Below are 55785 nucleotides of genomic sequence, written 5' to 3'. Positions count from 1 at the left end.
GATCATGGTGACCTTCAAGCTGCCGATGCCGGGCACCTCGAGCTCGTCGACCAGGTGGCCGGTCGGGAACATCGAGCCGCCGGCGCCCTCCTCTTCCGCCGCCGGGTCCATGAACTCCAGCTTGACTTCGGCGGCCGGGAAGGTCACGCCGTCGAGTTCGAAGTCGCCGGTCTCCTGCACCGCGCCGTCGGTGATCGGCACGTGGGCGATGATGGTCTTGCCGATGTTGGCCTGCCAGACCCGCACCACGGCCACGCCGTTGTGCGGAATCCGCTCGGGATCGACCAGGCCGGCGCTGATGGCGAAGGAGCCGACGGCGGCCGACAGGTTGCCGCAGTTGCCGCTCCAGTCGACGAAGGCCTTGTCGATGGCAACCTGGCCGAACAGGTAGTCGACGTCGTGGCCGGGCTGCGCGCTCTTCGCCAGGATCACCGTCTTGCTGGTGCTCGAGGTGGCGCCGCCCATGCCGTCGGTTTGCTTGCCGTAGGGGTCGGGGCTGCCGATCACCCGCAGCAGCAGCGCGTCGCGCGCGGCGCCGGGCACGCGCGCCACTTCCGGCAGATCCTGCAGCCGGAAGAACACGCCCTTGCTGGTGCCGCCGCGCATATAGGTGGCGGCGACTTTGATTTGCGGTGTGTGGCTCATCTTAGGCCGCCTTGGTCGATTCGAGGAAGTCCTGGGCGAAGCGTTGCAGCACGCCGCCCGCTTCGTAGATGGAGACTTCCTCGGCCGTGTCGAGACGGCAGGTGACCGGCACTTCGACGCGCTCGCCGTTTTTGCGGTGGATGACCAGGGTCAGCGTGGAACGCGGGGTGCGCTCGCCGACCACGTCGAAGGTCTCGGTGCCGTCGATGGCCAGCGTGTTGCGGTCCACGCCGGGCTTGAACTCCAGCGGCAGCACGCCCATGCCGACCAGGTTGGTGCGGTGGATGCGCTCGAAGCCTTCGGCGACGATGGCTTCGACACCGGCCAGACGCACGCCCTTGGCCGCCCAGTCACGCGACGAGCCCTGGCCGTAGTCGGCGCCGGCGATGACGATTAGCGACTGCTTGCGCTCCATGTAGGTTTCGATGGCTTCCCACATGCGCGTCACTTGGCCTTCCGGCTCGATGCGCGCCAGCGAACCGGCCTTGACCTTGCCGTCGACCTTGACCATCTCGTTTTTCAAGGTCGGGTTGGCGAAGGTGGCGCGTTGCGCGGTCAGGTGGTCGCCACGGTGGGTGGCGTAGGAGTTGAAGTCCTCCTCCGGCAGGCCCATCTTGGCCAGGTATTCGCCGGCGGCGCTGTCGAGCATGATGGCGTTCGACGGCGACAGGTGGTCGGTGGTGATGTTGTCGCCCAGGACCGCCAGCGGACGCATGCCCTTGAGCGGACGGGCGCCGGCCAGCGCGCCTTCCCAGTAAGGCGGACGGCGGATGTAGGTGGTCTGCGGACGCCAGTCGTACAGCGGGCTGACGGAGATGCCGTCGTCGGCCTGCTTGGCGAACATCGGAATGTAGACCTTGCGGAATTGCTCGGGCTTGACGCTGGAGGCGACGATGGCGTCGATCTCCTCGTCGCTCGGCCAGATGTCGTGCAGGCGCACCGGCGTGCCGTCGGGGGCGTGGCCGAGGATGTCCTTCTCGATGTCGAAGCGGATGGTGCCGGCGATGGCGTAGGCCACCACCAGCGGGGGCGAGGCCAGGAAGGCCTGCTTGGCGTAGGGGTGGATGCGGCCGTCGAAGTTGCGGTTGCCGGACAGGACGGCGGTGGCGTACAGGTCGCGCTCCACCACTTCCTGCTGGATCACCGGATCGAGCGCGCCGGACATGCCGTTGCACGAGGTGCAGGCGAAGGCGACCACGCCAAAGCCCAGCTGTTCCAACTCGGGCAGCAGCTTGGCTTCCTGCAGATACAGCTCGACGGTTTTCGAGCCTGGCGCCAGCGAGCTTTTCACCCACGGCTTGCGCGTCAGGCCGAGGCGGTTGGCGTTGCGCGCGATCAGGCCGGCGGCGATCATGTTGCGCGGGTTGTTGGTGTTGGTGCAGCTGGTGATGGCGGCGATGATGACGGCGCCGTCCGGCATGCGGCCAGGCTCGTTCTCGACCACGCCGCTGATGCCGCGCGCGGCCAGCTCGGAGGTCGGCACGCGGTTGTGCGGATTCGACGGGCCGGCGATGTTGCGCACCACGGACGACAGGTCGAAGGTGATGACGCGCTCGTATTCGGCGTGCTTGAGCGTGTCGGCCCACAGGCCGGTCTCTTTAGCGTACAGCTCGACCAGTTTGACCAGCTCGTCGTCGCGGCCGGTCAGCTTGAGGTACTTGATGGTCTGCTGGTCGATGTAGAACATGGCGGCGGTGGAGCCGAACTCCGGCGCCATGTTGGAGATCGTCGCGCGGTCGCCCAGGGTCAGATGGGCGGCGCCCTCGCCGAAGAACTCCAGGTAGGACGAGACGACTTTTTGCTTGCGCAGGAACTCGGTCAGCGCCAGCACGGTGTCGGTGGCGGTGATGCCGGGCTGCGGCTTGCCGGTCAGCTCGACGCCGATGATGTCGGGCAGGCGCATCCACGAGGCGCGGCCCAGCATCACGCTTTCCGCTTCCAGGCCGCCGACGCCAATGGCGATCACGCCGAGCGCGTCGACCATCGGGGTGTGCGAGTCGGTGCCGACCAGGGTGTCGGGGAAGGCGACGCCGTCCTGCACCTGCACCACCGGCGACATGCGCTCCAGGTTGATCTGGTGCAGGATGCCGTTGCCGGGCGGGATCACGTCGACGTTCTTGAACGCCTTCTTGGTCCAGTTGATGAAGTCGAAGCGGTCTTCGTTGCGGCGGTCCTCGATGGCGCGGTTCTTGTCGAAGGCGTCGGGGTCGAAGCCGCCGCATTCGACCGCCAGCGAGTGGTCGACCACCAGCTGGGTCGGCACCACCGGGTTGACCAGCGCCGGGTCGCCGCCCTGCAGGGCGATGGCGTCGCGCAGGCCGGCCAGGTCGACCAGCGCGGTCTGGCCGAGGATGTCGTGGCAGACCACGCGGGCCGGGAACCACGGGAAGTCGAGGTCGCGGCGGCGCTCGATGAACTGCGACAGCGAGGCGTTCAAGGTGGCCGGATCGCAGCGGCGCACTAGGTTCTCGGCCAGCACGCGCGAGGTGTAGGGCAGCTTGTCGTAGGCGCCGGGCTGGATGGCGTCGACGGCGGCGCGCGTGTCGAAGTAGTCGAGCTTGGTGCCCGGCAGGTTTTTACGGTGTAGGGTGTTCATTATTGGCGGTCCTTGATCGGCACGAATTTCAGGTCGTCCGGGCCGACGTAGTTGGCGCTCGGGCGGATGATCTTGTTGTCGATGCGTTGTTCGATGATGTGGGCGGCCCAGCCGGAGGTGCGGGCGATGACGAACAGCGGCGTGAACATGGCGGTCGGCACACCCATCATGTGGTAGGACACGGCGGAGAACCAGTCCAGGTTGGGGAACATCTTCTTGATGTCCCACATGACCGTTTCCAGGCGCTCGGCAATGTCGAACATCTTGGTCGAACCGGCTTCCTTCGACAGCTGGTGCGCCACTTCCTTGATGACCACGTTGCGCGGGTCGGAGATGGTGTAGACCGGGTGGCCGAAGCCGATCACGACCTCCTTGTTGGCGACGCGGTTGCGGATGTCGGCCTCGGCTTCGTCGGCGTTCTCGTAGCGCTTCTGGATCTCGAAGGCGAACTCGTTGGCGCCGCCGTGCTTGGGACCGCGCAGCGCGCCGATGGCGCCGGTGATGGCCGAGTGGATGTCCGAACCGGTGCCGGCGATGACGCGGCTGGTGAAGGTGGAGGCGTTGAACTCGTGCTCGGCGTAGAGGATCAGCGAGATGTGCATCGCCTTGACCCAGGATTCGGACGGCTTGTGGCCGTGCAGCAGGTGCAGGAAGTGGCCGCCGATGGAGTCGTCGTCGGTCTCGACTTCGATGCGCTTGCCGTTGTGGCTGAAGTGATACCAGTACAGCAGCATCGAACCGAAGGAGGCCATCAGGCGGTCGGCGATGTCGCGCGCGCCCGGCGAGTTGTGGTCGTCCTTTTCCGGCAGGGTGCAGCCGAGCACGGAGACGCCGGTGCGCATCACGTCCATCGGGTGGGCCGAGGCCGGCAGGGATTCGAGCGAGGCCTTGACGGCGGCGGGCAGGCCGCGCAGCGATTTCAGCTTGCCCTTGTAGCCTTTGAGTTCGGCGGCGTTGGGCAGCTTGCCGTGCACCAGCAGGTAGGCGATCTCTTCGAACTCGCAGACCGGCGCCAGGTCGAGGATGTCGTAACCGCGGTAGTGCAGGTCGTTGCCGGTCTTGCCGACCGAGCACAGGGCCGTGTTACCGGCGGTGACGCCGGACAGGGCGACGGATTTTTTCGGCTTGAAGCCGGCGACTTGTTCAACACTCATGTTAGCTCTCCAGAATTCGATATCTATTTTTTAGGTGGCGTAAGGCGCCCGTTCTTTTTAACCCCTAGTGCAAAAGCCGGGGTCTGACCCCGTACGGGGTCAGACCCCTTGCGCATTGGGGTTTATTTTTTCTGCGCGGCGAACAGCGCGTCCAGCTTCTGCTCGAAGCTGTGGTAGTTGATGCGCTCGTACAGCTCCATGCGGGTCTGCATGGTGTCGACCACGTTCTGCTGGGTGCCGTCGCGGCGGATCGCGCCGTAGACGTTTTCGGCCGCCTTGTTCATGGCGCGGAAGGCCGACAGCGGATACAGCACCAGGCCGACATCGGCGCCGCGCAGTTCGTCGACGGTGAACAGCGGGGTCGAGCCGAATTCGGTGATGTTGGCCAGCACCGGAACCTTGACCGCCTTGGCGAACTGCGAGTACATCGCCAGGTCGGTGATCGCTTCCGGGAAGATCATGTCGGCGCCGGCTTCGACGCAGGCGATGGCGCGTTCCAGCGCCGACTCCAAACCTTCGACGGCCAGCGCGTCGGTGCGCGCCATGATGACGAAGTTCTCGTCGGTGCGGGCATCGACGGCGGCCTTGATGCGGTCGACCATCTCCTGCTTGCTGACGATCTCTTTGCCCGGACGGTGGCCGCAGCGCTTGGCGCCGACCTGGTCTTCGATGTGGATGGCGGCGGCGCCGAACTTGATCATCGACTTGACGGTGCGCGCCACGTTGAAGGCGGACGAGCCGAAACCGGTGTCGACGTCGACAAGCAGCGGCAGGTCGCACACGTCGGTGATGCGGCGCACGTCGGTGAGCACGTCGTCGAGGTTGGAGATGCCCAGGTCGGGCAGGCCGAGCGAACCGGCGGCGACGCCGCCGCCGGACAGGTAGATCGCCTTGAAGCCGGCGCGTTTGGCCAGCAGCGCGTGGTTGGCGTTGATCGCGCCGACCACCTGCAGAGGGGATTCTTCTTGAACGGCTTTGCGGAAGGCGGCGCCTGCGGAGTATTGGCTCATGTTGGACCTTTCAGGTGTGCGAATAATGGCTGTGAAATTCGATGGGTGCTGCGTCGTGCCGGCTTGTGGCCGGGCGTTGCGATCTACATTGCAAGGGACGTGCCACCTTCGACGGTTTTGCTGAGAAAAATCAAAACCTCCGCGAAATCAGTCACTTGGCACCGGCCGACGTTTCAAATTGCTTGAGTGATCAAGTAATTTTCCACTGTAGCGTGTTTCATTCTTGTTTCATCGTGAAACACTGCAACACGAATGGATTACAATTGAAACATGCGCCACGCCACCCCACTCCCCGTCGACAGCGTCGACAAGCCGGTCATCTGGACCGTTTCCGTCTCGCGCCTGTTCGACCTGTTCCGCGACATCACCCTCGAATACGACGACCTGGCCACCATCGAGCCGATCAACCTCGGCTTCGACGACGCCGCCCGCCACATCCGCGAGCGCATGGCCAGCGAGCGCTGCGACGCCGTCATCGCCGCCGGCTCGAACGGCGCGTATTTGAAGGGCCGCCTGTCGGTGCCGGTGATCATCGCCAAGGCCAGCGGCTTCGACGTGATGCAGGCGCTGGCGCGGGCGCGCCGCGTCTCCGAGCGCATCGGCGTGATCACCTACCAGGACCCGATGCCGGAGCTGGCCGAATTCGCCGCCACCTTCGGCTTCCCCATCGCCCAGCGCACCTACGCCACCGAGGAGGACGCGCGGGCGCAGATCAACGACCTGAAGGCGGCCGGCGTCCAGGCCATCGTCGGCGCCGGCTTGATCACCGACCTGGCCGAGGAGGCCGGGCTGACCGGGGTGTTCGTCTACTCGGCCGCCTCGATCCGCCAGGCCTTCGACGACGCGCTGGAGATGGCCCGCCTGACCCAGCTGGAGGCCGGCCGCAGCCGCCGCGTGGTGGTGGCCGACACGCTGCGCGCCAAGCACGGCCTGAACGACCTGCGCGGCGAATCGGCGGCGATGGAGGCGCTGCGCCAGTCGGTGGTGCTGTACGCGAAGTCGCCGGCGACGGTGCTGATCCAGGGCGAGACGGGCTGCGGCAAGGAATTGGTGGCGCAGGCGATCCACCGCGAGAGTCCGCGCATCCTCGGGCAGAACCGGCCCTTCGTGGCGGTCAACTGCGGCGCCATCGCCGAGTCGCTGCTGGAGTCCGAATTGTTCGGCCACGAGGAAGGCGCCTTCACCGGCGCCCGGCGCGGCGGCCACGCCGGCCTGTTCGAGGCGGCCAACCGGGGCACGCTGTTCCTCGACGAGATCGGCGAGATGCCGCTGACCCTGCAAACGCGGCTGCTGCGCGTGTTGGAGGAGCGCGAGGTGGTGCGGGTCGGCGGCACGCGGCCGATCGCCGTCAACGTGCGCATCATCAGCGCCACCCACTGCGACCTGGAGCAGCGCGTGCGCGAGGGCCGCTTCCGCGCCGACCTGTTCTACCGGCTGGCCGTGCTGCGCCTGGCGCTGCCGCCGCTGCGCGCGCGCCAGGACGACGTGGTGGTGCTGGCCGAATGGTCGCTGAAGAACGCGCTGGCGGCGCTGGGCGCGCGGCCGCATCCGAACCTGCACGCCGAGGTGCTGGCCTGCGCGCCGCTGCTGCGGCGCTACGACTGGCCGGGCAACGTGCGCGAGCTGCGCAACCTGACCGAGCGGCTGGCGCTATACCTGGCGGCCGAACCGCTGCAGGCGCTGACGCCGGCCTTCGTCGCCGGCGTGGCGCCGGAGCTGCTGGCCGGCGGCGGCGCCTTCACACCGTCCAACGCGCCGTTCGCGCCGGGGTTGGCTGGCGCCGCCACGCCCGCCCTGCCTTTCGCCACGCCAACGGCAGCAGGCACAACTGCGGTGGCGATGCCGTCGGCCGCCGCGCCGGAGAGCGCGACACAGGTGCTGGCCCGCTTCGGCGGCCGGCGCGACGCCGCCGCCGAGCACCTCGGCATCAGCCGCACCACGCTGTGGCGCAAGCTGCGCGCCGAGCAGCAGCCGGACTAGCCGCGAACGCAACGGCAACCGAAGCGGGCGCGCCGGACCGCCCGCAGCCAGCCCAAGCGCGCCGCTCATCCTCGTTTTCTACCGCTGGTCCGGCGCCGCTGGCGGGCGCCGCCGCGCGTCGATAGCATGCGTCATCCCAAGCAAGGAGACACCGCATGCACTGCTCACCGATCCGCAAACTGCTCGCCACCATCGCCGGCCTGCTGCTGGCCCATTCCCCAGCGCAGGCCGCGACCCAGCCGACCGCCCACCCCGCGTTCCAGGTCGAGGTCAGCGGCAAGGGCCAGGCCGTCATCCTGATTCCCGGCCTGGCGTCCGCCGGCCAGGTGTGGGACGGCACCGTGCAGCACTACTGCGCGCGGCAGCAACGCCAGTGCCATGTGCTGACCTTGGCCGGCTTCGCCGGCGTGCCGGCGATCGACACGCCGCTGCTGGCCAGCGTCGAGCGGCAGCTGAGCGACTACATCCGCGAGCAGGGCCTGGCCCAGCCGCTGGTCATCGGCCACAGCCTGGGCGGCTTCGTCGGCCTCAAGCTGGCCAGCGACCATCCCGAGCAGGTCGGCCGCCTGGTGGTGGTCGATTCGCTGCCGGCGCTGGGCGCGATCCAGGTGCCCAGCATGAGCGGCGAGCAGCTGCGCCAGATGGCCGCCGGCATGCGCGAGAACATGCTGCGGCAGGAGCCGGCCGCCTTCCGCGCCAGCCAGATGCAGTCGCTGCGCACCATGGCCAGCCAGCCGGCCGACGTCGAGCGCATCGCCGGCTGGGGCCAGCGCTCCGACCGCGCCAGCGTCATCGAGGCGATGGCGCAGATGCTGGCCGACGACCTGCGCCAGGACATCGCCCGCATCAAGGCGCCGACGCTGGTGCTGGGCACCTGGATCGCCTACAAGGACTATGCGCCGAAGGCCGCGTTGGAGGCCACTTTCCGCCAGCAGTATCAACAGCTGGCCGGCGTGAAGATCGAGCTGAGCGACAGCGCCCGCCACTTCATCATGTACGACGATCCGGCCTGGATGTATGATCGCATCGACCAATTCATTAAGTAACGACATGACGCCACATCAGCGCCCCCTGCTCGCCCGCCTCAACTGGTACTGGATCTTCCAACTGGCCGGCTGGGGTGCCGTGGCCGTGTTCAACTTGATGCTGTACAGCCAGGTGGTCAACCGCCAAGGCGTGGCGGCGGTGTGCTGGTGGTGCTCGTTCAGCGGACTGCTGCTGAGCCATCTGTGGCATGGCCAGATCAAGCGGCGCGGTTGGGCCTCGCCCAAGCCGCTTTGGCGCCGCCTGCTGGCCGGCCTGCTGGTGCTCGGGTTGGTGCAGGCGCTTAGCGTGGCGGCGTCGATCGCCCTGCTGCAGAAGCAAGCCATTACCGGCCTGGCCTGGTTGCCGATCTCGATGATGTTCTGGGGCGGCATACTCGGCGCCTGGACGGTGTGCTACTTGTCGGCGCTGGCGCTGCGCCGCGCCAACCGCTTCGAGGCCGAGGCGCTGCGGCTGGAGGTGCAGGCCAAGGACACCGAGCTACGCGCGCTGCAGGCGCAGGTCAATCCGCACTTCTTCTTCAACAGCATGAACAGCGTGCGCGCGCTGATCTACCAGGACCAACACGCCGCCGCGCAGATGATCGACCAGCTGGCCAGCATGATGCGTTACGCGCTGCAGTCCGGCCAGGCCGACACGGTGCCGCTGGCCGACGAGCTGGAGGCGGTGCAGGCCTATCTGGCGATCGAGAAGATCCGCTTCGAGGAACGCATGCGCGTCTCGCTCGAGCTTGAGGCGGGCCTGGAGCGGGTACGCATTCCGCCGATGGCCTTGCAGACGCTGGTGGAGAACGCCGTCAAGTACGGCGTCGAGAGCAATCCGGACGGCAGCGAGATCCGCATCCGCGTCGGCCGCCGCGACGGCATGGTCGACATCGAGATCGGCAACGCCGGCGCCATCCTGCCCTTGGCCAATTCGACCAAGGTGGGCCTGGTCAACACGCGCAAGCGGCTGGCGCTGGCCCTGGGCGGCGCCGCCCGGCTCGACCTGAGCGAGCACGCCGGCTGGGTGCGCGCCACGCTGACCCTGCCGGAGGCGGCGTGATCCGCGCGCTGCTGGTCGACGACGAGCGGCTGGCGCGGGCCGAGCTGCGCCGCCTGCTGACGGCCCATCCCGAGGTGGAGATCGTCGGCGAGGCGGTCAACGCGGTCGACGCGCTGGCGCAGATCGCCGCGCTGCGGCCCGAGCTGGTCTTCCTCGACGTGCAGATGCCCGGCGGCAGCGGCTTCGACCTGCTGGCCGCGCTCGACACGGCGCCACAGGTGATCTTCACCACCGCCTTCGACCAGTACGCCATCCGCGCCTTCGAGGTCAGCGCGCTCGACTACCTGCCCAAGCCGATCCAGGCGGCCCGCCTGGCCGCCGCCCTGCGGCGCGCCGGCGGCGGTTCGGACCGGCCGGCCAGCACCGCCGCCGCGCCCGGCTGGGGCAAGCTGTTCATCAAGGACGGCGAGCGCTGCTGGTTCGTCGGGCTCGAACAGATCCGCCTGTTCGAATCGGAGGGCAACTACACGCGGGTCTACTTCGACGGCGAGCGGCCGCTGATGCTGCGCTCGCTCAGCCAGTTGGAGGAGAAGCTCGACCCGGCGCGCTTCTTCCGCGCCAACCGGCGCCACATCGTCAACCTCGACTTCGTGCGCCAGGTGCGGCCGGTCGAGGCCGGCGGCCTAGCCCTGCTGCTGCGCGACGAGCAGATGGTGGAGGTGTCGCGCCGCCGCGCCGCCCAGTTCAGGAGCCTGGCCGGCATCTAGTGTAGTGTCGCGTTGATTCCTCAACGCGCAGGCAACTCGGGACACGCGCGGCCGGTGCCGCTCAGGCCGGCGCCGCCTCGAGGATGGCCTGCAGGCGGGCGCGCAGCTCGGCGCGCTTCTCCTCCGAGGCGACGTTGGCGAAGCAGGCCTCGGCGGCCAGCCGGGCCTCTTCCACGCGGCCCAGCGCGGCCAGCGCCTCGGCCTGCACCATGCGCACCAACCAGTGGTCCGGCGCGTGCTGCAGGGCCGTTTCCAGCGCCTGCAGGGCCAGTTGCGGCTCGCCGCAGCGCACCATGTGGTCGGCCAGGAAGTAGCGGGCGATCAGCACGCCCTGGCTGTTCTGCGCCGCGCCCTGGGCCAGCTCGGCGGCCAGCGCCAGCTCCAGCTGCGTGCGCGCCTCGGCCTGGCGGTCCAACGCGCCGAGCACGCAGGCGTAGGCGCCGTGGTAGTCGGCCAGGCGCCAGTAGCCGGGGTCGGCCAGCGCCAGCGCGTGCTGGTACTTCTGCGCCGCCGCCTCGTATTGTCCCGCCTCGAATAGCTGCAGGCCCTCTTGCTCCAGCCGGTTTGCGCTTGCTTGATCACTCATGGGTACGAATAAAAAAGGGTCGGCGCGGCGGGCCCGACGGGGTTGAAAAGACGAAAAGACGCACAGAAAAAAACCCGCCACATTTGCATGTCGCGGGCTTTTGGCCAGCCGCCGCAGCGGCCGGGCGAACAACTTATTCCACTTCCACCGTCTCCGGCGGCAGGGTCGGCGCCGGGTCGGACTCGGGGAACTCCAGCTTGACCTGGTCCTTCTCGTCGAGGTCGACGGTGACCCGGCCGCCGCTCACCAGACGGCCGAACAGCAGCTCGTCGGCCAGCGCCTTGCGGATCATGTCCTGGATCAGGCGCGACATCGGCCGCGCCCCCATCAGCGGGTCGAAACCCTTCTTCGAGAGGAACTTGCGCAGCTTCTCGGTGAAGATGGCCTCGACCTTTTTCTCGTGCAGCTGCTCTTCCAGCTGCATCAGGAACTTGTCGACCACACGCAGGATCACGTCCTCGTTGAGGGCGCGGAAGCTGATGGTGGCGTCCAGGCGGTTGCGGAACTCCGGCGTGAACATGCGCTTGATGTCGGCCATCTCGTCGCCCGCCTCTTTCGAGTTGGTGAAGCCGATCGAGGTCTTCTGCAGGCTCTCGGCGCCCGCGTTGGTGGTCATGATGATGATCACGTTGCGGAAGTCGGCCTTGCGTCCGTTGTTGTCGGTCAGCGTGCCGTGGTCCATCACCTGCAACAGGATGTTGAAGATGTCCGGATGGGCCTTCTCGATCTCGTCGAGCAGCAGCACGGCGTGCGGCTTCTTGGTGATCGCCTCGGTCAGCAGACCGCCCTGGTCGAAGCCGACATAACCCGGCGGCGCGCCGATCAGGCGGCTGACGGCGTGGCGCTCCATGTACTCGGACATGTCGAAGCGGATCAACTCGATGCCCATGATGAAGGCGAGCTGCTTGGCCACCTCGGTCTTGCCGACGCCGGTCGGACCGGAGAACAGGAAGGAGCCGATCGGCTTGTCGGTCTTGCCCAGGCCGGCGCGCGCCATCTTGATGGCCGAGGCCAGCGCGTCGATCGCCGGGTCCTGGCCGAACACCACGTTGCGCAGGTCGCGGTCGATGGTCTGCAGCTTGCTGCGGTCGTCCTGGTTGACGGTCTGCGGCGGGATGCGGGCGATCTTGGCGATGATGTCCTCGATCTCGGCCTTGCCGATGGTTTTCTTCTGCTTCGATTTGGGCAGGATGCGCTGCGCTGCGCCGGCCTCGTCGATGACGTCGATCGCCTTGTCGGGCAGGTGGCGGTCGTTGATGAAGCGGGCCGCCAGCTCGGCCGCCGTGGACAGCGCCGAGGCGGAGTACTTGACGCCGTGGTGCTCCTCGAAGCGCGACTTGAGGCCGCGCAGGATCTGCACGGTCTGCTCGACGGTCGGCTCGTTGACGTCGACCTTCTGGAAGCGGCGGCTCAGCGCGTGGTCCTTCTCGAACACGCCACGGAACTCGGTGTAGGTGGTGGCGCCGATGCACTTCAACTGGCCGTTGGCCAGCGCCGGTTTCAGCAGGTTGGAGGCGTCGAGCGTGCCGCCCGAGGCCGAGCCGGCGCCGATGATGGTGTGGATCTCGTCGATGAACAGGATGCCGTTCGGGTTGTCCTTCAACTGCTTGAGGACGGCCTTCAGGCGCTGCTCGAAGTCGCCGCGGTACTTGGTGCCGGCCAGCAGCGCGCCCATGTCGAGCGAGTAGACGACGGCGTTCTGCAGGATCTCCGGCACGTCGTTCTGCGTGATGCGCAGGGCCAGGCCCTCGGCGATGGCGGTCTTGCCGACACCGGCCTCGCCGACCAGCAGCGGATTGTTCTTGCGGCGGCGGCAGAGGATTTGGATGACGCGGTCGACCTCGTCCTCGCGGCCGATCAGCGGATCGATCTTGCCGTCGGCGGCGGCCTTGTTCAGGTTCTGCGTGAACTGGTCGAGCGGGCTTTCCTTGGTCTGCCCCTCGCCGCCCGGCGCGCCCTCTTCAACGCCCTCGGAGGCCTTGGCGCTGTCGGCCGACTGGTCCTTGCGCACGCCGTGCGAGATGAAGTTGACCACGTCGAGGCGGGTCACGCCCTGCTGGTGCAGGTAGTAGACCGCGTGCGAGTCCTTCTCGCCGAAGATGGCCACCAGCACGTTGGCGCCGGTGACCTCCTTCTTGCCGTTCGAGGCCGACTGGACGTGCATGATGGCGCGCTGGATGACGCGCTGGAAACCGAGCGTGGGCTGGGTGTCGACCTCGCCCGTGCCGGGCACCGTCGGCGTGTTGTCACCGATGAAGTTGGTCAGGGTCTTGCGCAGATCCTCGATATTGACGGCGCAAGCACGCAGCACCTCGGCCGCCGACGGATTGTCGAGCAGCGCCAGCAGCAAGTGCTCCACCGTGATGAATTCGTGCCGTGCCTGTCGGGCTTCGACAAACGCCATGTGCAAACTTACTTCTAATTCCTGCGCAATCATACTTCCTCCATCACGCACTGCAGGGGATGCCCCGCCTTGCGCGCATGCGTTAAAACGAACTCCACTTTGGTACAGGCTATGTCTTTGGAAAAGACGCCGCACACCCCCTTGCCGTAGCGATGCACGCTGAGCATGATTTGCGTCGCCGTTTCGCGGTCCTTGTTGAAATACTCCTGGATGATGGCGACGACGAATTCCATCGGCGTGTAGTCATCGTTGAGCAGCGCCACCTGGTAGAGGGGTGGCGGCTTCAGCGTTTGCCGCTCCAGCAGTGTTTCGGTGTCATGCTTGGTTGCCATACGCTTATATTCTAATGCTTTCGTGGTTGATGCAATGCGCATTTCACTGCGCGATTCAATTGTTTTCCATCTTACGCGCTTTCTGGACTGTGCGCAGATGGCGCCCCTATCGATAAATTCAAGAGTTGCTTTCCTGCCAATTGTCGGAAAAATAGCAAAATGCTTACAAAAGCGCTTGACTTTAAAAATTGTTCCGCCAACAATGCGTTATCGGACTAGCGAATTTGTGCTAGCGCTGATGAGAAGTGAGGCGTGAGGAGGGGGCAAGAAGCTTCTTGCTTTTATGGCTCGTGTGATTCGTTTTTATTTGAAGGTTCTTTTTATGGCAACAGGTACAGTTAAGTGGTTCAATGATTCCAAAGGTTTTGGCTTCATCACTCCAGATGACGGCGGCGAAGACTTGTTCGCGCACTTCTCCGCAATCAACATGAACGGTTTCAAGACCCTCAAAGAAGGTCAAAAAGTCCAGTTCGAAGTCACGCAAGGCCCTAAAGGCAAGCAAGCTTCCAACATCCAAGCTGCTTAAGTCGTTCAGCACCGGAAGTGAAAACCCCGCCCCGCGGGGTTTTTTTTCGTCCCGCTGTTGTGCCAGAGTGTTGCGTAGGATGAACGCCGGGTCGTGCCACAGTGCGCCGCCGGCATCCCCGCCGCGCATTCCGGCGGCGGCCCGAGCGGCGGCGCGGGCCGGTTTTTCGCGCCGCGCCGGCGCGCCACCGTGGTATTTTTTAGACAGACTAGCGCTCGCCCAACATGCCGTGCGCGTCGGCCCATTCCACCAAGGCATCGTTGATCCGGCTCTGCCACCCGGGGCCGGCGGCCTTGAATGCGGCCAGCACGCGCGGGTCCAGCGGCACACTGGTGGCCACCTTGGCTGCGGCCAACGCGGGCCGACCTTGGCCGCGCCTCGGGATCAGACGATCCATTTCCTCGTCGGTCAGCGGCAGTGCGTCCGGGTCGTCCAGCGCGGCCGCCGTGATCGCGACATCCTCCGCAGGGCTCGGCATAATGATCTTAGCTTGTTTCACTGACATATCTTCTCACCTCCCTGAGATTGGCCCTCCTCAGACTGATAATGCGCCTGACGCCGCCGCGCAGTACAAAAGCGACGCAATAGACCCGCTCGCCAATAAGGCCGTAGGCGCCATACCGGTCCTCCCGGTAATCGACGCGCGCATCGTGCCAGATCAGCGCCGACGGCCAATCCAGCCGCCCGGCCTCGGCCAGCGAGATGCCGTGCTTCTTCCGATTGATCCCATCCTTGCTCGGATCAAAGTCGAGCGGCATCGATTGATTGTACATACAAGGGTGGCTGCCGCCTCATTTATCGTTTGTACGGTAAATCGTAAGCCATCGCCCTGCGGCGGACATCACCATGGCGCAAACTTTGGCTCCCGCAAAGCAAAAAACCCCGCCCTCGAACGAGGACGGGGTTTTGCGTTGAGCCAGGCTCGACGTTGATTACATGTGTTCGATCATCACGTCGCCGAAGCCGGAGCACGACACTTGGGTCGCGCCTTCCATCAGGCGGGCGAAGTCGTAGGTGACGCGCTTGGAGGCGATCGAATTCTGCATCGACGAGATCAGCAGGTCGGCCGCTTCCAGCCAGCCCATGTGGCGCAGCATCATTTCGGCCGACAGGATCAGCGAACCCGGGTTCACATAGTCCTTGCCGGCGTACTTAGGCGCGGTGCCGTGGGTCGCTTCGAACATCGCCACGGAGTCCGACAGGTTGGCGCCCGGCGCGATGCCGATGCCGCCCACTTGTGCCGCCAGCGCGTCGGAGATGTAGTCGCCGTTCAGGTTCAGGGTGGCGATGACGCTGTACTCGGCTGGACGCAGCAGGATCTGTTGCAGGAACGCGTCGGCGATCGAATCCTTGACGATGATGTCGCGGCCGGTCTTCGGGTTCTTGAACTTGCACCATGGGCCGCCATCGATCAGCTCGGCACCGAATTCCTTTTGCGCCAGCTCGTAGGCCCAGTCACGGAAGCCACCTTCGGTGTACTTCATGATGTTGCCCTTGTGGACGATGGTGACCGACGGCTTGTCGTTGTCGATGGCGTACTGGATCGCCTTGCGCACCAGACGCTGGGTGCCTTCGATCGACACAGGCTTGATGCCCAGGCCCGAGGTTTCCGGGAAGCGGATCTTGGTGACGCCCATTTCCTTGATCAGGAAGTCCATCAGTTTCTTGACGCCTTCGGTGCCTTGCTGGTACTCGATACCGGCGTAGATGTCTTCCGAGTTCTCACGGAAGATGACCATGTCGGTCTTCTCTGGCTCTTTCACTGGCGAAGGCACGCCGGTGAAGTAGCGCACTGGACGCAGGCAGACGTACAGGTCGAGCTGCTGGCGCAGGGCGACGTTGAGCGAACGGATGCCGCCGCCGACCGGGGTGGTCAGCGGGCCCTTGATCGAGACCACGTAGTCCTTCAGCACTTGCAGGGTTTCTTCCGGCAGCCAGACGTCGGGACCGTACACGGTGGTCGACTTTTCGCCGGCGAAAATTTCCATCCAGCTGATCTTGCGCTTGCCGGCGTAGGCTTTGGCCACGGCCGCGTCGACCACTTTGATCATCACCGGGCTGATGTCGACACCGGTGCCGTCACCCTCGATGTAGGGAACGATAGGGTTATCTGGTACATTCAGGGAAAAATCGGCATTGACGGTGATTTTTTGGCCGTCAGCAGGTACTTTGATATGTTGATACATCGTGTTCTCCGAAGTGGGACGCTCAGCAAGCAGCAAGGGTATGCGCCGCCGGGCTAGATCTGCAATCTGAATTGGTTGCCAATTTGGTACGGGTCGTCTTTACTCTTCTATAAGACATAAGACAGGCGTTTCACATTATGCACGAGTATTTTACTAGGCGCTACGGTTTTACGACACTGGCACGACACTGGCACATAAGCCTACACCACATTTGACCCTATATAAGCATGTCTCTGATTCTATTTAACAAGCCCTTCCAGGTGCTCTGCCAATTCTCCCGCCAGGACGGGCGCGCCACCCTGGCCGACTACGTCAGCATTCCCAACGTCTACCCGGCCGGCCGGCTCGACGCCGACAGCGAGGGCCTGCTGCTGCTGACCGACGACGGCAGGCTGCAGCACAGCATCGCCCACCCCGACCACAAGCAAGCCAAGACCTATCTGGTGCAGGTCGACGGCGTGGCCGACGCGGCCAGCCTGGCGCGGCTGCAGGCGCCGCTCGACCTGGGCGACTTCACCACCAAGCCGTGCAAGGCGGTGCGCATCGCCGAGCCGGCCTGGCTATGGCCGCGCAACCCGCCTATCCGCAGCCGCGCCGAGCAAGCCACCAGCTGGCTGGCCATCACCCTGCAGGAGGGCAAGAACCGCCAAGTGCGGCGCATGACGGCGGCGGTCGGCCTACCCACCCTGCGGCTGGTGCGCAGCGCCATCGGCGCCATTTCGCTGGCCAGCCACCCGCTGCTGCCGGGCGAATGGACCAGGGTGACGGCGGCCGAGCTGGGCAAGTAACGCCGCGCAACAAACAAAACTTCCTTCGCTTTGCTGCACTGTTCGCGGTCCGACACCACTGCAGACAGGCGCCGGGACCGGCAAAAATATGATGCAATGCAACAAGAAATACTTCGGATTATTTAAATTTTTCTTGAAAAAACATGTCAACGGACAATTTCCGGCCCGCGTTAATGAGCCAGATTCATCTGAATCGCTGTTTTCTTAAACTGCCAAAGGAATTCAACATGTCCAAAATCATCGCTGCTCTGGTCGCATCCCTGTTCGCCGCTTCCGCTTTCGCCGCTGCTCCAGCGGCATCCGCATCCGCTTCGGCCATGGCATCTGCCCCGGCAGCGTCGGCATCGGCTGAGGCATCGGCCCCTAAAGCTAAGAAAGCCAAAAAAGCCAAGAAGGCAGCTTCGGCATCGGCATCGGCAGAAGCTTCGGCTCCGGCCGCCAAGTAATCGTCGTTCCGGCAGCACAAGAAGGCAGGCGCGTCCTGCCTTTTTTTACGTCCGCAATTTCACCGCCGCGCCGCGCGCACGCTTGACGCTGGGCGGCCGGCATGGCTTAATCGGCGCTTTCCGCCCTCCCCCACCCGAGCACCATGAAAACACTCCTCGCCACCCTCGGCGCCGCCGCCCTGATGGCGGGCGCCGGCCCCGCCGCCGCCCAGACCCGCTTCGCCAGCGTCGAGCTGAGCGCCGGCATGCATTTGATCAAGGCCGAGGTGGCCGCCAGCGAGGCGCAGCGCGAACAGGGCCTGATGTTCCGCAACAAGATGGCGCCGAACGCCGGCATGCTGTTCGTCTTCGACGCGCCGGCCACCCAATGCATGTGGATGAAGAACACCCTGCTGCCGCTGTCGGTGGCCTTCATCGACGCCGCCGGCAAGATCGTCAACATCGAGGACATGCAGGCGCAGACGCTGGACAACCATTGCTCGAGCAAGGCGGTGGCGGTGCGCTACGCGCTGGAGATGAACCTGGGCTGGTTCAAACAGAAGCACATCAAGCCGGGCATGCTGATCGGCAACCTGCCGCCGGCGCGCTGAGAGTCGGGGCCGGCCGCCCTTTACCCCGCAAGGCGCTACGCCGCGGGGTCTGACCCCGTATGGGGTCAGACCCCTGGTTTGCGGGTTTGCGGGCGCCCTGGAAATCGGCGGCGCATGCGAAAAAACCCGCGCTGACCAAGGTCAGGCGGGTTCTTGCTTAGCTACGGTTGCGGCCGGGGCCGCAAGCGGCGTAAATTAAGCGGCCAGTGCTTTCAAAGCAGCTGCCAGACGGCTCTTATGGCGAGCTGCCTTGTTTTTGTGGATGATCTTCTTGTCAGCAATGCTGTCGATTTTCGACACGGATGCTTGGAAGATTGCGGTTGCTGCTGCTTTGTCGCCGCCTTGGATCGCTTTACGAACAGCTTTGATAGCCGTGCGCAGGGTCGAACGCTGGGACGAGTTGTGAGCGTTTTGCTTGACTGCTTGACGAGCGCGTTTGCGCGCTTGTGCGGTATTTGCCATGGAATTTCCTAAAACGGGGTCAAAGTGCGTTTGCAAACATTATTGTTTGTCAAACAGGTGCGTTCAGTGCGTCTGCCGAACCATGTGTGCCAAACCAGTGCCTGCCAAACATTAGTGTCTGCGTAACAGAATTCTGTACAGCCTTCGATTATAGCGATGTTTTTAGCACTGGGCAAATCAAAAATCAGAAAAGTGCTGCTCCGGCCACCTCGGGTGAGTAAATTACGACAACTTTTCCCGCCGCGCGACCGCTGCCGGCGCCACCCGCCCGCTATAATCTCGCCCCATGAACTTGCTCAAAACCCTAGCCGCCATCTCCAGCATGACCATGTTGTCCCGCGTCACCGGTCTGCTGCGCGAAACCCTGTTCGCCCGCGCCTTCGGCGCCGGCGCCTACACCGACGCCTTCATCGTCGCCTTCCGCATTCCCAACCTGTTGCGCCGCCTGTTCGCCGAGGGCGCCTTCTCGCAGGCCTTCGTGCCCATCCTGTCGGAATACAAGGTGCAGCACGGCCAGGAGGCCAGCAAGACGTTGGCCGACCACGTCGCCACCACCCTGGTCTGGGCCACGCTGCTGGTGAGCGCGCTGGGCATTCTCGGTGCGCCGCTGTTCGTCTACCTGATCGCCACCGGCTTGAGCAAGCAGCCGGACGCCTTCGACGCGGCGGTCTGGATGACCCGCCTGATGTTCCCCTATATTAGTTTCATGTCCTTCGTGGCCTTGTCGGGCGGCATCCTCAACACCTGGCGCCAGTTCAAGATCCCGGCCTTCACGCCGGTACTGCTGAACCTGAGCTTCATCGCCGCCTCGCTGCTGCTGCAATCGCACCTGGCGCAGCCGATCTACGCCATGGCCATCGCCGTGTTCGTCGGCGGCCTGCTGCAGGTGGGCCTGCAGATTCCGGCGCTGATCAAGATCGGCATGCTGCCGCGCCTGTCGCTGAACCCCGCCGTCGGCCTGCGCGACCCCGGCGTGCGCCGCGTGCTGAAGAAGATGGGGCCGGCCGTGTTCGCCGTCTCGGCGGCGCAGATCAGCCTGATGATCAACACCAGCATCGCCTCGCGTCTGGCCGAGGGCAGCATCTCCTGGCTGTCCTACGCCGACCGCCTGATGGAGTTCCCCACCGCCCTGCTGGGCGTGGCGCTGGGCACCATCCTGTTGCCCAGCCTGTCGAAGGCGAACGCCGACGGCGATCCGGAGGAATACTCCTCGCTGCTGGACTGGGGCCTGCGTCTGACCTTCCTGCTGGCGCTGCCGGCGGCCGTCGGCCTGGCCACGCTGGCGGTGCCGCTGATCGCCACGCTGTTCCACTACGGTAAATTCAGCGCCGAGGCGGTGACCATGTCGGCGCAGCCGCTGATCGCCTACAGCGCCGGCCTGATCGGCATCATTTTAGTCAAGACGCTGGCGCCGGCCTTCTACGCCAAGCAGGACATCCGCACGCCGGTGAAGATCGCGCTGGGTGTGTTGCTGGCGACCCAGTTGATGAACCTGCTGTTCGTGCCCTACATCGCGGTGGCCGGCCTGGCCCTGTCGATCGGCCTGGGCGCCTGCCTGAACGCCACCTTCCTCTACCGGGGCCTGCGCAAGCGCGGCGTGTACACGCCCAAACCGGGCTGGGCGCTGTTTACCGGCAAGCTGCTGCTGGCCTGCGGCGCGATGGGCGCCAGCGGCTGGTTCTGCGCCGCCCGCATCGACTGGCTGGGCATGCAGAGCCACGCGCTGCTGCGCGCCGGCGCGCTGCTGCTGGTGGTCTGCCTGTGCGGCCTGGTGTACTTCGGCGCCCTGTTCGCCATGGGCTTCCGCTTCCGCGACTTCCGCCGCGTGGCGCGCTGAACCGGTGGCCGGGGCCGGCGCCGCGATGGCGCCGGCCCCGGCAGGTTGCACAGCGACCCATCCCGGACGAAAAGCCGGACGAAAAAAAACCCGCTTGCGCGGGTTTTTTTTCAAGCGGCTAAAACTTAGGCTGCTTTTTTAGCTTTGCGACGAGCAACAACACCCATCAGTGCCAGGCCGCCCAGCAGCATGCCGTAGGTTTCTGGTTCTGGTACGGCGGAGATGGTCACTTCACCGCTGTACTTGGCGCCGGCCAGGGCGGTACCCATCAGGTTCAACGTGAATGGCGAAGGGCCGGTCAACGAAACGCCAACGAAGTGGAACTTGCCACTGTTGATAACATCGCTTGCCACAAAACCGTTCAGGTTGGTCAGGTCGCTGAAGGTCAGGTTCTGGCCGCTCAGCGTGATATCGATGTTGTACACGCCAGCATTCAGGCCAGCGAAGGAGATCACGTCCAGGCCGCCAGACAGTACGCCATCGCCAGGAACAGTCGAGCTGAAGGTGTTAGCTGCAGCTGGGCTCAGGTCCAAAACAACGGTTTGGTCTGCAGCGAAAGCGCCGAAGGAAATAGCGGTCAACAGGCCAGCAACGATAAATTTCAATTTCATGTGAAAAATCCTTAATAAATTTATGGTTGCGCTAGCGCCAACCATGGTGTGTGTGGGTGAATCTGGAATCTTAAAAAGAGCTTAGGGTGCTGCTGAGTTGAATCATAGCATATTCGCATGTTTTATATTATAAATTTTCCATTTAGAATTTCATTTGGGCAATTATTTTCAGATAACGAAAAAAGCTTTGCCGGGGCGCAATGAAATGGCGTAAAAACCCGCTGTGCGTTGTTTATTTACAAAGATCGTCTCTGGTCGACGGGAGCCGGTGGCGCCTCTTCTGGCTCGGCGGCGGGCGCCGGCTCGGGTGGCTCGGGCGGCTCGGGCGGCTCGGGCGCATCCGGCGGGGCAGCAACATCCCGCTGCGCCTCGGGCAGCGCGACAGGCGGCGGACTCGGCGGCGGCGCCATGCCCGGATTGGGAATGCTGATGCTGCCCGGCTGGCGGGGCGCAGCGCCGTCGGCCGGCCCGGCCGTGGCGGCCTTGCCGGTCATGGTGAACTTCCAGTCGGAAACGAAGGTCTTGCCCTCGAAGACCTGGTAGCGGGAGGGGAAATTGCTCAGCTTGATGGCCTTGGCGTCGGACAGGCTGTAGACGGCGATCACGCCGACCTTGTCGGCCAGGTACACCACGCCCCACTCGGCCGAGCCGGTCATCGGGTCGACAAACAGCTTGCGCAGGTGGCGCCGCACGCCGGGGAAGCGCGGGTCCTTCAGCAACTCCTTCAACGACGGCGGCTGCGGCGGCTGGCCGGCCGGGGTGGCGTTGGCGTAGCTTTGCAGCGCGTCGCTGAACTCGGCGCCGATGTTGAGCAGCTCCTGCTCGGCGCGGGCGCGCTGCAGCAGCGCGCCCATCTTCAGCGTGCTGGCCGCCACCAGGCCGATCACCGCCACCAGGATGATCAGGCTCAGGTAGGTGAAGCCGCCCTGGCGCCGGCTACCAGTCGGCGTACGGTCGGCCGCTGCGGTCATTGCCCGGCGCTCCACTCTTGATGTTGTAGACGCCGCCCTTGGCGCCGTCCTCGGGCGGCACGATGATCCAGCTGGTGCTGCTGTCGGTGATCGGGTCGAGCGGCGGCGCGCGCAGGTATTTCTTCTCGACCAGTTGGTCGAGCGTGTCGGGGTAGCGGCCGGTGTCGCCGTAGTACTGGTCGATGACGCCGCGCAGATTGCGCAGGTTGTCGGCCAGCACCACCTCCTTCGACTTGTCGATGCTGGGGAAGTAGCGCGGCACGGCCAGGGTCAGCATCAGCGCGATGATGCCCAGCACCACCAGCAGCTCGATCAGGGTGAAGCCGCGACGGGCGGATAGTTTCATGGTCACCATTTGCGGTAGGGCACGCCGTTCAGGCCGACCCGGTCGGAAGTCGAATACACATCGTACACATCCTCGCCCTCCTTGGGCTGCTCGGCCTCGCTGGCGTAGCTGCGCTTGCCCCAGGTCTGGGCGTCGCTCAGCTCGCTGTCGGCGTTGAAGGGGTCACGCGGCACGCGGCGCAGGAAAAAAATCTTGCTGCGCTTGGGGCTGCGCAGGTCGGGCACGCCCTCGGCCAGCAGCTCCAGGGTCTTCGGATAGCCGGTCGAGCCGAGCACCTTGGCGACGCGCCCCTCGTCGAAGGCCAACTTGTAGGCGTCGATGCCCTGGCGGATCTGGTGCAAGGCGTGGCGCAGCTCCTGCTCCTGGCGGCGCTGGCCGACCACCTGGGCCACAGGCACCACCAAGGTGCCGAGCAGGGCGAGGATGGCCAGCGTGACCAGCAGTTCGATCAGCGTGAAGCCGCCGGCGCGGCGCGGCGCCACGGCCACCGTCATGGCGCCGGCGTGGCCGGGACGATGTCGGGCGCCGGCAGGGCCTGCGGCTGGGCGCCGGCAGGGGGCGGCGCGGCGGCCGGGGCGGCCGGGGCGGCGCCCTGCCCTGCGGCTGCGGCTGGGTCTGCGGCCGGGGATGCGGCGGCCGGGCCGGCGCCGGCCGGGTTGGCCGCCGGCATTGCCGAACCGGGCGCCGGCAGCGACGGCGGCGCGGACGGACGGGCGCCCGGCGGCGGCGGCAACTGGGCCGGCGCGCGCACGCTCAGGTCGGGACGGCGGCGGAAGTTGCTCTCGGTGCCGGCGGAGAACTCGGACATCTGCGCCTCCGGCCGCTGCACGTTGCGGATCAGGTGCGGCGTGATCGACAGCACGATCTCGGTCTTCTGCTTATCGTCGCGGGTGCTGCCGAACAGGCGGCCGAGCAGCGGCAGCTCGCCGATGCCGGGCAGCTTGTTGCCGGTGCTGCGCTCCTCGTTGTTGATCAGGCCGGCCAGCACCTGGTTCTCGCCGTCCTTCAGCTGCAGCATGGTGGTGGCCTGGCGCGTGCCGATCTGGTAGGCGGTGGTGCCGGACTTGGTCTGGATCTGGTTGACCAGGTTGCTCACCTCGAGCTGGACGCGGATCGCCACCTCGTTGTTGAGGTAGATGGTCGGCTCGGCGTTGAGGGTCAGGCCGACGTCGACATAGCTGACCGACTCGGTGGCGAAGCCGCCTGCGCCGGGCGAGATGGTGGTGGTGATCACCGGCACCTTGTCGCCGATGACGATCTTGGCCTTCTCCTTGTTGCGCACGCGGATGCGCGGATTGGCCAACAGGTTGGTGTCGGTGTCGGTCTTGTTGGCGTTGATGCTGGCGGCCACGCCGCTGATGGCGATGGTGCGCTGGTTCAGGTTGTTCAGGTCGCGGATGGTGATGCCCACCCCGCCCGAGGTCGACAACGGCGTCAGGCTGACGTTCTGCGGCCACACCACGCCCAGGTCCATCAGGCGGCCGCGTTTGACCTCGAGGATCTCGACCTCCAGCATCACCTCGGCCTCGGGCATGTCCTGCAGCGTGATCAGGCGCTCGGCCAGGCGGATCGCCTCCGGGCTGTCGCGCACGATTAGCAGGTTGAGCTTTTCGTCGACCACCACGTCGCGCGTCTTGAGGATGGTCTTCAGCGTGTTGGCCACCAGCTTGGCCTCGGCGTTGGCCAGGAAGAAGGTCTTGACCGTCATCTCCTGGTATTCCTTGAGCTTGGCGGCGACGTTCGGGTAGATCAGCACGGTGTTGGCGTCCATCACCTGCTGCTCCAGCTGGTTGCTCACCAGCAGCATATAGATGGCCGACTCGACCGTGCTGTTCTTCAGGAAGATCGAGGCCTTCTGGTCGGTCTTGACGTCCTTGTCGAAGACGAAGTTCAGGCCCGAGCGGCGCGAGATGATCTCGAACACCTGGCGCAGCGGGGCGTCGCGGAACTCGATGGTGATCGGTTGCTTGTAGGCCTTGGCCAGGCCGCTCTCGGCCAGCGGCGGCGCCGCGCTGCGCTCGAGCACCAGGCGCAGCATCTGCCGCGCCGCCTCGTTGCCAGGGCGCTCGGTGAGGATGGCGTTGAGGCGGTTCTTGGCCGCCTCGTACTCGTTCTTGTCCAGGTGGGCGGCGGCGGCGGCCAGCAGCTTGTCGTGGCGCGCCGCCATGTCGATGCCGCGCAGGCCGGCGCGGGCCCGCTCGTTGGCCGGATCGAGCGCCTGCACGCGCAGGAAGCCCTGCTGCGCCAACTCCGTTTGACCCTCGGCCAGTTGGCGCTCGGCCTGCTCCAGGTAGCGCGTGCAGGCGCGGTCGCGCGCCTGCAGGTAGGCGGTCTTGTACTGGGCGTTGCCGGGCTCGCCGGCGACCGCCTCCTGCAGCTTGAGCAGGCCGGCCTCGACCTGGTCGCGGGCGATCAGGTCGCGGCCGTCGCGGTAGGCCAACTGCGAGGCGCAGCCGGCCAGCGCCAGCGTCAGCGCCAAGCAAAGCAAGCGGCGCGGCAGCGGTAGGCGGCGCGCCAGCGCGGTGGACGGGGGCGCGGCGAGCGGTACTGGTGGGTGACTAGGCATCAGTCGGATACTCCAATGTTGACCTGTTGAGTCTGGTTCAAGGGCAGGTAGGTGAGCATCAGCAGCGGCGGCGCGATGCGGTCGACACGGTAGGTGCCGTCGATCACCTCGTTGAGCCGTGCCACATAAGTCTTGTCGCCGCGCGCCAGGAACACCTCCCAGGCGCCGGCCGAGACGGCCTTGCCGAGGATGGTGAAGGGCAGCGGCGGCGCGGTCGGCGGCGGTGGCGGCGGCGGCCGCTCGGCCTTGACCGGCGGCGGCGGCGGATTCCAGTTCTGGCCTTGGAACACGGCGCCGTCGGCGCCGAAGCCCTCGCCCGCCTCGCCCAGCAACTGGGCGCGCGGCAGCAGCGCCAGGATGGCGGTGGTGGTGGCGTCGGCAGCGGCCGCGCCGGCGCGCGCGTTGCGCGTGGCGGCCGGCGTAGTGGCGGCGCTGTCGGCGGCGCCGGTGTCGCCGTTGCCGTTGCCGTTGGCGGCGGCGGCCGGCGCGGCATGGCGCGGCGCCGGCTCGGCCAGCTCGCCGCTCGGCGTCGGGTCGCCCCACAGCAGCAGGCCGGCGGCGCCGACCAGCGCCACGCCCATCAGTACTTGATACGGCTTCATGGCAGCACCGCCGGTTCGGCGTCCTTCAGGTACAGCGTCAGGCGCAGGCGCGCTTCGACCACCGGCTCGGCGATGCTCTCGCGGCGGAAGCTCAACTCGTCGAGGGCGGCGAAGGGCATGCTGCGCAAGGCCTCGATGCAAAACTGCCAGATCGCCGCGTAGCCGCCCTTGACCGGCAAGGTCACCTGGTAGGTGGCGACGCGGCTGGCCTTGTCATAGCCGCTTTTGTACTCGCCCTGGCTCAGCGTCAGGCCGCTCTTGGCGGCCAGGCCGAACAGGATCTTGACCTGCTGCTCGCTGTAGCGGCGTTCACCCAGCGCATCGTAGAAGTCGGCCAGGTTCTGGTTCGCCGTCGGCGCGGCGGCCAGCAGCGATGGCGGCGCCAGCGGCGGCAGCGGGCGCGCCTGCAGCGCGGCCTGCTCGGCGCGCTGCGGCAGCAGCCAGGCCCAGGCGCCCAGGCCGAGCAGGCACAGCGCCAGCGCGACGCAGGCGAACGGCCCCAGGCGCGCCAACCCCAGGCGGGCGCGCAGCAGCAGCGCCGGCACGGGCAGCGCCGTCATGGCGCCACCCACTGCGCTTCGAGTTGGAAGCGCAGCGGCCGGTTGGGGTCCTGCTCGTTGATCTCGTGGTGGATCAACACCACGCTGGAAAACAGTTCCTGCTGCTTGAGCTGCTCGATGTAGGCAATCATGTCGTCGCTATTCTTGGTTTCGGCGCCCAGCTTGAGCACCCGCTTGCGCGGATCGGGCTCCAGCGCCAGCAGCGCCACGCTGGCCGGCGTGGCGGCGGCGACGGCGTCCTGCAGCTCGCGCCAGGGCAGGTTCAATTGCAGCACGGCGCCGTTGACGAAGGCCGCCTGGGCCGGCGCGATCACGCTGCGCGGCGCTTGCGGCCGTGGCTGCGCCAGCGCCGCCTGGCGCTCCTGCTGGTGGCGCAGGCGGTGCTGGTAGGCTTGGCGCTGTTCGGCCAGCTGCCAGCCGGCCAGCGCGGCCGCCACGCACAGCGCCAGGCCGAGCGCGCCAACGGCCAGCCAGGCCGGCCGCAGGCGGTACAGGGCGCGGCGCCAGCCGGGCGCGGCGAAGTCGATGCGGATGCTCCTCATGCGCGGCTCCCGCCGCGCGCCAGACGGGCCGCGACCGACCATTCCGGGCCGAGCGCCGGCTGCAAGGCGGCGCAGGCGATCTGGCCGGAGTCGGCCGCCAACCAGGCCGGCGGCGCCGCGCCGCACAGCTGCAGCCCGGCCGGCGCCTCGAGTTCGAGCAGCAGCGCCTCGCGCGCCAGCATCTGGCCCAGCCAGTAGGCGTCGGCGTGGTGCGGCAGCGGCAGCGTGCGCACCGCGCGCAGGCGGCGCTCCTGCAGCGCGGCCAGGGTCAGCAAATTGTCGTGGACCAGGCCGAACCAGGCGCCAGGCTTGAGCGCGCGGCGCCAGCGGTTCCAGGCGGCGATGAAGTGCGGCTCGACGCCGACCACCGCCAGGCGCTGCGCGGCGGCGGCCTGTTCGAGCAGCGCCAGCAGGGCGCGCGGCACGGCGGCGGCGAAGAACGGCGCCGCCGCGTCGCAGTCGGCGAGGATGCGCCAGGCGCCGGGCGGCTCGCCGTACAGGGTCTGGAAGCGCAGCGCGGCGGCCGCCTCGAGGTCGGCCAGGCGGCTGGCGCCGGCCGGCGGCGTGACCTGCCACAGCCGCACCAGCTGGTCGTCCAGCACGAAGGTGGCGGCGCGGCCGGCCAGCTGGCCGGCCAGCGCCGGCTGCGCCAGCATCTCGCGCAGCGCCTGGCCGATGGCGGCGAACGGCGCGCCGTCGCCCTCGCCGGCCGGCGCGCAGGCCTGCTCGGCCAACAGTTCGGGCGCGGCGGCGCCCCAGCGGCGCAGGCGCAGCAGGCTCACCGCGTGCGGCGCCACGCCGATGCGCAGGACGGGTCCGAATAGGCTAGGCATGCAGGGTCACTCGTTTGATTTCGGTTAGCGTGGTGCCGCCGCGTTTGACCAGCTCCAGCGCGGCCAGGCGCAGGCTGCGCGTGCCGTTGGCGTAGGCGGCGGCCTTGATTTGGCGGATCGGCCGCTTGTCGACGATCAGCTCGCGGATCTCGTCGTTCAGCGTGAGGATCTCGGCGATCGAGCGGCGCCCCTTGTAGCCGGTGCCGCGGCAGTCGCCGCAGCCCTTGCCCTGCATGAACTGGTAGTCGTAGACGTCGGCGCGCGCCAGGCCGACGCTGGCCAGCTCGTGCTCGTCCGGCGTGTACTGCGCGGCGCAGTGCGGGCAGTTGATGCGCACCAGGCGCTGCGCCCAGATGCCATTGAGCGCCGAGACGAAGGCGTAGGGGTCGATGCCCATGTGGGTGAAACGGCCGAACACGTCGAACACGTTGTTGGCGTGGACGGTGGTGAGCACCAGGTGGCCGGTCAGCGCCGACTGCACGGCGATCTCCGCCGTTTCGCGGTCGCGGATCTCGCCGACCATGATTTTGTCCGGGTCGTGCCGCAGGATCGAGCGCAGGCCCTTGGCGAAGGTCAGGCCCTTCTTCTCGTTGACCGGGATCTGCAAAATGCCGGGCAGCTGGTACTCGACCGGGTCCTCGATGGTGATGATCTTCTCGCGGCCGTTGTGGATCTCGGTCAGCGCCGCGTACAGGGTGGTGGTCTTGCCCGAGCCGGTCGGCCCGGTCACCAGCAGCATGCCGTAGGCCTCCTGCGCCAGCACGCGCAGGGTGGCCAGCGAGGGCGCGTCGAAGCCCAGCGCCTCCAGCGTCAGCGCGCCGTAGGACTCGATCATGGCGCGCTTGTCGAGCACGCGGATGACGGCGTCCTCGCCGTGGATGCTGGGCATGATGGAGACGCGCAGGTCGATCTCGCGGCCGCCCGCCTCGACGCGGAAGCTGCCGTCCTGCGGCACGCGGCGCTCGGCGATGTCGAGCTCGGCGAGCACCTTCAGGCGCGAGATGATCTGCTCGGCCACCTCGATGCCGTTGACGGCGGTGGCGTGGTCGAGCACGCCGTCGACGCGGTACTTGACGGCCAGGCCGCCGGCGGTGCTCTCCAGGTGGATGTCGGAGGCGCCCGCCTTCAAGGCGTCGTACAGGGTCGAGTTGACCAGCCGGACCGCCGGGCTGGCCGCCTCCGACACCGAGGCGAACGACAGCACGGCGGCGGTCTTGCCGTCGCGCCGGCCGTCGCTGGCGCCGGGCAGCAGCGTGTCGGTGGCGCGCGCCGACTCCTCCTGCTTGGACAGGTAGGCCTGGATGTCGGCGCGCAGCGCCAGCCGCAGCGCCAGCGGCGCCGCCGCCGTGGCGCGCGCCATGGCGCCCAGCCAGGTCTGCTGGTCGAGGTCGAAGGGGTCGGCCAGCACGCCGACCAGCATGCCGTCGTGGCCGCGCAGCAGCACGCAGCCGCGCGCCATCGCCTGCGACAGCGGCAGCAGCTCGAAGGCCGGCGTGTAGGCCAGCATATCGACCGTCTCCAGCACCGCCAGGCCGAAGGGCAGCGCCAGCGCGTGGACCAGCTGGCGCGGCTCCATGCCGCTCAAGTCCTGCAACTCCTCGACCAGCGTGCGCTTGGAGGCGCGGCTGAGGGCGCGGGCGCGCGCCAGCAGGGCGGCGTCGACGGCCGGCGCGGCGGCCGCGTTGACGGTGTTGGCGGACTGCGGCAGCGCGCTCATGACATGTCTCCGGCCAGATCGAAGATCGGCATGTACAGCAGCACCACGATGGCGCCCACCACCAGGCCGATGGCGGCCATCAGCAATGGTTCGAAGGTGCGCGTGAAGCGCTCGATCCAGCGGCTGATCTCGCCGTCGTAGAAGGCGGCCGACTGGGTCAGCATCGGCCCCATGTCGCCGGTGCGCTCGCCGACGCGCAGCATGCGCAGCGAGATCGGCGTGGTCAGGCCGCTGGACTCGAAGGCGGTCGACAGCGGCAGGCCGGCCTCGATGCTGGCGCGGGCCGACTGCAGGCCGGCGCGCACGCCGGCCGAGACCATGCCCTGCACCGTGTCGAGCGCGTGCAAAATGGTGATGCCGCCCTCGCTGAGCATGCCCAGCGTCAGGTACAGGCGCGACAGCTCGTAGATGCGCACCCGCTCGCCGATGCCGGGCAGGCGGCCGATCAGGCGCGCCAGGGCGCCGCTGGCCATCAGCCGGCGCAGCAGCAGCACGGCGGCGGCCAGGCCGCCGGCGATGGCGCCGACCAGCAGCAGGCCGTGCTGGCCGGCGAACTGGCCCCAGTCGAGCATCAGCTGCGACAACCAGGGCAGCTTGCGGCCGGCGCCCTGGTAGACCTCGGCGAAGCGCGGCACCACGTAGCCGATCAGGAACAGGCTGACGCCGCCGCCGACGGCCAGCAGGATGCAGGGGTAGATGGCGGCGCTGACCAGCTTGCCGCGCACCAGGTCGATGCGCTGCTGGTAGTCGATGAAGCGCGACAGCGCGCGCGGCAGGTCCGAGGTGCCCTCGGCCGCCTTGACGATGCCGATGTACAGCGGCGGGAACAGCTCGGGCTGCTCGCCCAGCACGGTCGAGAAGCGCAGGCCCTCGCGCAGGCCGCCGAGCAGGCGCTCGAGCACGCCACGGGTGGCCGGCGCGGCCTCCTTCTCGAGCAGCGCCTCGAGCGCCTCGACGATGCCCAGGCCGGCCGTCAGCAGGGCCAGCAGCTCCTGGCTGAACAACACCAGCGACAGCCCCCTGCCCTTGCCGGCGCGCAGGCCGGCGCGCACCGGCTGGATGGCGCTGACCACCAGGCCGCGCGCCTCGACCTGGCGGCGCGCGTCGGCCTCGTCGCGGCCGTCGACCAGCATATTGGAAATGACCATCTCGGCCGACAGGGTACGGACATCGAACTGCATCGTGCTACTTTCGCTGGGATCGCAATGGGGCGGCGCGGATTATTGCGAGCTGATGTCGGCGTCCTCGCCGGTGCCGTTCGGCTTGCCGTCGCGGCCCAGCGAGAGGATTTCGAACTCGGCCTTGCTGCCGGGCGCCTTGTACTGGTAGGCGTGGCCCCACGGATCGGGCGGCACGCTCTTTTTCATGTACGGGCCGTTCCACTTGGCGCCGGCCGTGGCGGGCGCCACCTGCAGCGCGGCCAGGCCCTCCTCGGTGCTCGGATAGCGGCCGACGTCGAGGCGGAAGGTGTCGAGCGACTTCTCGAAGGCCTCGATCTGCGCCTTGGCGATGGTCACCTCGGACTTGCCCAACTGGGCGAAGTACTTCGGCCCGACATAGGCGGCCAGCAGGCCGATGATGACGATCACCACCAGCAATTCAAGCAGGGTGAAGCCGGCGGCGCGCGGCCCCATGCTGCGGTGTTTCTGTGCCACTTGCATCCTACCGACTCCTTGTTCAAGCTGGCGCGCTGCCATAGGTAAAGCACGCCGCGAGGGGCGGCGTGCGCGTGGTCGAGAGGCTACCACGCGGTTTGCGGTTACAACAACATTTTCTTTCAAGCCCGGCCGCTGATCCGTGCTCCGGTAGCTTACCGCAAGCCACTGGCGGCGTTTGATTTTTTTCAACAATGTAGTATTTTTCGCACAGCCGGGTCCGCTCCGCCCATCCCCCTCTCCCGTAGCGCGGACGAAATTTGCTTTGGAAATGACACACTCAATGCAAATATTAAACGTTAAATCTTTTGCCATTTTATTATTCAGATTGCTACACTTATTGACAACCATGACAGCGTTCTGGTTGAAAGGGCAAGCCGCCGCGAGGCGGCCATATCGACAGCATCGGGATGTCACCATCAAAAAAGGTAGAATTATGAAACGCACTTTGCAGCAACTGCTCCGCCGCACCGTGTTGGCCGCCGCCAGCCTGGCGGCGCTGCCGGCCGCGCAGGCCGCCGTGATCGACTTCGAGAACCTGGGCGTGGGCGGGGTCGGCCACAACGAATTCCTCCAGCAGGCCGGCTTCGACCTGGCCGGCTACTCCGCCGCCTCCGACGCCCTCGACGGCGACCTGGTCGGCACCATCAACGACGGCAGCGACCCGGGCAGTTGCTTCAACCTGATGTGCCCGTCCAGCGCCAGCCACTACTACGCCGGCCTCAACGACGGCGTGCTGGAGATCACCCGCAGCGTGCCGCAGCAGACCTTCCGCCTGCACTCGTTCGACGCCAGCTTCATCGGCGCCACGGTGGGCGGCGTCTACCCGGCCGTCGCCGGCCTGCTGCGCATCCAGGGCAACTTCGCCGACGGCAGCTACGTCTACGAGGACTACCAGCTGGCCGGCCCCGGCGCCAACGGCTTCGCCTTCGGCCACTACACCACCAGCGCCGCCTTCGGCGCCAAGCAGTTCAGCTCGATCGACCTGTTCGCCTTCACCTGCAACGCCGGCGGCAACTGCAACGCCTTCCAGACCAACAAAGGCCAGTTCGCCCTCGACAACCTGAACGTCTCCGCCGTGCCCGAACCGTCGAGCTGGCTGATGCTGGGCGCCGGCCTGCTCGGCCTGGCCGCCGTCCGCCGCCGCCGCGCCGCCTAAGCCGCGCCGCGCCCCCACCGACCTCCCCGCCCGACAAGGAAACCATCCATGAAACTCCGTCCCGTCCGCGCAGCGGTGCTGCTGCTGTTGTCCGGCATGGCGCTGTGCGCCCATGCCGAGCAAGCCCGCCGCCCCTACATCATCCAACTGGCCGACCAACCGGTCGCCTCCTACACCGGCGGCGTCGTCGGCCTGAAGGCGACCCAGCCGGGCGCCGGCCAGCGCCTCAACCTGGCCGCCGCCGACGTCCAGCTGTACAGCGACTACCTGGGCCAGAAGCAGAGCGCCGTCAAGGCCGTGGTGGCCGCCGCGCCCATCCTGTACGACTACAAGGTGGTGCTCAACGGCTTCGCCGCCCTGCTCACCGACAGCGAGGCGCAGCAACTGAAGGCCAACAGCGCCGTCGCCAGCGTGGTGGCCGACACGCCGCGCGCGCTGCAGACCAGCTACACCCCGAGCTTCCTCGGCCTGGACCAGCCAGGCGGCCTGTGGAGCCAACTGGGCGGCAAGGAACACGCCGGCGAAAACGTCGTCATCGGCATCATCGACGGCGGCGTCTGGCCGGAAAACCCGGCCTACGCCGACCGCGTCGACGGCAACGGCACGCCGACCTTCGACAACAGCGGCACGCTGGCCTATACCGCGCCGCTGAACTGGCACGGCGCCTGCGACAGCGGCGAGGGCTTCGGCCCGGCCAACTGCAACAACAAGCTGATCGGCGCGCGCTTCTTCGACGCCGCCTTCCTCTCCACCGGCCGCAGCCGCCACTGGTCGGACTTCGCCTCGCCGCGCGACTCGCTGGGCGACGGCGTCGGCGAGGGCGGCCACGGCACCCACACCTCGACCACCGCCGGCGGCAACAACGGCGTCGCCACCCTGGTCCACGGCATTCCGATGGGCAAGGCCTCGGGCATGGCACCGCGCGCCCGCGTGGCGATGTACAAGGTGTGCTGGTCGTACGACGACGCCACCAAGGCCACCGGCGCCAAGAACAGCTGCTGGGGCGGCGACAGCGTGGCGGCGATCGAGCGCGCCGTGCTCGACGGCGCGCACGTGCTCAACTACTCGATCGGTGGCAGCGACACCATCAACGACCCGGTCGAGCAGGCCTTCCTGCACGCCGCCAACGCCGGCGTGTTCGTCGCCGCCTCGGCCGGCAACGACGGCCCGGCCAACACCGTCTCGCACCTGAGCCCATGGCTGACCACGGTGGCCGCCTCGACCCACAACCGGCTGATGAAGGCCACCCTGTCGCTGGGCAACGGCGCCAGCTACACCGGCGCCTCGCTCAACACCAGCGCGCTGCCGGCCAAGCCCATCGTCCGCTCCGAGGACGCCGGCCTGGCCGGCGCCGGCGCCGACGCGCTGCGCCTGTGCTACAGCGCCGCCTGGAACGGCGGCGCGCCGGCGCTCGACCCGGCCAAGGTGGCCGGCAAGGTGGTCACCTGCGTGCGCGGCACCAACGACCGGGTCGACAAGAGCCTGGCCGTGCTGCAGGCCGGCGGCGTCGGCATGGTGCTGGTCGACAACGGCGCCGGCCTGGTCGCCGAGGTCCACTCGGTGCCCACCGTCCACCTCAGCAGCGCCGACGGCGCCGCCGTCAAGGCCTACGCCGCGGCGCCCGCCGCCAGCGCCGCGCTGGGCGTGTTCAGCATCGGCATCGGCGCCACGCCGGCGCCGGTGGTGGCCGCCTTCTCCTCGCGCGGGCCGAACCTGTTCGACGCCAACGTGCTCAAGCCCGACCTCGCCGCCCCCGGCGTCGAGATCCTGGCCGGCCTGTCGCCCAAACTGACGCCGGCGCAGAAGGCCGACGTCATCAACGGCACGCTGGTGCCGCCGCCCAACTGGGGCCTGTACCAGGGCACCTCGATGGCCAGCCCGCACGTGGCCGGCGTCGCCGCCCTGCTGCGCCAGCAACACCCCACCTGGTCGCCGGCCGCCATCAAGTCGGCGCTGATGACCTCGGGCAGCATGACCTTCCCCGACGGCCTGGCCGGCATGGAACGGGGCGTGCTGCCCTGGGGCCAGGGCGCCGGCCACCTCAACCCGAACGGCGCGGCCGATCCCGGCCTGGTGTACGACGCCGGCCAGGCCGACTTCAAGAAATACATGTGCGGCGCCGGCATGGCGGGCGAATGCGGCAGCGGCAGCATCGCCGGCTACAACCTGAACCTGGCCTCGATCACCGTCGGCAACGTGCTCGGCACGGCGGTGGTCAACCGCGCCGTCACCAACGTCGGCGCCAGCGCCGCCACCTACAACGCCAGCATCAGCGTGCCCGGCTACAACGCCGTGGTGGCGCCGAACAGCCTGACCCTGGCGCCCGGCCAGACCAAGGCCTTCACGGTGTCGCTGAGCCGCAACGGCGCGCCGGACAACGTCTGGCAGTACGGCAAGCTGAGCTGGACCGACGGCAGCCACGTCGTCAACAGCCCGGTCACCGCGCGCAGCGGCAAGCCGCTCAGCGCGCCGGCCCTGGTGGGCAGCGACCGCGCCAGTGGCAGCCGCACGCTGAGCATCACCAGCGGCTTCGCCGGCCGCCTCGGCCTGGCCAGCGGCGGCCTGAAGGCGGTCAACCGCAGCGCCCTGCTCAACGTCGCCCAGGCCGCCAGCGGCTCGGTCGACACGCTCGAGCAGATCGCCGACGCCTGCAACGCCGCCGGCAGCGGCGTCCACGTCCAGCCGTTCAGCGTGCCGGCGCAGGCCGTGGTCGCCGCCTTCGAGACCTTCAACCGCGACACCGGCAGCAACGGCGGCGACGACCTCGACATGGCGCTGCTGTCGGCCGGCGGCGAGATCGTCGCCTCCAGCCTGCACGGCGGCTCGAACGAGGCCATCGTCTTGGCCAACCCGCCGGCCGGCAACTACAAGCTGTGCGTGATCGGCTATGCCGCCGCCAACGGGACGTCGACCGACTTCACGCTGTCGTCGGCGGTGGTCGGCCGCGCCGACGTGGGCGGCAACCTGAAGGCGATGGGTCCGGGCAAGGTCTACTCGGGCGGCACCGCCTCGGTCAACCTCAGTTGGAGCGGCCTGGCCGCCGGCCAGCGCTACTATGGCGGCGTGCAGTACATCGACCCGGCCAACACGCTGCTCGACACCACGGTATTGCTGGTGCAAACCAACAACGCCTTGCCGCTGCCGCCGGCCGTGGCCCGCAGCGCGCCTAGCGACCAGGGCAAGTAGGCTGCAGGAATCCCGGTGCCGCGAATGCACGGCGCCGGGAGCAGCCCAATGCGCCAAACCAGGGTCAGACCCTAGGGTCTGACCCTCGATACTCGCCGCCGGCCCTTGCCTTCGGCCGCCGCCAAAAAAGGCGGCGCGCTCAGGCGGCGCGGGCGATGGCCGGCGGCGCCGGCGCCAACAGGCGCAGCGCCATGCAGCGGGCGATCGCATGGGTGCGGTTGCTGACGCCCAGCACGCGGTACAGCCGCTGCAGATGGTTCTTCACCGTCAGGCCGCTGATGCCGAGGATCTGGCCGATCTCGTCGTTGCTCTTGCCCTCCCTCACCCAGTACAGGATCTGCACCTCGCGCCCGCTGAGCGGACGCGGGCCGGCGTCGGCCGGCGCGGCGGCGCAGCGGGCCAGCCGCTGCAAGCTCAGATGCAAGGTCGGCAGCAACAGCTCGAGGAAATAGGCGTCGCGCCCGCGCAAGCGGTGCGGCAGGCCGAACAGGGCGAAGAAGCTGGCGCCGCCGGCCAGTTGCTCGGTGCCGTGCAGCAGCACGTTGTCGAAGCCGAGCCGGCGCGCCTCCTCCTGCAGCGCCGCCAAGCCGGCGTCCGGCGCCGGCCGCGCCGCGTCGAGCATGGCCGGCAGCACCGCGCCCTGGCGGCAGTGGCGCGCCAGGCGCACAGCCAAGCTGTCCTCGGCGCCGGTCAGGCGAGCGCGCAGCGCAGCGTCGAACACCCGGCTGTGCAGGCAGCTGTGGTAGCTCAAGCGCTGCTCGGCGTCGAACTGCAGGCACACCAACATCTGGTGCGGCAGCAGGGCCTGCAACTGGCCCTGGCTCCACAGGAAGAACTGGCGCGGCTCGGCGATGCGCACGGCCGCCTCCAGCGCGTGCAGCAGGTGCTCCTGCTCCAGGGTGCTCAGAATAATCAGTTGTTCCATGGTCAGCAGCGCGCCCCGCCGGCGCCGGCGCGGCCCCAGGCGACGAAGCGGTAGCCGCTGCCGCGCACGGTTTCGATGTGCTCCTGGTGGCCGCTGGGCTGCAGCGCGCTGCGCAGCCGGCCGACATGGGTGTCGACGGTGCGCTCGTCGAGCGCGGCGTCGCAGCCCCACACCTGGTCGAGCAGCTGGGCGCGGCTGTAGACCCGCTCCGGATGGTGCATGAGGAAGTTGAGCAGCTTGAACTCGAGCCGCCCCAGCGCCAGCTGGCGCGCGCCGGCCGTCACCCGCAAGGTGGCCGGATCGAGCCGCAGGCCGGCCATCTGCAGCGTGTCGGCCGCCGCGTCCGGCTGGCGCCGGCGCAGCAGCGCGTGCATGCGGGCCAGCAACTCGCGCGGACTGAAGGGCTTGGTCAAATAGTCGTCGGCGCCGCTTTCCAGCGCCAGGATCTTGTCCTGCTCGGCGGCGCGCGCCGTCACCATGATGATCGGCAACTGGCGCGTGCGCGCCTGCGCGCGCAGGCGGCGCAGCAGCGCCAGGCCGGACTGGCCGGGCAGCTCCCAGTCGAGCAGCAACAGGTCCGGCAGGGCCTGCTCGAGCAACAGCAAGGCGCTCTCGGCGCTGGCGGCGGCGCTGGCGCGGTGGCCCGCCATGGCCAGGTTTTGCGCGATCAATTCTTGCACGGCCGGCTCGCCGTCGACGACGAGAACCAGTGCGCTGGCGGTAGAGGCTGGCATCCGGGCGATTCCTATAACGTTGGTGGCATTTTTAACTATGCATCAACGTTATTTGTATGACTAATATGATTTTATTAAGCCATTTAGAGCTTGCCGATATAAATCCCCATGCCGGCGGCGACGGCGAAAAAAAACACCGCCCTCCACGCGGGAAAGGCGGTGTTCATGGCCGCCGCACCGGCGCCGCGAGGGCGCACGGCACGGCCGGCGTCAAGCCATTCAGGCCGCTGGCAGCGCGGCCTTGTTGCGGCGGCGCACGGCGCCACCCAGCATGGCCAGGCCGGCGCCCAACATCAGCCAGCTCGACGGTTCCGGCACGGCGCTGACGCTGACGTTGGCGCCGTCCAGGTAGCCGGTGCTGACGCTGCCCTTGCCGCCGGCCACGGCCGACGGCGTCCAGTCCAAGCGCAGCAGGCTGCCGTCGGCGGCCGCGTTGCCCAGCTGGGTGACCTTGTCGGCGCCGTACAGCGAGACGCTGAAGGCCGACTGGATCGTGTTGAACGAGGGATCGGCCAGGCCGCTGAAGGTGACGTCGAAGCTGACCTTGCCGCGCACGGCGTGGAACAGGTCGTTCCACGAGGTGGTGTTGGCGAAGTGGAAGCCGCTGGCCGCCGAGCCGGTGACGTCGCCGATCAGTTCGGGCGCCAGGCTGGCGTCGAAGCCGCTCAGGTGCGACAGGCTGACCTCGGCCAGCACGACGCCGTTCATGTTGCCTGGATTGAACTGCAGGTCGATCCAGCTCAGCGGGCCGAAGCCGCTGGTGTCGAGCTCGACGTGCAGCACGTCGGCCGAGGCGGCGCCGGCCAGGGCGGACAGGGCCAGCGCCAGCAGGCTGCGGCGCAGGGTCAGGGAGGTGGTGTGTGCGAACATCATGTTTCCTTAGAATTTACCGCTGAAGACGGTGGTGGTGTAGCCGATATTGGCGCTGCCGCTGCGGCTGAAGCTCAGCGGCAGGGTCAGGGTGGCGCCGGGTGCCAGGGTGGCCGCGTCGATGCTGATGTAGGGCGCGCCGTTGTGGCTGCCGCTGGCGTTGGCCAGGGTGACGCCGGCGGCCAGGCCGTCGAACCGCACCTGGAACGGGCCGCTCAAGGCGCTCGCGCCGCTGTTGCTGATGCTCAACTTGCCGCTGAACTTGCCAGTGGCGCGGTTGAACACCAGCGCCGAGGCGCTGGTGCGCAGCGACGCGGTGACGTCGCTGTAGGCCGGCTGCAGGTTCAGGCTGACCACCACGGGGTCGTGGTCGGAGGCGCGGTAAGGCAAGGCGTTGTACAGGTCCTGCGGCTTGCCGTCGGTGTTGTAGTCGATCACGGTCGGCTCGTCGGCGTTGATGTGCCACTCGGTGGCGTCGACCACCTGGCGGTCCAGCGCGGCGCTGGCCAGGGCGTGGTCGAGGTAGCCGCTCTCGCTGTCGAACACGTAGGAGTAAGGCAGGGCCTTCGGCCGCACGTGGCGCTCGAGCTGGTTGACGAAGCCGGCCTTGGTGACGGCGTCGATCGGGTCCTCGAAGCCGTGGGCGTTGAAGTCGCCGATCAGCAGCACGTCCGGGTCGCCGGCGGCGGCGGCCACCTGCGGCACAAAGCTGTTGACCAGGCGCTTGGCCTGCAACACGCGGGTGGCGTTCCAGCAAGCCTGGCCGTCCTTCTGGTCGGCGTCGGCCCCGCTGGCCGTGGTGCAACCGCCCTTCGACTTCAGGTGGTTGACGACGATGGAGAACTTCTCGCCGTTGCCGGCGCGGAAGGTCTGCGCCATCGGCGGACGGTTGTTGACGGCGTCGCCGTCGGCCAGCGCGCCGCCCACCAGGCTCAGCTTGGCCGGCTTGTAGATCATCGCGACGCGGATCGCGTCGGTGCCGGTGTTGGCCGGCTTGGGCACCACGGCGTAGGTCGGCAGGCCGCCGATGGCCGCGTTGAGCGCGTCGACCAGGTAGGTGACCGAGTAGTCGCCCTTGTTCTGGATCTCCATCAAGCCGTAGACGTCGGCGTCGATGCCCTTCAGCTCGTTGACGATCTTGTCGCGCTGGCGGATGAACTCGGCCAGGTTGTCGGCGCCGCGGCAGTTCGACTTGCTGACGCTGCTGCCCAGGGCGCAACCCTGGCCGGTCGCGCCGGTCACGTCGCTGCCGTTGGTGAAGGTGGTGAAGAAGTTCAGCACGTTGGCGCTGGCCACCTTGACGTTGCCGGCGGCCAGTTCGGGATGGGCCGTGCGCGGATTGTCGCGGGTGATCTGCGGCGCCTCGCTCGGCTGCAGCTTGAAGGCGGCGCCGCCGCCGCCGATGGCGCCGAAGTCGACCACGCCGGTCAGGTTGGAGACCAGGTCGCCGGCGCGCACCGTGCTGTCGGCGCCGATGTAGGGGATGGTGCTCGGCGTGACGAAGATGCCGTCGTCGAGGACGATCAGGTCGCGCTCGTTGGCGGCGGCCAAGGCCAGCATTTCCGGCGTGCCGGGACGGTAGCGGTTGGTCGGCACCTCGAGGCGGCCGGACGACAGGCTCAGCTCGCCACGGGCGCCGAGGAAGGCGGTCTGCGCGATGGTCAGCGGACGCACGAAGCGCACCAGCATGCCCTCGAGCTGGCCCAGGTCGGCGTGCGGCAGCTCGACGTTGGTCGGCACGACCTGGTGGCCGCTGCTCTGCACCAGCACCGAAGTGACATCCTTCAGTTCGGTGTAGGAGCGCGTCGCGCCGCTCGGCTTGTATTCGAACACGGTGCCGCTGACGCGCACCTTGTCGCCGACGTTGGCGGCGAACGCCGCCGCGCCGGTGTAGACGAAGATACCGTCCGAGCTGGTCGGGTCGCCGTCGCCGTTGGCGTCCTGGATGAAGAAGCCGCCGCCCACCTTCAGCGTGACTACGCCCTCGGTGGTCTGCGTGGTGCCTGCGTAGGGGCTGCTGGCGCCGCTGCCCTGGATCTGCGGAATCGTGTGGCTCAGGCCGGCGGCGGCCTGCACCGTCACGGCGACGTCACAGCTGACGCTTTGCGACTGGTTGTTGCCGAACAGGATGGTCAGCGGATAGCTGCCCACCGCCACGTTGGCGGCCACCTGCAGGCTGGCGCTGGCGCTGCCGCCGGCCGAGGAGGCGGCGATGAAGTTGACCAGGCTGATGCCCGGCACGGCGCCGGCGCTGATGCTGGCGCTGTTGACGATGCCGTCGGCGTCGCTGGCGCCGAGCACGGCCGAACCGCCGCTGCCGGCGGCCAGTTGCAGCGCCGCCGGGCAGGCGGCGACGATCGGTGGCGCCGACGGCGCGCCGCAGGCGTGCAGCGGCGAGCTGCTGTTGCGCGGCGTCGGCGCCAGCACGGCGAAGTCGGCCTGGTTGTTGTCCGTGTCGGCGCAGCCGTCGGCGTTGCGCAGGGCCGCCGTGGCGTTGCTCAGCAACGGTGTCGGCGCGCCCTCGAAACCGTTGGCGCCGCCGAAGCCGACCAGGTCCTTGACCGTGGCCCCGCTCGGGTTGGTTCCGCTGAAGGCGGTGTTGACGCTGGCCAGCAGCACCTTGCCGGCGGTACCGCTCATGGCGATCGAGGCGCTGGCGTCCGGTGTCGGCAAGGCGGTGCTGCCGCCGGTGCCGGCGGCCTGCTGCACCAGCAGGTATTGGCCGGGTTGCAGGGTGATGTTCGGCAAGGCGGTCTTCTGCCAGCTGGCGCCGTTGGCGCTGGCGTACTGCACGCTCCAGCCGTTGACGTTGACGGCCACGCCGCCACGGTTGAACAGCTCGATGAAGTCATTCTTGTAGGTGGCGCCGTTGTTGCCGCCGCCGCCGTAGACCTGGCTGATGACCACGTCGGATGCCAGCGCCGGGGCGCACAGGCCGGCCAGCAGGGCCGCCATCACGGTCAGGCGACCGGGCGTCGCCACACTGCGGGCGGTGTTCGGGGAAAGGGTGTTTTTCATGTTGCGTCCTGATCGTCTAGTGGGTGCTCGTGCACGGCGCGGCGGCCGCTGCGGCTCGCGTTTGTTAACAAAATGAATTCAAACTTGCAATTTGCATATTAACGGGCACGAATGACGACTTGATGACAGGGCTTTAGTCCGAACGGACTAAGCAGGGAGCGGCAAACCGATGGTCGGGGCCGGCAAAAAAACGGCCCGGCGGCACCAAGGTGCCACCGGGCCAAGCGCCGGGCTAGCGTAATGCTGCGCCCCTTACCGCCTACGCCGCCTTGATGGCGCCGCGCCGGCGCGCCAGATAGCCAACCAGGCCCAGGCCGGCCAACAACATGCCGTAGGTCTCGGGTTCCGGCACCGGCGTCACCGTCAACGTGCCGGCGTAGCTGGATGGCGACGCCGACAGCAGCTCGCCCTTGACCAGCAGATAGTAGCTGTCGGCCGCCAGATGGCTGGTCGCCAGCGTCCACAAGTCGACCTGGCCGTCCAGCACCTGGGTGCCGCCCAGCGACATGTTGGCCGAGTTGTACAGCCACAGGCCGCTGATCTTGATGTCGTCGAGCATGGTCGGGCTGAAGGCCGAGACCAACGAACCCAAATTGCTGAAACTGCTGGTGGTGAAGTTGTAACGGTCGGAGAAGGTGTCGCCGATGCCGCCCGCGAAGGAGTGGCCGAAGTAGTTGGTACCCGCCGTCAAGGTGATGGTCTGCGCCGCTTGGCTGACGTCGGCCGCCTGCGCGGCGACGGGTGCCAGGGTGGCGCCGGCCAAGGTGAGCACCGCCAGCATGGAGTGGATTTTTTTCATGTTGCCCCCAAAAAAAATATGGTCGGGGCCGTTGACGGCCCCTGATTGATGGAATACTGCCCAACAATCCTAGCATGGCGAAAATGAAAAGATTAACACTGCAGGAGCGTGGAATTTCCCTGTGGATATATCCTAAAAGCATGATTTCACTGCGCTGACGCGGCCAGTTGGATCACTCATAGGAGAGCTCCACCAAGGTGCGGGCGAATGGTTCCGCCGAGCAACCGGCGTAGGATATGTCTTACATCAAGAGGAGAAAAATGCGGAGGTGGTAGCAATGGAAAAACGACATCCGGCATTGCGCCTGCGAAAAAAAGCATCCGAAAAGTGCGGGAAGTTTCCAACAGTCTCTTTCAGTCGATTCTCTGGAGATACCGTTGGAAACCATCGGCACTTGGCGGGAATGGCTCGCGAGAAGCTCACCACTGCCGCCTCGCTTCGCGTCAGACCGCCAAGGCCGTTCGCGACCGCCTTCTCAGGAACGCCAGTAAGCCAATGCCGGCGCCTAGCATCGCGGCGCCAGATGGCTCGGGAACCGCCGATATCCTCGCGTAGCTGCCCGCCACTTGGGTGATTGACAGTACGTACTCGTCCGACGTATTGAGCAAAGCCGAGGTAACGCTGAACCACTTCGCTGCAGGGTCCTTCACGACGATCCCAAACTCGGGGTCGTTCCCAAAGTTGATCTCGTCAGGGGCGTAGGAAAAAACTGTGGCACCAGTCGTCCTATTTGTCAGTGTCGCCTCGAACTTCACTTGCGACTCCATGTGCTCCCGCTCGTACCAGTCGGGACTGTAGCCATACACGTTGGAATAGGCGTCCGCGTCGAACGACAGAGTAAGGCGGTTCTCAGAGGCGAGCTTGAACTTCATTTGCAGGTTTACCGAACTCACGCCGCCGTAGTATCCATCTTCGTACTGGATCTGGGCGTCACCGCGCGTATCGATGCTCAGCGCCGATGGCAAGTTGCCAATGAGATCCCCCTTGATCCTCTGATCGGCATGGAGGTAATCATAGCCCCGGCCGAAGCCATATCCATCGAGACCAAATGGTTGGAAATAGTTAGAAAAAACCAAGGCGCAATCGTTGCGTACCGGCTGCTGGCACAGAGTCGGCAGGTCGACGTTACCCAAGCTGGGCAAGTAATATCCAACACCGGCTTGTTGCTCCGGCGTACCAGTGTACAGAATGGAACTGGCGGCATTACTAGTGGCTAACGCCGAGAACGCGGCGCGCGTGTACGCTGCGCCAACCGAATCACTCAGCCTCAGGTTGCTGACACGGAGCAGCGTCTCCGCCGACCCTCTGGCATGGGCGCCAGTCGAGATGCAAAGGACAACGACGGCTGTCAGCGCGCCCCGAAAGATATTTTTGTTCATGGTTTCCTTAAGTACGTAGAGCAGCCACATGCCATTCGCTGCGGAGGTGGATTACCGCTGTGTGCAGACGCATCATCGGCATCCCAGCGCGGCCGACTTGTGCGAGCGCCTTCTCAGGAAGGCCAGCAGCCCGATCCCGGCGCCCAGCATGGCAACGCCAGACGGCTCGGGAACCGCCGTGGCGGAGGCAAAAGTGGCAGTTAACTGCGTGAACGAGAACGCATACTCGTCCGACGTGTTGAGCAAGGATGAACTGACGGAGAACGATTTCGCCGCCGGATCCATCACCGAGTCGCCGTGCCACGGCGCATTCAGAAAATTCAACTCGTCTGGAGCAAAGGAAAAAATCTGCGCGCCAGTCGTGGTGTTGACAAGCCTTGCTTCGAACTTCACTTGCGACGCCGCGCGATCAAAGAAATGCACCCCGCTGCCATTGTTGCTCACCTTGCTGAAGGCGTCCGCATCGAACGACAAGGTGAGGCGATCGGCCGAAGCGAGCTTGAACGTCATGTCGAATTGAACCAAACTCGAGCCGCCGTAATACCCATTGCCCCCATTTGTGGCGGCATCACCACGCGTATCGATGCTCATTGGAGTTGCCGGGCTAATGATGAGGTCGCCTTTGATCAGTTGGTCGGCATAGCGGTACCCAACGCCTGGGACGAAATGGTAGCCATCGGGCGAGAAAGGCAGGAAATAGTTGGGATAGGTCGGTCCGCAAGGCACTCCACTATCAATACCGCAGTTAGTGGTTAGGTCGACGACACCAAAGTTGGTGGAGTAGGACCACTGCCCCCCCTCCCCTTGGTGGCCCGGCGAATAATGGTTGAGGTTGCTGGCGAAGGCCTTGCTCGACAATGTCGAAAACTTGGCGCTGGTATAGCGCGCACCGACCGAATCGGTCAGCTTCAGATCACTGACACGCAGAATCGATTCGCCCACGCCGTAGGCCTGCGCACTGCTCGATACACCTGACAAGACACATATGGCGAGCAAAATTCCAAGACGTGTGTTCTTCATAATTTCCTTTCGCTACGTTGAGTGGAGCGGCCTAAAAGCACGGGGCCGGGTTCGAACGTGGGCAACGCGCGGCGACCCAATCAATGTCGCCAGCCGCAGAGATAAATGGCAAATACAGCAACAAGTATAATATATAAATAATTATATAAATACATTGTTAACGACAATTATCTTGGCCGGTTCGTCACCTGAAACCGGCCCGATGCGGAAGCGAGGATTATGGTTGTTTCATTCAGCATCGCGCTGAGGGAGACGACGAGTGGCCGGCAAACGCATTGGAGGTCACCAAGTGAGCATCTACAAGAAACGCAGAACCAAGCTCGGCCAGGAAGTCGCCGCCGCCAAGGTCGGCATCAGCGTTCGGCGCGGCGGCTGGACGGCGCAGCGCGAGACGCGTGGTTGGCGCACCCCGCCGCCCCGTTCGAAGCGCTCTGGCGGAGCGCGATCGTGCCGTTGCTGGCGCCCCCGCCGGCGCTGACGGCGACCACCTTGCTCAAGGAGATGCAGGGGCGCCACCCAGAGCAGTACGACGGCGCTTTGCTGCATACGTTGCAGCGTCGGGTGCGCAGTTGGACCGCCATCCATGTCAAGGAGCGCGAGGTGTACTTCGCACAGGCGCGCCGGCCGGGCCGGTTGGGCCTGTCGGACTTCACCAACGCCGCCGTGCTGCAGGTAACGGTCGCCGGTGCCGCCTCGCTGCACCTGCTGTACCAGTTCGGGCTGGCCTATTCGGGCTGGCGCTACGTCGAGGTGGTGCTGGGCGGCGAGAGCTTCTTGGCACTGTCGTCGGGCCCGCAGAACTGCGGGTGGATGATGGACGGCGTGCCCCAGGAGCATCGCACCGACAGCTTGGCGGCGGCAGTCCAGAACAAGGACAAGCACGAGCTGCTGACCCGGCGCCTGGAGCGGGACCGGCTGGAGTCGCAGATGCTGCCAGGCAAGCTGCTGTCGAACTTCAACTTCGCCACCGCGCCGACCGTGTCGAAGACCCACCTCACCGCCCTGGTCGACGGCGACAGCTGGCTCGAGCAGGACGCCAACCTGCTGTAGTTCGGTCCGCCTGGCGTGGGCAAGAGCCATCTGCTCTGCGCCATCGGCTCCGGCCTGATCGACTACGGCTACGGGGTCCACTTCACGCGCACCAGCGACCTGGTGCAAAAGTTGCAGATCGGGCGGCGCGAGATGCGTCTACCGGCCGAGATCTCCAGGCTGGACCGCTTCGACCTCTTGATCCTGGACGACCTGAGCTATGTCCGGCGGGACCAGACAGAGACGTCCGTGCTGTTCGAGTTGGTCGCGGTGCGCTATGAAAGGAAGAGCCTGGCGCTGACGGCGAACCAGCTGTTCTCCGGGTGGGACCAGGTGTTTCCGGAACCGGCGATCACGCTCGCCGCCGTCGACCGATTGGTGCACCACTCGACCATCTTCGAACTGAACCTCGAGAGCTATCGGCGCCGCGCCGCCGCGACCGCGAGCACTACGCCGCAGCCGAGGAAAAAAGGACTAAGAAACCCTCGCTTCACCGGCCGAGATAACTGACGCCGGCTGGCCAAGATAGTTGACGCGAACCATCGCAGATCGCTTCGGCATCAGCCATGTCATTCTTGTTCGTCTTCACGTAGGGCTTGACGAACAGCGGTGCCATCAGCTTCACCGTATGCCCCCAGTTGCTGCAGCTTTCTGGCCCAGTAGTGGGCGCTGCCGCACGCCTCCATCCCGATCAGGCAGCGTTCCAGCTTGGCGAAGAATTCCGTCACCTGCTTGGTTTGAGCTGCTTCCTCTGCACCGTGTTGCCGTGGGAATCGACCCCATGGATCTGAATTACGCTTTTTGCCAAATCGGCACCAATTGTTGCAACCTTCATTTCAGGCGCCCCCTTCGGAACGTGGTTGAGTGACATCATCACTTTGACACTTAGATGCCGTTTCTGAAAGGGGGCGTCCATTCCACTACCTCAAACAGGCTAGCTGGCAGGTCCATATCCAACGTTGCGGCAATGCTAGTTGATTCATTGCCTCATGTCGAGAAAGCAGGTTAGTCGAAGCGGCCATACGCCTTTAGCACGGCCGACGGCCGGCGCGGACATCGCCGGCCGCCATTTCGCGCCGCCTCAGGCCACCGAGGCCGTCCGCGACCGCCGTCTCAGGAACGCCAGCAGGCCAATACCGGCGCCCAGCATCGCGGCGCCGGATGGCTCGGGGATCGCCGAGATCCTCGCAAAGCTTCCCGCCATCTGGGTGATCGACAGCACATAGTCGTCCGACGTATTGAGCAGGGCCGAGGTAATGCTGAACGACTTCGCTGCCGGGTCCAGCACGACCTGCCCAAACTCAGGGTCGTTGCCGAAGTTGATCTCCTCAGGGGCGTAGGAAAACACCGTGGCGCCGGTCGTCTTGTTCATCAATGTCGCCCCGAACCTTATTTGCGACTCCATGTGCTCCCGCTCGTCCCAGTTGGGACTGAAGCCGTACACATTGGAGTAGGCGTCCGCATCGAACGACAGGGTAAGGCGATTCTCCGAGGCGAGCTTGAACTTCATTTGCAGGTTTACCGAGCTCGCGCCGCCGTAATACCCCTTATCAACATAACGGATTGCGGCGTCACCACGCGTATCGATGCTCAATGTCGACGGCACGTTGCCGATGAGATCCCCCTTGATCAACTGATCGGCGTGGAGGTAATCGTAACCGGCGGGAAAGCTATATTCATCGCGGCTAAAAGGCCGGAAATAATTGGAATAGACCCTGGCACAATCGTTGCGCCGCGACTGCTGGCACAGAGTCGGCAGGTCGACGCTGCCCAAGCCGGGCAAGTAGTATCCAACGCCGATTTGTTTCTCTGGCGCACCGGTGTACAGAATGTTGCTGGTGACGTTGCTAGTGGACAAAGCCGAGAACGCGGCCCGCGTGTATGCCGCGCCAACCGAATCACTCAGTTTCAGGTTGCTAACACGAAGCAGCGTCTCCGCTACCCCACGGGCATGGGCGCCAGTCGAAAGGCACAGGGTGGCAACGGCCATCAGCGTACCGGCAATGATATGTTTGTTCATGGTTTCCTTGCGTGCGTGAAGCAGCTACTTGACGTCGGCTGCGGAGGTGGAGTGCGGCGGTGTGCAGGCGAATCGCCCGGCATCACGGCGCGGCCGGCTTGCGCGAACGCCTTCTCACGAAGGCCAGCAGCCCGATCCCGGCGCCCAGCATGGCGACGCCAGACGGCTCGGGAACAGGCGCCGTGGAGGCATAACTGGCGGTGAGTTGCGTAAACGAGAACGCGTACTCGTCCGACGTGTTGAGCAAGGATGAACTGACGGAGAACGATTTCGCCGCTGGATCCATCACAGAGTCGCCGTGCAACGGAGCGTTCAGAAAGTTCAACTCCTCAGGAGCAAAGTAAAAAATCTGTACGCCTGTCGTCTTGTTGATCAGCCTTGCCTCGAACTTCACTTGCGACGTCGCGCGATCCAAGAGACGCTCTCCGCTGCCACCGTTGCTCGCCTTGCTGAAGGCATCCGCATCGAACGACAAGGTGATGCGATCGGCCGACGCAAGCTTGAACGTCATGTCGAATTGAACCAAGCTCACGCCGCCGTAATATGCCTCGGCCCCATAGGTGGCGGCATCGCCCCGCATATCGATGTTCATCGGGGTCGCCGGCTTGTAGAGGATATCGCCCTTGATCCGCAGGTCGGTATTCCTATATCCAACTCCAGGGAGAAAATGATATCCCTGGGGGTCGAATGGTAGGAAATAGTTAAGGTAAAACGGCCCGCAATCCAAGTGGCCCGCGATGGAACAATGTTCGTATGGATCCCACCCGTCACCAAAAGTGCTCCAGCGCCACCAGTCCCCCCCGCCCACACCTGGAGACGTGGAGTTGAAGACGCTGGCGAACGCCATGCTCGACGATGACAACAATTTAGCATTAGTGTACTGGGCACCTGCCGAATCGGTCAGCTTCAGATCGCTGACACGCATAATCGATTCGCCTATGCCGTAGGCCTGCGCGCCGCTCGATATGCCAAACAAGGCACATACGGCAAGCAGAACACTGCGATGTATGTTGTTCATGATTTCCTTACGTTTCGTTGGGTGGAGCGGCCATGGACCTCTGTGCCGCAGGGGCGTGCAAGTGATGCGTTCACCGACTCGATCAGTCTCGCCGGCGATGTACCCAGTCAATTAGTGGTATAAATTGCAATAATTATAATATATAAATAGTTTTTAGAACACAATTATTTAATTGAACACAAACCCGTCCCAACTTTTGATAATGGCGCAATGGCTGCCTGCACCCGACTGTGCTATGACCGTCGCGGGCCGCAGTCGCAGTTCCGTCCAGGCACGAACCGCTCATTCCCACAACGCCACCGGCAAACGCAACTAGCCCCCCCCCTATAACTCGGCATTGGGCGAGCGGTGAATTGTTTTTGATGCCCCCCCTCCCCAGCCACACCACCGGCCATGCGAGTCCGCACCGGACGGCTCGAGTGGTTGAAGTTAAGATAGGCGAGGTACATCCAGTCGGTCGAAATAGCCGAAAGCCATTACCGTTTTCAGCAACTATCGCTATAGTCCCACCAGCGTCGGCCGCATGCCGCGCCTTATCTTGCCACCGACGGCACTGCTGCCTGCTTGAGCAATTCGCGATCACCGGGCGCCCCTTCCACCCCAGCTACCCCTGCCGAAGGGCTTCGACAAGTCGACTTCGACCACGATCCGCAAGCCGGACTGGGCGCACGCTTGGGCGGCCAACACCACGTCTTGCGCATGCCCGCCCGGACGAAAACCGTAGCTATGCTCGCTGGAAGTGGGATCAAGTATCGGTTGCAGCACGTGTGGCAGGGCCTGCTGAATTTGGCGGTCCACCACCGTCGGGATGCCGAACTCGAGTTCGCCGCCGTCGGGTTTCGGCCCAAGTAAGAGACACACTCCACCATCACTCAACCGCGCCATCTACGCCGCCGCTCCTTGGCGAGAAGAGCTTCGCGGCCCATGGCCAGCCCGTCCTGATCGGCAACGCTTTCGATACGGCTCTTGCCCATCGGCTCGTGATGCATGCTCCGTGCCGTGCCGCAAGCGGCACGTTGGCGCAATCGGCTGCCCTCATGCAGCTGCGCCTCACTTCGCTCACCGTGGTCAGCTCATGGCGCGACTTGCACCCACGGGAGGGCGCCAATACTGGGCGCGCAAAAAAAAACGGAGGCCGAAGGCCTCCGTTTTTGTTGCAGCAGAAAGACTTACGCGGCGACGGCCACTTTGCGGCGACGGCTGACCACGCCGATCAGACCCAGGCCGGCCAGCAGCATGGCGATGGTTTCTGGTTCCGGCACGGCGGCGGCGATGCCGATGTTGCCGCTGTAGCTGCCGGCGGTGGTGTCGGCGGCGTAGCCGCGCACTTGCAGCGTGTAGCTGCCGGCGTTCAGCGGCTGGGTGCTGTCGAACGACCAAGCCTGGTCGGCGGCGTCGAAGTCGACCAGGTTCTGCTGGCCGGCCAGCACCACGGCGTTATTGCTCAGCAGGTTGAAGCCGGTGATGATCAGGCCGGAGTTCGGCGCGGCGATCAGCGAGGTCACCAGGCTGGACAGGTCGTTGGCGCCCGACAGGGTGAAGGTGTAGTTGTCGATGAAGAAGTTGTTCACGGCGCCGACGTCGGCCGCGTTGCTCAGGTGGATGGTCTGGCCGAAGGCGGCCGACGACGAGCTCAGCAGGTCGGCGGTCAGGTCGACCGACGCGGCGCTCAGGTCGGTGGCGGCGTGGGCGATGCTGGAACCGGCCAGGGCCAGGGCCAGGATCAGGGATTGGGTCAATTTATGCATAGTGTCACCGAAAGTGAGGGCGGCCGCCGTGGCGTCCGCCGATTATCTAAAGTAAGGAGGTCGAACTTAGGCCGCGTTGCTGCGGCGGCGTGCCACCACGCCCAGCAGGCCCAGGCCGGCCAGCAACATGGCGTAGGTGTCGGCTTCCGGTACCGCGCTCAGCACGTGGCCGTTGCCGGCGAAAGCGCCGCCGGCGGCCGAAACCACATTGCCGCTCACTTTGAAGTAGTACGAACCGGCCGCCAGCGAGTTGACCGTCAGCGTCCATTTGTCCTGCAGGCCAGTCTTGAGCTGGGTGCCATTCAAGACCATGGCGTTGCTGTTGCTGTTGTACAGGGCGAAACCGGTCAGGTCCAGGCCGTTGCTGGCCTTGGTGCTGATCGAGGTCAGGATCATGTCGACATTGCTCACACCGGTGGTGGTGAAGGTGAACTGGTCGTTGAACAGGTTGTGGGCGTTGCCGTTGGCGAAGGTGTCGTCGAAGTGGGCGGTACCTGCGGCCAGGGTCACCGCTTCCGGCAGTTGGCTGATGTCGATCGGGGCGGCCTGGGCGGCTTGGGCGACCAGCGCGGAGCCGGCGAAGACCAGGGCTGCGGCGATGTTGTTGAAATTCTTTTTCATGCTTGCCTTAACTGAATAATCTGCCCCGGCCGGATGCCGGGACATATTGAATTGCTACTGACTTGGTCGCGATGATAGCATATTCATCAGGAAAGTGTTATGTATATTGTATGAAATAATTGCCGTGCGGCACTACCGCGCCGCGCCCCGGTACGGCGCCGCCAACGGCTCGCCGATGAACACGCCCTGCCCCGGCCAAGCCACGCTGCGCCAGTAGGCCTCGATGGCGCTGGCGCCGCGTAGATAGTGCTGCAGCAGCACGGTGGAATTGGGGAACTTCTGCCAGTAGTTGCACGGCTCGGACACGGTGCCGTAGCTGGCCGTGGCGCCCGCCTCGAGCCAGCGCAGGCTGCTCATCTGGGCGTCGCCGAGCAGGTCGCCGCCGACCGAGGTCAGGTGGTCGGCCAGCGCGCCGGGCAGGAACTGCAGTGTATCCAGCTTGGCCACGCGCGCCATGCCGGTCTGGTAGACCATGATGTCCTTGGCGTCCTCCAGGCTGTCGGCGTGAAGGTTCTTGATGGTCAGTTTTTTCTGCGGCAACACCATGGCGCGCGGAAAGAACGGCGCCCGGCTGTTGCGCGCCTGCTCGCTGGTGACCAGGTAGTAGGCGCTGGCCGCCGGCGTCGAGAAGCCGCTGACCTGGCCGCGCCCGATCAGCGCCTTGGCCTGCTCGACCGACTCGGTCGGCAGCAGCATCGACAGGCGCATGCCGAACTCGGCCTGCGGCCGCGCCGAGGCGGTGTTGTAATAGGCGCTCGGCTTGCCCGGCCCGCAGGGTTTCTGGCACAGCGCGGCGTCGAAGCCCATCGTGTACGCCGCCGTGATCGAGTTGCACTCGACCGCGTAGGGCGCCGTCCAGACCATCAACACGGCCTGGATGTCAGCGCCCAGTTGGCCGTCGATCTGCTCCTTGAGCTGGCGGAACTGTTCAGCGTCGAGCTTGTGGGGCTTGCCGGGAATGCGCACATGCACCACGTTCCTGGCCGGTATGTTGCGCGCCTGGCGGTAGTACTCGCCGATCTCCACGCTGTTGGCTTCGTCGTCGTTGACCACGATGGCGAGTTGCGCCGGCTGCAAGCCGGCGGCCGCGGCCGGCTTGAACTGCGCCGAGGCGGCGGCCGAGGCCAGCATGGTGGCACAGCACAGGCCGCGCAGGAGGGTGGGAATTGTAGGCAAGTGGCACTCTGGTCAATGTGAAAAAAAAGCGGAAGCCAAGGCTTCCGCTGTCGATTATAGCGCCATCGCGCCGCGCCGCGTGGCGCCGCCGCCGGGCCAACCTCAGGCGCGCGAGTAGACGTCCTCGAAGCGCACGATGTCGTCCTCGCCCAGGTAGCTGCCCGACTGCACTTCGATCAGGTGCAGCGGCAGTTTGCCCGGATTTTCCAAGCGGTGGTTCATGCCGATCGGAATGTAGGTCGACTCGTTCTCGGTCAGCAGGCTGACCTTGTCGCCGCAGGTGACGCGGGCCGTGCCGCTGACCACGATCCAGTGCTCGGCGCGGTGGTGGTGCATCTGCAGCGACAGCTTGCCGCCCGGATTGACGGTGATGCGCTTGACCTGGAAACGCTCGCCGATGTCGATGCCCTCGTAGCAGCCCCACGGCCGGTACACCTTGGTGTGGTGCAGGTGCTCGGTGCGCTCCTGCGCCTTCAGGTGCTCGACGATCTGCTTGACCCGCTGCACCTGGTCCTTGTGCGCCACCAGCACCGCGTCGGCCGTCTCGACCACCACCAGGTCCTGCACGCCGACCACCGCGACGATGCGGCTCTCGGCGCGCACCAGCGAGCCGGACACGCCGTCCAGGTAGACGTCGCCGCGCGCCACGTTGCCGTCGGCGTCCTGCGGCTGCACCTCCCACAGCGCCGACCAGGAGCCGACGTCGCTCCAGCCGATCGAGGCCGGCACCACGATGGCGTGGCGGGTGTGCTCCATCACCGCGTAGTCGATCGAGTCGGACGGGCAGGCGGTGAAGCTGGCCTCGTCGAGGCGGCAGAAGTCGAGGTCGCGGTAGCCCAGCCGCACGGCGGCCTCGCTGGCCGCCGCGATGGCCGGCTGGAACTGCTCGAGCTCGCGCAGATAGCTGTCGGCGCGGAACAGGAACATGCCGCTGTTCCAGAAGTAGTTGCCGGCGGCGACGAAGCCCTCGGCCGTGGCCAGGTCCGGCTTCTCGACGAAGCGGTCGACCGCGAAACACTGCGCGGCGGCGGCCGCCTTGCCGCTCTGGATGTAGCCGTAGCCCGTCTCCGGGCCGCTCGGCACGATGCCGAAGGTGGCCAGGGCGCCCTCGGCGACCAGCGCGCCGGCCGCCTCGATGGCGGCGAAGAAGGCGTCGACGTCCTCGATCACGTGGTCGGCCGGCAGCACCAGCATCACCGCCTCGGCGTCGATGACGCGCAGGTAGTGGGCGGCGGCGGCCACCGCCGGCGCCGTGTTGCGGCCGACCGGCTCGAGCAGGATGCCGAGCGGCGCCTGGCGGATCTCGCGCATCTGCTCGGCCACCAGGAAGCGGTGCTCGTTGCCGCAGACGATCAGCGGGGCCATCAGGCCGGGCCGGCCGGCCAGGCGCAGCGCGGTGTCCTGCAGCATGGTCTGCTCGCCGACCAGCGGCAGCAACTGCTTGGGCAACACGGCGCGCGACAGCGGCCACAGACGGGTGCCGGAGCCGCCCGACAGGATGACTGGATAGATTTTCATGCTCTGTTTCTCTTCTCGTTGATATCGTTGCTGTTGTTCGTGCGGCGTTTGCTGCGCCGGTCGCGCGCGTTGGCCCAGGCGTCCGGGTCGCATTCGGAGACGTGCTTCATCTCGCCGGCGCGGTCGACACTATAGTCCTTGAAGACGATCATTTCCTCCAGCGAAACATCCGGTAACACTCGGGTGTATTCGAACAGCACGCTGCGCACCACCTCGGCGCCGGCGCAGACGTGGCTGCCGTGGCCGATCCAGGTCGGCCCCACGATGCGCACGCCGGCCTCGATGCGGCAGCCCGAGCCGATGTAGACCGGACCCTCGATCTGCGTGCCGTCCCAGTCGATGCTGGTGTTGAGGCCGACCCACAGGCCGTCGTCGACCTGGATGCCGGGCATGTGCAGATTGGCCACCTCGCCCATCAGCACGCTCTGGCACACCTCCCAGTAGTCGCTCACGCTGCCGATGTCGATCCAGTTGAAGCCGCGCGTCTGGGCGTAGAACGGCAGGCCCTTCTCGGCCAGCAGCGGGAACAGGTCGGAACCGATGTCGAACGGCCGGTCCGACGGGATCAGGTCGATCACCTCCGGCTCGAAGATGTAGATGCCGGTGCTGACAAAGTTCGACAGCGCCTCCTCCTGGCTGGGCTTCTCCTGGAACTGGCGGATGCGCCCGTCGGCGTCGGCCACCACCACGCCGTAGCTCGACACCTTGTCCCACGGCACCTCCTTGGTGATCACCGAGGCCAGCGCGCCCTTGCGGCGGTGCTCGAACAGGGCCGACTTGATGTCCAGGTCGATCAGCGCGTCGCCGCACAGGACGATGGTGGTGTCGTCAAAAAAGCCGCCGAACTGCTGGATCTTCTTCATGCCGCCGGCCGAGCCGAGCGGCTGCGGCACCACCTCGCCGTCGTCGTTGGTGTAGCCCTCGAAGGAATAGCCGATCTGCACGTCGTACTGGTGACCCTCGCCGAAGTACTCCTCGATCTTCTCGTGCAGATAGCTGACGTTGACCATGATCTCGGTCACGCCGTACTTGTGCAGGTGCTCGATCAAATAGGCCATCACCGGCTTGCCGAGGATGGGGATCATCGGCTTGGGCAGGTCGTAGGTCAGCGGGCGCACCCGCGTGCCCTTGCCCGCCGCCAAAATCATTGCTTTCATGTGCTGCGCGCCTTGTTCAATTATTTGGGGCCCGACTGCCAGCGCCAAGAGTCGGCGCACATCTGCGCGATGCCACGCTCGGCCTTCCAGCCCAGCTCGCGCTCGGCCAGGCCGGCGTCGGCGTAGCAGGCGGCGATGTCGCCGGCGCGGCGCGCCACGATCTGGTACGGCACCGGACGGCCGCTGGCCGCCTCGAAGGCGCGCACCATCTCCAGCACGCTGTTGCCGCGTCCGGTTCCAAGGTTGTAGGTCAACACGCCCGGGCCCTCGGCCAGCTTGGCCAGCGTCTTCAGGTGGCCCAGCGCCAGGTCGACCACGTGGATGTAGTCGCGCAGGCCGGTGCCGTCCGGCGTCGGATAGTCGCCGCCGTAGACCGACAGGCGCTCGCGGCGGCCGTCGGCCACCTGGGCAATGTAGGGCACCAGGTTGTTGGGGATGCCGTTCGGCTCCTCGCCGATCAAGCCGCTCTCGTGCGCGCCAACCGGGTTGAAGTAGCGCAGCAGGGCGATCGACCAGGACGGGTCGGCCTTGATCAGGTCGCCCAGGATTTCCTCGATCATCAGCTTGCTGCGGCCGTAGGGGTTGGTGGCCGACAGCGGGAAGTGCTCGAAGATCGGCACCGAGGCCGGATCGCCGTAGACCGTCGCCGACGAGCTGAACACCAGCCGCTTGACGCCGGCCGCCGCCATCGACTCGAACAGCACCAGCGAGCCGGTGATGTTGTTGTCGTAGTAGCGCAGCGGTTGCTCGACCGACTCGCCGACCGCCTTCAGGCCGGCGAAGTGGATCACCGCGTCGACCGCGTGGGCGGCGAAGACGGCGTCGACGCCGGCCCGGTCGCGCACATCGACCGGCAGGAACACGAAGGGCTTGCCGGCGATGCGCTCGACCCGCTCCTGCACCGAGGCCTTGGCGTTCGACAGGTTGTCGATCACCACCACCTCGTGGCCGGCCTGCAGCAGCTCGACCACCGTGTGCGAGCCGATATAGCCCATGCCACCCGTTACCAGTATCTTCATTTGCTTTCTTTCCGAATCGATGGCGCGGCGCCCGGACGGGGCGCGTCGGCCGAGAACAAACGCTCGTAGGCGGCCAGCAGCTTGGGCGCCTCGTATTCCCACTCCAGCTCGTTGACCACGCGGTGGCGGCCGAAGGCGCCCATCTCGGCGCGCCGCGCCGGGTCGTCGAGCAACTCGGCGATCTTGCGCGCCAGGTCGACCGGGTCGTTCTTCAAGGCGTACAGCGAGGCCTGCTGGGCCGACACCTTGCCCTCGACCAGGTCGAACTGGACGATCGGTTTGCCCAGCGCCATGTATTCCATGATCTTGTTCATGGTCGACTTGTCGTTCATGTCGTTGGCCACGTCGGGGTTGACGCAGACGTCTGCCGTGTTGAGCATCTCCAGCAACTGCTGGTCCGGCACGCGGCCGGTGAAGGTGACGTAGTCGGCGATGCCCATGTCGGACGCCATCTGTTTCATCTGCTCGAGCGAGGTGCCGCCGCCGACCAGGCCGAACTGCACGTCAGTGCGGCCCAGCGTCTGGATCAGGTGTTGCGCCGCCTGCAGCAGCAGGTCGATGCCCTCCTGCGCCCCCATCACGCCGACGTAGCCGACCAGGAAGGCGCGGCCGCGCTTGAGCGCCGGCACCGGCGGCAGCACGCGCAGGC

General features: G+C 66.2%; 52 protein-coding genes and 2 pseudogenes (2 of these 54 only partly in view). 13 read left to right on the top strand and 41 right to left on the bottom strand.

Annotation, left to right across the window (positions count from 1 at the left end):
- From prpF to prpB, 4 genes are all read right to left on the bottom strand, one after another.
- Positions 1–645: the 5' portion of a 2-methylaconitate cis-trans isomerase PrpF gene (gene prpF / locus BM252_RS09120; protein WP_093386523.1), read on the bottom strand. 546 nt of this gene lie to the left of the window's left edge; 645 of the gene's 1191 nt are visible here — the first part of the coding sequence; its start codon is at positions 643–645; the stop codon falls past the left edge of the window.
- A 1-nt stretch (position 646) separates the two neighbouring features.
- A complete protein-coding gene (gene acnD, locus BM252_RS09115) occupies positions 647–3241 on the bottom strand; it encodes a Fe/S-dependent 2-methylisocitrate dehydratase AcnD (protein ID WP_093386520.1) in 2595 nt (864 codons plus the stop codon).
- On the bottom strand, positions 3241–4395 hold the full coding sequence (gene prpC, locus BM252_RS09110) for a bifunctional 2-methylcitrate synthase/citrate synthase (protein ID WP_093386518.1): 1155 nt from the start codon (positions 4393–4395) through the stop codon (positions 3241–3243). The genes acnD and prpC overlap by 1 nt, the downstream gene beginning before the upstream one ends.
- A 122-nt stretch (positions 4396–4517) precedes the next feature.
- The gene (gene prpB, locus BM252_RS09105) at positions 4518–5405 is read right to left on the bottom strand and encodes a methylisocitrate lyase (RefSeq protein WP_093386515.1); all 888 of its coding nucleotides are present in this window, start codon (positions 5403–5405) and stop codon (positions 4518–4520) included.
- A 270-nt stretch (positions 5406–5675) separates the two neighbouring features.
- Here prpB and prpR point away from each other — a divergent pair, with 270 nt between their 5' ends.
- From prpR to BM252_RS09085, 4 genes are all read left to right on the top strand, one after another.
- On the top strand, positions 5676–7385 hold the full coding sequence (gene prpR / locus BM252_RS09100) for a propionate catabolism operon regulatory protein PrpR (RefSeq protein WP_093386513.1): 1710 nt from the start codon (positions 5676–5678) through the stop codon (positions 7383–7385).
- Positions 7386–7540: 155 nt separating this feature from the next.
- A complete protein-coding gene (locus BM252_RS09095) occupies positions 7541–8431 on the top strand; it encodes an alpha/beta fold hydrolase (protein WP_093386510.1) in 891 nt (296 codons plus the stop codon).
- 4 nt (positions 8432–8435) lie between these two features.
- Positions 8436–9473, top strand: a complete 1038-nt coding sequence (locus BM252_RS09090) for a sensor histidine kinase (protein WP_093386507.1) — start codon at positions 8436–8438, stop codon at positions 9471–9473.
- A complete protein-coding gene (locus BM252_RS09085; protein ID WP_093386669.1) occupies positions 9473–10180 on the top strand; it encodes a LytR/AlgR family response regulator transcription factor in 708 nt (235 codons plus the stop codon). The genes BM252_RS09090 and BM252_RS09085 overlap by 1 nt, the downstream gene beginning before the upstream one ends.
- A 61-nt stretch (positions 10181–10241) precedes the next feature.
- Here BM252_RS09085 and BM252_RS09080 read toward each other — a convergent pair whose 3' ends face one another.
- The 3 genes from BM252_RS09080 to clpS form a co-directional block, all read right to left on the bottom strand.
- Positions 10242–10766 carry a tetratricopeptide repeat protein gene (locus tag BM252_RS09080; RefSeq protein ID WP_093386505.1) on the bottom strand — a complete coding sequence of 175 codons (525 nt, stop codon included), beginning with the start codon at positions 10764–10766 and terminating at the stop codon, positions 10242–10244.
- A 133-nt stretch (positions 10767–10899) separates the two neighbouring features.
- Positions 10900–13203: an ATP-dependent Clp protease ATP-binding subunit ClpA gene (gene clpA, locus BM252_RS09075; RefSeq protein ID WP_093386502.1), complete on the bottom strand. Its 2304-nt coding sequence runs from the start codon at positions 13201–13203 to the stop codon at positions 10900–10902.
- A complete protein-coding gene (gene clpS / locus BM252_RS09070) occupies positions 13200–13502 on the bottom strand; it encodes an ATP-dependent Clp protease adapter ClpS (protein ID WP_008446470.1) in 303 nt (100 codons plus the stop codon). The genes clpA and clpS overlap by 4 nt, the downstream gene beginning before the upstream one ends.
- Before the next feature lie 322 nt (positions 13503–13824).
- Here clpS and cspE point away from each other — a divergent pair, with 322 nt between their 5' ends.
- Positions 13825–14028 carry a transcription antiterminator/RNA stability regulator CspE gene (gene cspE / locus BM252_RS09065; protein WP_010395943.1) on the top strand — a complete coding sequence of 68 codons (204 nt, stop codon included), beginning with the start codon at positions 13825–13827 and terminating at the stop codon, positions 14026–14028.
- Between the two features lie 208 nt (positions 14029–14236).
- Here the strand turns inward: cspE and BM252_RS09060 are convergent, their stop codons facing one another.
- The 3 genes from BM252_RS09060 to icd all read right to left on the bottom strand — a co-directional run bounded on the left by BM252_RS09060 (position 14237) and on the right by icd (position 16214).
- A complete protein-coding gene (locus tag BM252_RS09060; protein ID WP_217429889.1) occupies positions 14237–14533 on the bottom strand; it encodes a BrnA antitoxin family protein in 297 nt (98 codons plus the stop codon).
- Entirely contained in the window at positions 14514–14801 is a 288-nt protein-coding gene (locus tag BM252_RS09055; protein ID WP_245774166.1) for a BrnT family toxin, read from the bottom strand. Before BM252_RS09055 ends, BM252_RS09060 begins: the two co-directional genes overlap by 20 nt.
- Before the next feature lie 159 nt (positions 14802–14960).
- On the bottom strand, positions 14961–16214 hold the full coding sequence (icd, locus tag BM252_RS09050; protein ID WP_093386496.1) for an NADP-dependent isocitrate dehydrogenase: 1254 nt from the start codon (positions 16212–16214) through the stop codon (positions 14961–14963).
- 227 nt (positions 16215–16441) lie between these two features.
- Between icd and BM252_RS09045 the strand changes: the two genes are divergently transcribed.
- The 3 genes from BM252_RS09045 to BM252_RS09035 all read left to right on the top strand — a co-directional run bounded on the left by BM252_RS09045 (position 16442) and on the right by BM252_RS09035 (position 18038).
- Entirely contained in the window at positions 16442–17002 is a 561-nt protein-coding gene (locus BM252_RS09045) for a pseudouridine synthase (protein ID WP_093386493.1), read from the top strand.
- Positions 17003–17229: 227 nt separating this feature from the next.
- Positions 17230–17448, top strand: coding sequence for a hypothetical protein (locus BM252_RS09040; protein ID WP_093386663.1), 219 nt, complete (start codon positions 17230–17232; stop codon positions 17446–17448).
- A 143-nt stretch (positions 17449–17591) separates the two neighbouring features.
- Complete coding sequence (locus BM252_RS09035) at positions 17592–18038, top strand: DUF192 domain-containing protein (RefSeq protein WP_093386491.1); 447 nt, start codon at positions 17592–17594, stop codon at positions 18036–18038.
- A gap of 195 nt (positions 18039–18233) precedes the next feature.
- Here BM252_RS09035 and rpsT read toward each other — a convergent pair whose 3' ends face one another.
- Positions 18234–18500, bottom strand: a complete 267-nt coding sequence (gene rpsT, locus BM252_RS09030) for a 30S ribosomal protein S20 (protein WP_093386488.1) — start codon at positions 18498–18500, stop codon at positions 18234–18236.
- A gap of 286 nt (positions 18501–18786) precedes the next feature.
- Here rpsT and murJ point away from each other — a divergent pair, with 286 nt between their 5' ends.
- Positions 18787–20337 carry a murein biosynthesis integral membrane protein MurJ gene (gene murJ, locus BM252_RS09025; protein ID WP_093386486.1) on the top strand — a complete coding sequence of 517 codons (1551 nt, stop codon included), beginning with the start codon at positions 18787–18789 and terminating at the stop codon, positions 20335–20337.
- 125 nt (positions 20338–20462) lie between these two features.
- On the opposite strand, the gene BM252_RS09020 is transcribed toward murJ, so the two are convergent.
- From BM252_RS09020 to gspG, 12 genes are all read right to left on the bottom strand, one after another.
- A complete protein-coding gene (locus BM252_RS09020; protein ID WP_093386483.1) occupies positions 20463–20948 on the bottom strand; it encodes an FxDxF family PEP-CTERM protein in 486 nt (161 codons plus the stop codon).
- Between the two features lie 236 nt (positions 20949–21184).
- Positions 21185–21919, bottom strand: coding sequence for a type II secretion system protein (locus BM252_RS09015; protein ID WP_093386481.1), 735 nt, complete (start codon positions 21917–21919; stop codon positions 21185–21187).
- Complete coding sequence (locus tag BM252_RS09010) at positions 21885–22274, bottom strand: type II secretion system protein (RefSeq protein ID WP_093386478.1); 390 nt, start codon at positions 22272–22274, stop codon at positions 21885–21887. The genes BM252_RS09015 and BM252_RS09010 overlap by 35 nt, the downstream gene beginning before the upstream one ends.
- Positions 22268–22759, bottom strand: coding sequence for a type II secretion system protein (locus tag BM252_RS09005; protein ID WP_093386476.1), 492 nt, complete (start codon positions 22757–22759; stop codon positions 22268–22270). Before BM252_RS09005 ends, BM252_RS09010 begins: the two co-directional genes overlap by 7 nt.
- Positions 22756–24831, bottom strand: coding sequence for a secretin N-terminal domain-containing protein (locus BM252_RS09000; protein WP_093386473.1), 2076 nt, complete (start codon positions 24829–24831; stop codon positions 22756–22758). Before BM252_RS09000 ends, BM252_RS09005 begins: the two co-directional genes overlap by 4 nt.
- Positions 24831–25433 carry a hypothetical protein gene (locus tag BM252_RS08995; RefSeq protein ID WP_093386471.1) on the bottom strand — a complete coding sequence of 201 codons (603 nt, stop codon included), beginning with the start codon at positions 25431–25433 and terminating at the stop codon, positions 24831–24833. The genes BM252_RS09000 and BM252_RS08995 overlap by 1 nt, the downstream gene beginning before the upstream one ends.
- A complete protein-coding gene (locus BM252_RS08990; RefSeq protein ID WP_093386468.1) occupies positions 25430–25993 on the bottom strand; it encodes a hypothetical protein in 564 nt (187 codons plus the stop codon). The genes BM252_RS08995 and BM252_RS08990 overlap by 4 nt, the downstream gene beginning before the upstream one ends.
- Positions 25990–26535 carry a PilN domain-containing protein gene (locus tag BM252_RS08985; protein WP_093386466.1) on the bottom strand — a complete coding sequence of 182 codons (546 nt, stop codon included), beginning with the start codon at positions 26533–26535 and terminating at the stop codon, positions 25990–25992. Before BM252_RS08985 ends, BM252_RS08990 begins: the two co-directional genes overlap by 4 nt.
- Positions 26532–27368: a hypothetical protein gene (locus tag BM252_RS08980; protein WP_245774165.1), complete on the bottom strand. Its 837-nt coding sequence runs from the start codon at positions 27366–27368 to the stop codon at positions 26532–26534. Before BM252_RS08980 ends, BM252_RS08985 begins: the two co-directional genes overlap by 4 nt.
- Positions 27361–29085 (bottom strand): GspE/PulE family protein, encoded by a 1725-nt coding sequence (locus BM252_RS08975; RefSeq protein ID WP_093386463.1) that lies wholly within the window; start codon positions 29083–29085, stop codon positions 27361–27363. Before BM252_RS08975 ends, BM252_RS08980 begins: the two co-directional genes overlap by 8 nt.
- Positions 29082–30266: a type II secretion system F family protein gene (locus BM252_RS08970; RefSeq protein ID WP_093386461.1), complete on the bottom strand. Its 1185-nt coding sequence runs from the start codon at positions 30264–30266 to the stop codon at positions 29082–29084. Before BM252_RS08970 ends, BM252_RS08975 begins: the two co-directional genes overlap by 4 nt.
- Before the next feature lie 39 nt (positions 30267–30305).
- Positions 30306–30746 (bottom strand): type II secretion system major pseudopilin GspG, encoded by a 441-nt coding sequence (gene gspG, locus BM252_RS08965; RefSeq protein ID WP_093386458.1) that lies wholly within the window; start codon positions 30744–30746, stop codon positions 30306–30308.
- Positions 30747–31176: 430 nt separating this feature from the next.
- Here gspG and BM252_RS08960 point away from each other — a divergent pair, with 430 nt between their 5' ends.
- Together BM252_RS08960 and BM252_RS08955 are read left to right on the top strand one after the other, a co-directional pair.
- Positions 31177–31899 carry an NF038120 family PEP-CTERM protein gene (locus BM252_RS08960; protein WP_217429888.1) on the top strand — a complete coding sequence of 241 codons (723 nt, stop codon included), beginning with the start codon at positions 31177–31179 and terminating at the stop codon, positions 31897–31899.
- A 48-nt stretch (positions 31900–31947) separates the two neighbouring features.
- A complete protein-coding gene (locus tag BM252_RS08955) occupies positions 31948–35085 on the top strand; it encodes a S8 family peptidase (protein ID WP_093386453.1) in 3138 nt (1045 codons plus the stop codon).
- A gap of 139 nt (positions 35086–35224) precedes the next feature.
- Here BM252_RS08955 and BM252_RS08950 read toward each other — a convergent pair whose 3' ends face one another.
- The 7 genes from BM252_RS08950 to BM252_RS08920 form a co-directional block, all read right to left on the bottom strand.
- Positions 35225–36010 carry a LuxR C-terminal-related transcriptional regulator gene (locus tag BM252_RS08950; protein WP_093386451.1) on the bottom strand — a complete coding sequence of 262 codons (786 nt, stop codon included), beginning with the start codon at positions 36008–36010 and terminating at the stop codon, positions 35225–35227.
- 2 nt (positions 36011–36012) lie between these two features.
- Positions 36013–36744 (bottom strand): phosphate regulon transcriptional regulator PhoB, encoded by a 732-nt coding sequence (gene phoB, locus BM252_RS08945; protein WP_093386448.1) that lies wholly within the window; start codon positions 36742–36744, stop codon positions 36013–36015.
- Between the two features lie 219 nt (positions 36745–36963).
- Entirely contained in the window at positions 36964–37617 is a 654-nt protein-coding gene (locus BM252_RS08940; RefSeq protein ID WP_245774164.1) for an NF038129 family PEP-CTERM protein, read from the bottom strand.
- A gap of 6 nt (positions 37618–37623) precedes the next feature.
- A complete protein-coding gene (locus BM252_RS08935; RefSeq protein ID WP_093386446.1) occupies positions 37624–40632 on the bottom strand; it encodes an ExeM/NucH family extracellular endonuclease in 3009 nt (1002 codons plus the stop codon).
- A gap of 259 nt (positions 40633–40891) precedes the next feature.
- Positions 40892–41431, bottom strand: coding sequence for an FxDxF family PEP-CTERM protein (locus BM252_RS08930; protein WP_093386443.1), 540 nt, complete (start codon positions 41429–41431; stop codon positions 40892–40894).
- A gap of 443 nt (positions 41432–41874) precedes the next feature.
- Positions 41875–42810 carry an EDSAP-1 family PEP-CTERM protein gene (locus tag BM252_RS31615; RefSeq protein ID WP_245774163.1) on the bottom strand — a complete coding sequence of 312 codons (936 nt, stop codon included), beginning with the start codon at positions 42808–42810 and terminating at the stop codon, positions 41875–41877.
- Positions 42811–42882: 72 nt separating this feature from the next.
- Positions 42883–43830, bottom strand: a complete 948-nt coding sequence (locus BM252_RS08920) for an EDSAP-1 family PEP-CTERM protein (protein WP_093386438.1) — start codon at positions 43828–43830, stop codon at positions 42883–42885.
- 447 nt (positions 43831–44277) lie between these two features.
- Between BM252_RS08920 and BM252_RS32105 the strand changes: the two genes are divergently transcribed.
- Together BM252_RS32105 and BM252_RS08910 are read left to right on the top strand one after the other, a co-directional pair.
- Positions 44278–44880, top strand: coding sequence for a hypothetical protein (locus BM252_RS32105; protein ID WP_139236360.1), 603 nt, complete (start codon positions 44278–44280; stop codon positions 44878–44880).
- 15 nt (positions 44881–44895) lie between these two features.
- Positions 44896–45369: an ATP-binding protein gene (locus BM252_RS08910; RefSeq protein WP_093386433.1), complete on the top strand. Its 474-nt coding sequence runs from the start codon at positions 44896–44898 to the stop codon at positions 45367–45369.
- A gap of 31 nt (positions 45370–45400) precedes the next feature.
- Here BM252_RS08910 and BM252_RS08905 read toward each other — a convergent pair.
- The 11 genes and pseudogenes from BM252_RS08905 to BM252_RS08855 all read right to left on the bottom strand — a co-directional run.
- Positions 45401–45694, bottom strand: a pseudogene (locus BM252_RS08905) (IS110 family transposase); the annotation flags it as partial.
- Between the two features lie 246 nt (positions 45695–45940).
- On the bottom strand, positions 45941–46879 hold the full coding sequence (locus tag BM252_RS08900; protein WP_093386430.1) for an EDSAP-1 family PEP-CTERM protein: 939 nt from the start codon (positions 46877–46879) through the stop codon (positions 45941–45943).
- A gap of 82 nt (positions 46880–46961) precedes the next feature.
- Entirely contained in the window at positions 46962–47897 is a 936-nt protein-coding gene (locus BM252_RS08895; protein WP_093386428.1) for an EDSAP-1 family PEP-CTERM protein, read from the bottom strand.
- A 609-nt stretch (positions 47898–48506) separates the two neighbouring features.
- A pseudogene (locus BM252_RS08890) lies at positions 48507–48740 on the bottom strand (group II intron reverse transcriptase/maturase); the annotation flags it as partial.
- Positions 48741–49066: 326 nt separating this feature from the next.
- Positions 49067–49645 carry an FxDxF family PEP-CTERM protein gene (locus BM252_RS08885; protein WP_093386423.1) on the bottom strand — a complete coding sequence of 193 codons (579 nt, stop codon included), beginning with the start codon at positions 49643–49645 and terminating at the stop codon, positions 49067–49069.
- Positions 49646–49711: 66 nt separating this feature from the next.
- Positions 49712–50266, bottom strand: coding sequence for an FxDxF family PEP-CTERM protein (locus BM252_RS08880; RefSeq protein ID WP_093386420.1), 555 nt, complete (start codon positions 50264–50266; stop codon positions 49712–49714).
- A gap of 132 nt (positions 50267–50398) precedes the next feature.
- A complete protein-coding gene (locus BM252_RS08875; RefSeq protein WP_342742483.1) occupies positions 50399–51442 on the bottom strand; it encodes a TIGR03790 family protein in 1044 nt (347 codons plus the stop codon).
- A 102-nt stretch (positions 51443–51544) separates the two neighbouring features.
- Positions 51545–52960: a mannose-1-phosphate guanylyltransferase/mannose-6-phosphate isomerase gene (locus BM252_RS08870; RefSeq protein ID WP_093386415.1), complete on the bottom strand. Its 1416-nt coding sequence runs from the start codon at positions 52958–52960 to the stop codon at positions 51545–51547.
- The gene (locus BM252_RS08865; RefSeq protein WP_093386413.1) at positions 52957–54117 is read right to left on the bottom strand and encodes a nucleotidyltransferase family protein; all 1161 of its coding nucleotides are present in this window, start codon (positions 54115–54117) and stop codon (positions 52957–52959) included. Before BM252_RS08865 ends, BM252_RS08870 begins: the two co-directional genes overlap by 4 nt.
- A gap of 20 nt (positions 54118–54137) precedes the next feature.
- Positions 54138–55136 carry a UDP-glucose 4-epimerase GalE gene (gene galE, locus BM252_RS08860; RefSeq protein ID WP_093386410.1) on the bottom strand — a complete coding sequence of 333 codons (999 nt, stop codon included), beginning with the start codon at positions 55134–55136 and terminating at the stop codon, positions 54138–54140.
- On the bottom strand, positions 55133–55785 hold the 3' portion of the coding sequence (locus BM252_RS08855) for a glycosyltransferase family 4 protein (RefSeq protein WP_093386408.1). 598 nt of this gene lie beyond the right edge of the window; the window shows 653 of its 1251 coding nt (coding positions 599–1251); the start codon falls outside the window, past its right edge — the gene reads right to left on this strand; its stop codon occupies positions 55133–55135. Before BM252_RS08855 ends, galE begins: the two co-directional genes overlap by 4 nt.

The sequence above is a fragment of the Rugamonas rubra genome (genome assembly GCF_900114705.1).
Taxonomy (GTDB): domain Bacteria; phylum Pseudomonadota; class Gammaproteobacteria; order Burkholderiales; family Burkholderiaceae_D; genus Rugamonas; species Rugamonas rubra.
This window is presented reverse-complemented; position numbering and strand designations above follow the sequence as displayed.

Bases quoted from the DNA above. Each gene is read 5' to 3' on its own strand.
- BM252_RS09010 (WP_093386478.1), bottom strand. From the start codon at position 22,274: ATGGTGACCATGAAACTATCCGCCCGTCGCGGCTTCACCCTGATCGAG.
- phoB (WP_093386448.1), bottom strand. From the start codon at position 36,744: ATGCCAGCCTCTACCGCCAGCGCACTGGTTCTCGTCGTCGACGGCGAG.
- prpC (WP_093386518.1), bottom strand. From the start codon at position 4,395: ATGAGTGTTGAACAAGTCGCCGGCTTCAAGCCGAAAAAATCCGTCGCC.
- BM252_RS09060 (WP_217429889.1), bottom strand. From the start codon at position 14,533: ATGTCAGTGAAACAAGCTAAGATCATTATGCCGAGCCCTGCGGAGGAT.
- BM252_RS08960 (WP_217429888.1), top strand. From the start codon at position 31,177: ATGAAACGCACTTTGCAGCAACTGCTCCGCCGCACCGTGTTGGCCGCC.
- BM252_RS08995 (WP_093386471.1), bottom strand. From the start codon at position 25,433: ATGAAGCCGTATCAAGTACTGATGGGCGTGGCGCTGGTCGGCGCCGCC.
- BM252_RS08975 (WP_093386463.1), bottom strand. From the start codon at position 29,085: ATGAGCGCGCTGCCGCAGTCCGCCAACACCGTCAACGCGGCCGCCGCG.
- BM252_RS09080 (WP_093386505.1), bottom strand. From the start codon at position 10,766: ATGAGTGATCAAGCAAGCGCAAACCGGCTGGAGCAAGAGGGCCTGCAG.
- BM252_RS08870 (WP_093386415.1), bottom strand. From the start codon at position 52,960: ATGAAAATCTATCCAGTCATCCTGTCGGGCGGCTCCGGCACCCGTCTG.
- rpsT (WP_093386488.1), bottom strand. From the start codon at position 18,500: ATGGCAAATACCGCACAAGCGCGCAAACGCGCTCGTCAAGCAGTCAAG.
- BM252_RS09035 (WP_093386491.1), top strand. From the start codon at position 17,592: ATGAAAACACTCCTCGCCACCCTCGGCGCCGCCGCCCTGATGGCGGGC.
- clpS (WP_008446470.1), bottom strand. From the start codon at position 13,502: ATGGCAACCAAGCATGACACCGAAACACTGCTGGAGCGGCAAACGCTG.
- BM252_RS09015 (WP_093386481.1), bottom strand. From the start codon at position 21,919: ATGACCGCAGCGGCCGACCGTACGCCGACTGGTAGCCGGCGCCAGGGC.
- BM252_RS09055 (WP_245774166.1), bottom strand. From the start codon at position 14,801: ATGTACAATCAATCGATGCCGCTCGACTTTGATCCGAGCAAGGATGGG.
- prpR (WP_093386513.1), top strand. From the start codon at position 5,676: ATGCGCCACGCCACCCCACTCCCCGTCGACAGCGTCGACAAGCCGGTC.
- gspG (WP_093386458.1), bottom strand. From the start codon at position 30,746: ATGCAAGTGGCACAGAAACACCGCAGCATGGGGCCGCGCGCCGCCGGC.
- BM252_RS08980 (WP_245774165.1), bottom strand. From the start codon at position 27,368: ATGCCTAGCCTATTCGGACCCGTCCTGCGCATCGGCGTGGCGCCGCAC.
- BM252_RS08895 (WP_093386428.1), bottom strand. From the start codon at position 47,897: ATGAACAACATACATCGCAGTGTTCTGCTTGCCGTATGTGCCTTGTTT.
- BM252_RS08935 (WP_093386446.1), bottom strand. From the start codon at position 40,632: ATGAAAAACACCCTTTCCCCGAACACCGCCCGCAGTGTGGCGACGCCC.
- BM252_RS08930 (WP_093386443.1), bottom strand. From the start codon at position 41,431: ATGAAAAAAATCCACTCCATGCTGGCGGTGCTCACCTTGGCCGGCGCC.
- BM252_RS08955 (WP_093386453.1), top strand. From the start codon at position 31,948: ATGAAACTCCGTCCCGTCCGCGCAGCGGTGCTGCTGCTGTTGTCCGGC.
- BM252_RS08985 (WP_093386466.1), bottom strand. From the start codon at position 26,535: ATGAGGAGCATCCGCATCGACTTCGCCGCGCCCGGCTGGCGCCGCGCC.
- BM252_RS09005 (WP_093386476.1), bottom strand. From the start codon at position 22,759: ATGACGGTGGCCGTGGCGCCGCGCCGCGCCGGCGGCTTCACGCTGATC.
- BM252_RS08920 (WP_093386438.1), bottom strand. From the start codon at position 43,830: ATGAAGAACACACGTCTTGGAATTTTGCTCGCCATATGTGTCTTGTCA.
- BM252_RS09000 (WP_093386473.1), bottom strand. From the start codon at position 24,831: ATGCCTAGTCACCCACCAGTACCGCTCGCCGCGCCCCCGTCCACCGCG.
- BM252_RS08940 (WP_245774164.1), bottom strand. From the start codon at position 37,617: ATGATGTTCGCACACACCACCTCCCTGACCCTGCGCCGCAGCCTGCTG.
- BM252_RS31615 (WP_245774163.1), bottom strand. From the start codon at position 42,810: ATGAACAAAAATATCTTTCGGGGCGCGCTGACAGCCGTCGTTGTCCTT.
- clpA (WP_093386502.1), bottom strand. From the start codon at position 13,203: ATGATTGCGCAGGAATTAGAAGTAAGTTTGCACATGGCGTTTGTCGAA.
- BM252_RS09090 (WP_093386507.1), top strand. From the start codon at position 8,436: ATGACGCCACATCAGCGCCCCCTGCTCGCCCGCCTCAACTGGTACTGG.
- BM252_RS08950 (WP_093386451.1), bottom strand. From the start codon at position 36,010: ATGGAACAACTGATTATTCTGAGCACCCTGGAGCAGGAGCACCTGCTG.
- BM252_RS08880 (WP_093386420.1), bottom strand. From the start codon at position 50,266: ATGAAAAAGAATTTCAACAACATCGCCGCAGCCCTGGTCTTCGCCGGC.
- acnD (WP_093386520.1), bottom strand. From the start codon at position 3,241: ATGAACACCCTACACCGTAAAAACCTGCCGGGCACCAAGCTCGACTAC.
- cspE (WP_010395943.1), top strand. From the start codon at position 13,825: ATGGCAACAGGTACAGTTAAGTGGTTCAATGATTCCAAAGGTTTTGGC.
- BM252_RS08900 (WP_093386430.1), bottom strand. From the start codon at position 46,879: ATGAACAAACATATCATTGCCGGTACGCTGATGGCCGTTGCCACCCTG.
- BM252_RS09040 (WP_093386663.1), top strand. From the start codon at position 17,230: ATGTCCAAAATCATCGCTGCTCTGGTCGCATCCCTGTTCGCCGCTTCC.
- murJ (WP_093386486.1), top strand. From the start codon at position 18,787: ATGAACTTGCTCAAAACCCTAGCCGCCATCTCCAGCATGACCATGTTG.
- prpB (WP_093386515.1), bottom strand. From the start codon at position 5,405: ATGAGCCAATACTCCGCAGGCGCCGCCTTCCGCAAAGCCGTTCAAGAA.
- galE (WP_093386410.1), bottom strand. From the start codon at position 55,136: ATGAAGATACTGGTAACGGGTGGCATGGGCTATATCGGCTCGCACACG.
- BM252_RS08970 (WP_093386461.1), bottom strand. From the start codon at position 30,266: ATGCAGTTCGATGTCCGTACCCTGTCGGCCGAGATGGTCATTTCCAAT.
- icd (WP_093386496.1), bottom strand. From the start codon at position 16,214: ATGTATCAACATATCAAAGTACCTGCTGACGGCCAAAAAATCACCGTC.
- BM252_RS09045 (WP_093386493.1), top strand. From the start codon at position 16,442: ATGTCTCTGATTCTATTTAACAAGCCCTTCCAGGTGCTCTGCCAATTC.
- BM252_RS09020 (WP_093386483.1), bottom strand. From the start codon at position 20,948: ATGAAATTGAAATTTATCGTTGCTGGCCTGTTGACCGCTATTTCCTTC.
- BM252_RS09095 (WP_093386510.1), top strand. From the start codon at position 7,541: ATGCACTGCTCACCGATCCGCAAACTGCTCGCCACCATCGCCGGCCTG.
- BM252_RS08885 (WP_093386423.1), bottom strand. From the start codon at position 49,645: ATGCATAAATTGACCCAATCCCTGATCCTGGCCCTGGCCCTGGCCGGT.
- BM252_RS08990 (WP_093386468.1), bottom strand. From the start codon at position 25,993: ATGACGGCGCTGCCCGTGCCGGCGCTGCTGCTGCGCGCCCGCCTGGGG.
- BM252_RS08865 (WP_093386413.1), bottom strand. From the start codon at position 54,117: ATGAAAGCAATGATTTTGGCGGCGGGCAAGGGCACGCGGGTGCGCCCG.